General features: G+C 75.0%; 47 protein-coding genes (2 of these 47 cut by a window edge). 26 read left to right on the forward strand and 21 right to left on the reverse strand.

Annotated elements, in window-relative coordinates:
* Positions 1–1,038, reverse strand: partial view of an MFS transporter gene (locus tag ACLE50_RS05565; RefSeq protein WP_410942310.1) — the 5' portion only. 282 nt of this gene lie to the left of the window's left edge; the window shows 1,038 of its 1,320 coding nt (coding positions 1–1,038); its start codon is at positions 1,036–1,038; its stop codon lies off the left edge, out of view.
* Position 1,039: 1 nt separating this feature from the next.
* The gene (locus ACLE50_RS05570; RefSeq protein WP_410942311.1) at positions 1,040–2,248 is read right to left on the reverse strand and encodes a M20 metallopeptidase family protein; all 1,209 of its coding nucleotides are present in this window, start codon (positions 2,246–2,248) and stop codon (positions 1,040–1,042) included.
* Between the two features lie 116 nt (positions 2,249–2,364).
* Here ACLE50_RS05570 and ACLE50_RS05575 point away from each other — a divergent pair, with 116 nt between their 5' ends.
* The 3 genes from ACLE50_RS05575 to hrpB all read left to right on the forward strand — a co-directional run bounded on the left by ACLE50_RS05575 (position 2,365) and on the right by hrpB (position 7,753).
* Positions 2,365–3,435: an Lrp/AsnC family transcriptional regulator gene (locus ACLE50_RS05575; RefSeq protein WP_410942312.1), complete on the forward strand. Its 1,071-nt coding sequence runs from the start codon at positions 2,365–2,367 to the stop codon at positions 3,433–3,435.
* Between the two features lie 84 nt (positions 3,436–3,519).
* The gene (locus ACLE50_RS05580) at positions 3,520–5,208 is read left to right on the forward strand and encodes a DUF6777 domain-containing protein (RefSeq protein ID WP_410942313.1); all 1,689 of its coding nucleotides are present in this window, start codon (positions 3,520–3,522) and stop codon (positions 5,206–5,208) included.
* A 52-nt stretch (positions 5,209–5,260) separates the two neighbouring features.
* Positions 5,261–7,753 (forward strand): ATP-dependent helicase HrpB, encoded by a 2,493-nt coding sequence (hrpB, locus tag ACLE50_RS05585; RefSeq protein WP_410942314.1) that lies wholly within the window; start codon positions 5,261–5,263, stop codon positions 7,751–7,753.
* A gap of 101 nt (positions 7,754–7,854) precedes the next feature.
* On the opposite strand, the gene ACLE50_RS05590 is transcribed toward hrpB, so the two are convergent.
* Together ACLE50_RS05590 and ACLE50_RS05595 are read right to left on the reverse strand one after the other, a co-directional pair.
* Positions 7,855–8,580, reverse strand: a complete 726-nt coding sequence (locus ACLE50_RS05590) for a class F sortase (protein WP_410942315.1) — start codon at positions 8,578–8,580, stop codon at positions 7,855–7,857.
* 4 nt (positions 8,581–8,584) lie between these two features.
* Positions 8,585–9,010 carry an excalibur calcium-binding domain-containing protein gene (locus ACLE50_RS05595; protein WP_410942316.1) on the reverse strand — a complete coding sequence of 142 codons (426 nt, stop codon included), beginning with the start codon at positions 9,008–9,010 and terminating at the stop codon, positions 8,585–8,587.
* Between the two features lie 142 nt (positions 9,011–9,152).
* On the opposite strand from ACLE50_RS05595, the gene ACLE50_RS05600 reads away from it, so the two are divergent.
* On the forward strand, positions 9,153–10,148 hold the full coding sequence (locus ACLE50_RS05600; RefSeq protein WP_410942317.1) for a threo-3-hydroxy-L-aspartate ammonia-lyase: 996 nt from the start codon (positions 9,153–9,155) through the stop codon (positions 10,146–10,148).
* A gap of 65 nt (positions 10,149–10,213) precedes the next feature.
* Here ACLE50_RS05600 and ACLE50_RS05605 read toward each other — a convergent pair whose 3' ends face one another.
* Positions 10,214–11,527 carry an MFS transporter gene (locus ACLE50_RS05605; protein WP_410942318.1) on the reverse strand — a complete coding sequence of 438 codons (1,314 nt, stop codon included), beginning with the start codon at positions 11,525–11,527 and terminating at the stop codon, positions 10,214–10,216.
* A 264-nt stretch (positions 11,528–11,791) separates the two neighbouring features.
* On the opposite strand from ACLE50_RS05605, the gene ACLE50_RS05610 reads away from it, so the two are divergent.
* The 8 genes from ACLE50_RS05610 to recD all read left to right on the forward strand — a co-directional run bounded on the left by ACLE50_RS05610 (position 11,792) and on the right by recD (position 24,837).
* Positions 11,792–12,319 (forward strand): DUF6319 family protein, encoded by a 528-nt coding sequence (locus ACLE50_RS05610; protein ID WP_410942319.1) that lies wholly within the window; start codon positions 11,792–11,794, stop codon positions 12,317–12,319.
* Between the two features lie 130 nt (positions 12,320–12,449).
* Positions 12,450–12,935 carry a peroxiredoxin gene (locus tag ACLE50_RS05615; protein WP_410942320.1) on the forward strand — a complete coding sequence of 162 codons (486 nt, stop codon included), beginning with the start codon at positions 12,450–12,452 and terminating at the stop codon, positions 12,933–12,935.
* A gap of 70 nt (positions 12,936–13,005) precedes the next feature.
* Positions 13,006–13,605 carry a TetR/AcrR family transcriptional regulator gene (locus tag ACLE50_RS05620; RefSeq protein WP_410942321.1) on the forward strand — a complete coding sequence of 200 codons (600 nt, stop codon included), beginning with the start codon at positions 13,006–13,008 and terminating at the stop codon, positions 13,603–13,605.
* A gap of 85 nt (positions 13,606–13,690) precedes the next feature.
* Positions 13,691–14,350: a biliverdin-producing heme oxygenase gene (locus tag ACLE50_RS05625; RefSeq protein ID WP_410942322.1), complete on the forward strand. Its 660-nt coding sequence runs from the start codon at positions 13,691–13,693 to the stop codon at positions 14,348–14,350.
* 26 nt (positions 14,351–14,376) lie between these two features.
* The gene (locus ACLE50_RS05630; RefSeq protein ID WP_410942323.1) at positions 14,377–15,801 is read left to right on the forward strand and encodes an SDR family NAD(P)-dependent oxidoreductase; all 1,425 of its coding nucleotides are present in this window, start codon (positions 14,377–14,379) and stop codon (positions 15,799–15,801) included.
* Positions 15,802–15,860: 59 nt separating this feature from the next.
* On the forward strand, positions 15,861–19,268 hold the full coding sequence (recC, locus tag ACLE50_RS05635) for an exodeoxyribonuclease V subunit gamma (RefSeq protein ID WP_410942324.1): 3,408 nt from the start codon (positions 15,861–15,863) through the stop codon (positions 19,266–19,268).
* Positions 19,265–22,729, forward strand: a complete 3,465-nt coding sequence (locus tag ACLE50_RS05640) for a UvrD-helicase domain-containing protein (RefSeq protein WP_410942325.1) — start codon at positions 19,265–19,267, stop codon at positions 22,727–22,729. Before recC ends, ACLE50_RS05640 begins: the two co-directional genes overlap by 4 nt.
* Positions 22,726–24,837: an exodeoxyribonuclease V subunit alpha gene (recD, locus tag ACLE50_RS05645; protein WP_410942326.1), complete on the forward strand. Its 2,112-nt coding sequence runs from the start codon at positions 22,726–22,728 to the stop codon at positions 24,835–24,837. Before ACLE50_RS05640 ends, recD begins: the two co-directional genes overlap by 4 nt.
* On the opposite strand, the gene ACLE50_RS05650 is transcribed toward recD, so the two are convergent.
* A complete protein-coding gene (locus tag ACLE50_RS05650) occupies positions 24,834–25,589 on the reverse strand; it encodes a DedA family protein (protein WP_410942327.1) in 756 nt (251 codons plus the stop codon). The genes recD and ACLE50_RS05650 overlap by 4 nt on opposite strands.
* A gap of 190 nt (positions 25,590–25,779) precedes the next feature.
* Here ACLE50_RS05650 and ACLE50_RS05655 point away from each other — a divergent pair, with 190 nt between their 5' ends.
* Genes ACLE50_RS05655 through ACLE50_RS05670 form a run of 4 tightly spaced genes read left to right on the forward strand, consistent with a single transcriptional unit; the run spans position 25,780 to position 27,857 of the window.
* The gene (locus ACLE50_RS05655; RefSeq protein ID WP_410942328.1) at positions 25,780–26,265 is read left to right on the forward strand and encodes an NUDIX domain-containing protein; all 486 of its coding nucleotides are present in this window, start codon (positions 25,780–25,782) and stop codon (positions 26,263–26,265) included.
* Between the two features lie 9 nt (positions 26,266–26,274).
* A complete protein-coding gene (locus ACLE50_RS05660; RefSeq protein ID WP_410942329.1) occupies positions 26,275–26,529 on the forward strand; it encodes a DUF7218 family protein in 255 nt (84 codons plus the stop codon).
* Between the two features lie 45 nt (positions 26,530–26,574).
* On the forward strand, positions 26,575–27,348 hold the full coding sequence (locus ACLE50_RS05665; protein ID WP_410942330.1) for a 5-formyltetrahydrofolate cyclo-ligase: 774 nt from the start codon (positions 26,575–26,577) through the stop codon (positions 27,346–27,348).
* Complete coding sequence (locus tag ACLE50_RS05670) at positions 27,345–27,857, forward strand: O-acetyl-ADP-ribose deacetylase (RefSeq protein WP_410942331.1); 513 nt, start codon at positions 27,345–27,347, stop codon at positions 27,855–27,857. Before ACLE50_RS05665 ends, ACLE50_RS05670 begins: the two co-directional genes overlap by 4 nt.
* Before the next feature lie 51 nt (positions 27,858–27,908).
* Here ACLE50_RS05670 and ACLE50_RS05675 read toward each other — a convergent pair whose 3' ends face one another.
* Entirely contained in the window at positions 27,909–28,550 is a 642-nt protein-coding gene (locus ACLE50_RS05675) for a maleylpyruvate isomerase family mycothiol-dependent enzyme (protein ID WP_410942332.1), read from the reverse strand.
* A gap of 133 nt (positions 28,551–28,683) precedes the next feature.
* On the opposite strand from ACLE50_RS05675, the gene ACLE50_RS05680 reads away from it, so the two are divergent.
* The 5 genes from ACLE50_RS05680 (at position 28,684) to ACLE50_RS05700 (ending at position 34,946) form a co-directional block, all read left to right on the forward strand.
* Positions 28,684–29,559 carry a (Fe-S)-binding protein gene (locus ACLE50_RS05680; protein WP_410942333.1) on the forward strand — a complete coding sequence of 292 codons (876 nt, stop codon included), beginning with the start codon at positions 28,684–28,686 and terminating at the stop codon, positions 29,557–29,559.
* On the forward strand, positions 29,556–31,064 hold the full coding sequence (locus ACLE50_RS05685) for a lactate utilization protein B (protein ID WP_410942334.1): 1,509 nt from the start codon (positions 29,556–29,558) through the stop codon (positions 31,062–31,064). Before ACLE50_RS05680 ends, ACLE50_RS05685 begins: the two co-directional genes overlap by 4 nt.
* Complete coding sequence (locus ACLE50_RS05690; RefSeq protein WP_410942335.1) at positions 31,061–31,714, forward strand: LutC/YkgG family protein; 654 nt, start codon at positions 31,061–31,063, stop codon at positions 31,712–31,714. Before ACLE50_RS05685 ends, ACLE50_RS05690 begins: the two co-directional genes overlap by 4 nt.
* Positions 31,715–32,067: 353 nt before the next feature.
* Positions 32,068–33,507 carry a cytochrome P450 gene (locus ACLE50_RS05695; RefSeq protein ID WP_410942336.1) on the forward strand — a complete coding sequence of 480 codons (1,440 nt, stop codon included), beginning with the start codon at positions 32,068–32,070 and terminating at the stop codon, positions 33,505–33,507.
* Positions 33,508–33,557: 50 nt separating this feature from the next.
* The gene (locus tag ACLE50_RS05700; RefSeq protein WP_410942337.1) at positions 33,558–34,946 is read left to right on the forward strand and encodes a xylulokinase; all 1,389 of its coding nucleotides are present in this window, start codon (positions 33,558–33,560) and stop codon (positions 34,944–34,946) included.
* On the opposite strand, the gene ACLE50_RS05705 is transcribed toward ACLE50_RS05700, so the two are convergent.
* Entirely contained in the window at positions 34,939–36,159 is a 1,221-nt protein-coding gene (locus ACLE50_RS05705; RefSeq protein ID WP_410942338.1) for a CaiB/BaiF CoA transferase family protein, read from the reverse strand. The genes ACLE50_RS05700 and ACLE50_RS05705 overlap by 8 nt on opposite strands.
* Positions 36,160–36,171: 12 nt before the next feature.
* On the reverse strand, positions 36,172–36,792 hold the full coding sequence (locus ACLE50_RS05710) for a LysE family translocator (RefSeq protein ID WP_410942339.1): 621 nt from the start codon (positions 36,790–36,792) through the stop codon (positions 36,172–36,174).
* Positions 36,793–36,817: 25 nt separating this feature from the next.
* Between ACLE50_RS05710 and ACLE50_RS05715 the strand changes: the two genes are divergently transcribed.
* On the forward strand, positions 36,818–37,837 hold the full coding sequence (locus ACLE50_RS05715; RefSeq protein ID WP_410942340.1) for a pseudouridine synthase: 1,020 nt from the start codon (positions 36,818–36,820) through the stop codon (positions 37,835–37,837).
* 71 nt (positions 37,838–37,908) lie between these two features.
* On the opposite strand, the gene ACLE50_RS05720 is transcribed toward ACLE50_RS05715, so the two are convergent.
* Positions 37,909–39,981, reverse strand: a complete 2,073-nt coding sequence (locus tag ACLE50_RS05720; RefSeq protein WP_410942341.1) for a hypothetical protein — start codon at positions 39,979–39,981, stop codon at positions 37,909–37,911.
* A gap of 161 nt (positions 39,982–40,142) precedes the next feature.
* Positions 40,143–40,766 (reverse strand): L-threonylcarbamoyladenylate synthase, encoded by a 624-nt coding sequence (locus ACLE50_RS05725; RefSeq protein ID WP_410942342.1) that lies wholly within the window; start codon positions 40,764–40,766, stop codon positions 40,143–40,145.
* Positions 40,767–41,008: 242 nt separating this feature from the next.
* Here ACLE50_RS05725 and ppk2 point away from each other — a divergent pair, with 242 nt between their 5' ends.
* A complete protein-coding gene (gene ppk2 / locus ACLE50_RS05730) occupies positions 41,009–42,223 on the forward strand; it encodes a polyphosphate kinase 2 (RefSeq protein ID WP_410942343.1) in 1,215 nt (404 codons plus the stop codon).
* An 18-nt stretch (positions 42,224–42,241) separates the two neighbouring features.
* On the opposite strand, the gene ACLE50_RS05735 is transcribed toward ppk2, so the two are convergent.
* The 3 genes from ACLE50_RS05735 to ACLE50_RS05745 all read right to left on the reverse strand — a co-directional run bounded on the left by ACLE50_RS05735 (position 42,242) and on the right by ACLE50_RS05745 (position 44,765).
* Complete coding sequence (locus ACLE50_RS05735; RefSeq protein WP_410942344.1) at positions 42,242–43,288, reverse strand: class I SAM-dependent methyltransferase; 1,047 nt, start codon at positions 43,286–43,288, stop codon at positions 42,242–42,244.
* A gap of 145 nt (positions 43,289–43,433) precedes the next feature.
* Complete coding sequence (locus ACLE50_RS05740; RefSeq protein WP_410942345.1) at positions 43,434–43,658, reverse strand: DUF397 domain-containing protein; 225 nt, start codon at positions 43,656–43,658, stop codon at positions 43,434–43,436.
* 210 nt (positions 43,659–43,868) lie between these two features.
* Positions 43,869–44,765: a helix-turn-helix domain-containing protein gene (locus ACLE50_RS05745; protein WP_410942346.1), complete on the reverse strand. Its 897-nt coding sequence runs from the start codon at positions 44,763–44,765 to the stop codon at positions 43,869–43,871.
* A gap of 205 nt (positions 44,766–44,970) precedes the next feature.
* On the opposite strand from ACLE50_RS05745, the gene ACLE50_RS05750 reads away from it, so the two are divergent.
* Positions 44,971–46,284: an FAD-dependent oxidoreductase gene (locus tag ACLE50_RS05750; RefSeq protein ID WP_410942347.1), complete on the forward strand. Its 1,314-nt coding sequence runs from the start codon at positions 44,971–44,973 to the stop codon at positions 46,282–46,284.
* Positions 46,285–46,319: 35 nt separating this feature from the next.
* Here ACLE50_RS05750 and ACLE50_RS05755 read toward each other — a convergent pair whose 3' ends face one another.
* The 4 genes from ACLE50_RS05755 to ACLE50_RS05770 all read right to left on the reverse strand — a co-directional run bounded on the left by ACLE50_RS05755 (position 46,320) and on the right by ACLE50_RS05770 (position 51,414).
* A complete protein-coding gene (locus ACLE50_RS05755; RefSeq protein WP_410942348.1) occupies positions 46,320–47,471 on the reverse strand; it encodes a DUF3500 domain-containing protein in 1,152 nt (383 codons plus the stop codon).
* 29 nt (positions 47,472–47,500) lie between these two features.
* Positions 47,501–49,417, reverse strand: coding sequence for an acetate--CoA ligase (gene acs / locus ACLE50_RS05760; protein WP_410942349.1), 1,917 nt, complete (start codon positions 49,415–49,417; stop codon positions 47,501–47,503).
* 84 nt (positions 49,418–49,501) lie between these two features.
* Positions 49,502–50,281: a response regulator gene (locus ACLE50_RS05765; protein WP_410942350.1), complete on the reverse strand. Its 780-nt coding sequence runs from the start codon at positions 50,279–50,281 to the stop codon at positions 49,502–49,504.
* The gene (locus ACLE50_RS05770) at positions 50,278–51,414 is read right to left on the reverse strand and encodes a sensor histidine kinase (protein ID WP_410942351.1); all 1,137 of its coding nucleotides are present in this window, start codon (positions 51,412–51,414) and stop codon (positions 50,278–50,280) included. Before ACLE50_RS05770 ends, ACLE50_RS05765 begins: the two co-directional genes overlap by 4 nt.
* A gap of 255 nt (positions 51,415–51,669) precedes the next feature.
* Between ACLE50_RS05770 and ACLE50_RS05775 the strand changes: the two genes are divergently transcribed.
* On the forward strand, positions 51,670–52,053 hold the full coding sequence (locus tag ACLE50_RS05775; RefSeq protein ID WP_410942352.1) for a hypothetical protein: 384 nt from the start codon (positions 51,670–51,672) through the stop codon (positions 52,051–52,053).
* Between the two features lie 135 nt (positions 52,054–52,188).
* Here ACLE50_RS05775 and ACLE50_RS05780 read toward each other — a convergent pair whose 3' ends face one another.
* The 3 genes from ACLE50_RS05780 to ACLE50_RS05790 all read right to left on the reverse strand — a co-directional run bounded on the left by ACLE50_RS05780 (position 52,189) and on the right by ACLE50_RS05790 (position 56,920).
* Positions 52,189–54,567, reverse strand: coding sequence for an ATP-binding cassette domain-containing protein (locus ACLE50_RS05780; RefSeq protein ID WP_410942353.1), 2,379 nt, complete (start codon positions 54,565–54,567; stop codon positions 52,189–52,191).
* Between the two features lie 57 nt (positions 54,568–54,624).
* On the reverse strand, positions 54,625–55,386 hold the full coding sequence (locus ACLE50_RS05785; RefSeq protein ID WP_410942354.1) for an alpha/beta fold hydrolase: 762 nt from the start codon (positions 55,384–55,386) through the stop codon (positions 54,625–54,627).
* 103 nt (positions 55,387–55,489) lie between these two features.
* Complete coding sequence (locus ACLE50_RS05790) at positions 55,490–56,920, reverse strand: glycosyltransferase family 39 protein (protein WP_410942355.1); 1,431 nt, start codon at positions 56,918–56,920, stop codon at positions 55,490–55,492.
* A gap of 179 nt (positions 56,921–57,099) precedes the next feature.
* Here ACLE50_RS05790 and ACLE50_RS05795 point away from each other — a divergent pair, with 179 nt between their 5' ends.
* On the forward strand, positions 57,100–57,671 hold the 5' portion of the coding sequence (locus tag ACLE50_RS05795) for a MerR family transcriptional regulator (RefSeq protein WP_410942356.1). It continues 160 nt past the right edge of the window; only the first 572 of its 732 coding nucleotides appear in the window; the start codon lies at positions 57,100–57,102; its stop codon lies off the right edge, out of view.

Raw genomic sequence — 57,671 nt, forward strand, 5'->3', positions numbered from 1 at the left:
CGCCATCGCGGCGAACTGGGACCAGCCGTCGTGGATCATCGCGTCGAGCGGGTAGACCAGCACGACCAGGATCGCGCCGGGGATCAGCAGGGTGCGGCGCCGCCCGATCCGGTCCGACAGCGCCCCCCACAGCGGCAGCATCACCATGAACACGACCAGCGCCGCGGCCCCGGCCCACAGCGACGCGCTCGGGTCGACGCCGCGGGTGTTGATCGCGTAAGCGGGTGCGGCGACCGACCAGACGTAGTAGACGACGGTCATGCCGCTGGTCAGGAACACCACCCTGGCCAGTGCCTTCGGGTGGGCGAGGATCTGGCGGACCAGGTGCGGCTGCGGGTCCGCGGAGCTGCGCGGCTCGGCCGCCGACGCGGTGTAGGTCTCGGTCTCGCGCATCCGCAGCCGCATGACCAGCGCGTACAGCCCGAACAGGCCACCGACCACGAACGGGATCCGCCAGCCGTAGGCGGCCATGTCGGCCGTGCTGAGCAGCCCGGTGAGCACGGCGCCGAGTACCGTCCCGGCCAGGACGCCCGCGGTGCCGGAGAAGTAGATCAGGCTCGACCACAGGCCGCGGCGCTCGCGGGGTGCCATCTCGGCGAGGTAGGTCTGTGCGGCCGGCAGCTCCCCGCCGTGCGCGAGGCCCTGGGCGAGGCGGGCGAGCACCAGGACCACCGGGGCGCCGACCCCGATCGTGGCCTGGGTCGGGGTGAGTCCGATGACCAGGCTGCCGACCGCCGCCGTTGCGACGCAGACCGCCATCGACACCTTGCGGCCGCGGCGGTCGGCGAGCGCGCCGAACAGGAACCCGCCGAACGGGCGGGCGACGAACCCGACCGCGAAGACCGCCAGGGTCTTGAGCAGCGAGGTCGCCTGGTCACCGCCGGTGAAGAACTGGACGGCGAAGAACGTGGAGAACGTCGCGTAGACGTTCCAGTCGAACCACTCCATCGCGTTGCCCGCGCCGATCCCGACGATCGTGCGGCGCTTCTCCGCGCGCGCCTGCGGCGCGGGCGCGACCTGCTGTGCGGTCCCGGTCATGTCAGACCACCTCCGGGGCGAGACGGGTGCCGGCCAGTGCGGCGTAGAGGGCTGCGGCGTCGGGCAGGACGGCGTCGTCGAACCGGGCCAGGGGTGAGTGGTTCATCGGGGCGCCGTCGGGATCGGTGCCCGGCGGGCAGGCGCCGACGCCGAGGAACGCGCCCGGCACCGCGGCGAGCACCCGGGAGAAGTCCTCGGACCCGCTCGACGGGTGCGGGGCCGGCACGAACCGCTCCTCCCCCAGCAGCTCGCGGGTGACGCCGGCGGCGAAGGCGGCCTCGTCATCGTCGTTGACGGTGCAGGGGTACTGGTCGGCCCAGGTGACCTCGGCGCGGACGCCGTGCGCTGCGGCGACGCCGTCGCAGACCTCCCGGATCAGCTGCGGGAGCAGGGCCGCGTGCCCGGCCGAGTAGCTGCGCACGGTGGCCTCGAAGCGGGCGGTGTCCGGGATGACGTTGCGGGCGCTGCCGGCCGCCACCACGCCGACGGTGAGCACGACCGGGTCGAACGCGTCGAACCGGCGGGTGACCATCGTCTGCAGCGCGGTGATCATCTCCGCGGCGGCGGCGATCGGGTCCCGCGCGGTGTGCGGGTTGGAGCCGTGCCCACCGGCGCCGCGCACGACGACGTCGAGGCTGTGCGACGCCGAGAGCATCACCCCGGGGCGGGTGGTGACGATCCCGCCGGGCAGCTTGTTGGCGAACACGTGCAGGGCGTAGGCGTGGTCGGCACGGTGACCGGCCGCGGTGAGCACGCCCTCGTCGATCATGTGGGCGGCGCCGTCGTAGCCCTCCTCGCCGGGCTGGAACATGAACACGACGTCGCCGGCGAGCCGGTCGCGGTGCGCGCAGAGCAGCTGCGCGGCCCCGGCGAGGGCGGTGGTGTGCAGGTCGTGGCCGCAGGCGTGCATCGTGCCGGTCTCGGCGGCGAAGCTCTCCCCGCTGGCCTCGCCGACCGGGAGGCCGTCCATGTCGCCGCGCAGCAGCACCGTGGGCGCGGTGTCCCCGCGCGGTGCGGTGCCGCGCAGGACCGCGGTGACCGATGTCGTCGACGTCCCCTCGGTGATCTCCAGCGGCAGGCCCTGCAGCGCGGCCAGCACGCGGTCGCGGGTGCGGGGCAGGGTGAGACCGACCTCCGGCATGCGGTGCAGCTCGCGGCGCAGTGCCACCAGATCCGGCCCGAGGCCGCGGGCGTCGTCCCGTAGGTCCATGCGATCTCCTCACTCGATGCCGGTGGGCGACGCTGCCCGCCGGAGTTCCGAGCAGTGTCCGAGCGCGTTCGTTACGGCACGTAAAGTCGACGGATCCGATCCGGAAACAGGTGCGCATGGACGAAAACGACCGGAAACCGCTGTCCGAGGAGGACCTCGCGCTCGTCCACGCCCTCCAGCTGCATCCGCGGGCGAGCTGGACCGGGCTCGCCCCGGTGCTGGGTGCGGCCCCGGTGACGCTGGCCCGGCGCTGGGAGCGGCTGCGCGCCGCCGGGTACGCGTGGGTGACGAGCTACCCGGTGGTGCGCGACGGGCGGATGCAGGTGGCGCTGGTCGAGGTCGACTGCGCACCGGGCCGGCTCGACGCGGTGTCCCGGGCGCTGGACCGCGAGCCGTCGGCGATGACGATCGAGCACGTCGCACGGGGCCGGGACCTGCTGCTGACGGTGAACGCGCGGTCGTTCCAGGAGCTGTCGGCGCTGGTCCTGGACCGGCTCGGCCGGGTCCCGGGGGTCGCCTCGACCCGGACGCACCTGGCCGCCGGGGTCCACGTGGAGGGCAGCCGCTGGGAGCTCGACGCGCTCGAGCCGGCCCAGGCCGAGGCCGTACGGGCGCTGCGCCGCACCGACGAGCAGACCGGCGACACCGCGCGGACGGTGGACCTGCACGGACCGGTGTACGGGCCGATCGTGCGGCTGCTCGGTGCCGACGGGCGTGCCGGGGCGGCAGCCATCGCGGCGGCGCTGGACCGGCCGGCGTCGACGGTGCGCCGCCGGCTCGCGGACCTGCTGCGGTCCGGGCAGCTGGTGTTCCGCTGCGAGGTCGCACAGCTGCTCACCCGCTGGCCGGTGTGCGTGACGTGGTGGATCCGGATGCCGACGGCGGCGGTGCCGGGCGCGGTGCGGCGGATCCGCCGGGACCCGCGGGTGCGGCTGTGCCTGTCGCTGACCGGGCCGGCGAACGTGCTGGTGACGGCGTGGACGCAGTCGTTGCCCGAGCTCGTCGCGATGCAGGCGGTGCTGGAGCGGGAGCTGCCCGAGGCCGAGATCGTCGACACCTCGGTGGTGCTGCGGACCCGCAAGCGCATGGGGTGGCTGCTGCACCCCGACGGCCGGTGCACCGGGACGTCGGTGCCGCTCGCCCCGGCGGCGTACCCGATTTCGATGACCGGCGACGACCTGGGATAACAGGTCCGTCCGGGGCGTCGACAGGCCGGGTGCCCGACCGGACAGCGGCGGGCCGAGCCGCCCGTCCCTCCCCCGGAGCCCGTGATGACCCGACCGATGCCGCCGCAACCGCGGTACGCCGCCGCCCCACCCTCCCCGCCTGCCCGTCGCCGGATCCCGGCGTGGGCGTTCCTGCTCGTCGCCGCGGCGGTGGGGCTGACCGTGGCGGGCACGCTGCTGCTGGCGTTCGCGTCCCCGGCGCGCGCCGAGGTCGTCCGGGAGCCGGTGAACACCGCGGGCGCGAACCCGTTCATGCCGGCCGTCGGCGCCGACGCGACCGGGATCGTCGCCCCCGCCGGTGCGGCCGGGACGTTCGCCGGGGACACCGCCGGGCTCTACGGCGGCACCCGCAGCAACGCCACCTGCGACGCCGCCAAACTCACCGGCTACCTCGGGCAGCACCCGGACAAGGCCGCGGCCTGGGCGGGTGCGCTCGGGATCGGCACCGGCGACATCACCGGCTACGTCCGCGGGCTCACCCCGGTCGTGCTGCGCGCGGACACCGTGGTCACCAACCACGGCTGGGCGGACGGCCGGGCGACAGCGTTCACCTCGGTGCTGCAGGCCGGGTCGGCGGTGTTCGTGGACCGCTGGGGCGCACCGGTCGTGCGCTGCTCGTGCGGCAACCCGCTGGCCGCGGCGCCGGCGCTGGTGTGGAACAGCGTGTACTGGAGCGGCCCGACCTGGGTGTCGTTCTCCGAGACGAACGTGTCGGTCGTGGTGAACAGCTCGGTGGAGGTCCACGACTACACGCTGGTCGACACCACCCGCAGCGAGACCTTCGCCCGGCCGGTGGCCTCCAGCGGGGCGCAGGACGGGGCGGCGCGGCCGGTCGTGCCGGGTGCGGGTTCCGCGGCGCCGGGTTCGTCGGTGCCGGGCTCGTCGGTGCCGGGTTCCGCTGTGCCGGGCTCGTCGGTGCCGGGCTCGTCGGTGCCGGGCTCGTCGGTGCCCGGGTCCGCTGCGCCGGGCTCCTCCGGGACGGATGGCTCCGTGCCCGGTGACGCCGTGCCGGGGGCGTCCGGGTCGGGTGGCTCGGTTCCGGGTGAGCCGGGGACGGGTTCCGGTGGGACGGACCCGTCCGGCGGTGACGCCGGCGCGCCCTTCGACGCCGCCACGGGCACCTACTCGCTGCCCTGCGGCCAGGTGACGCTGAACGGCGGCAGCGGCAGCGCGGGCGGCACGCCGGTCCAGCTGCTCGACCAGGCCTCCGGGACGCTCGGCGGCGCGCCGGTCACCGTCGTCCTGCTGCAGTGCGGCGACGACGCCCCCACCGCCGCGGTGGTCGACGGGTCCGGGAGGACGATCGACACGCTCAGCCCGCAGACGCCGCCCGGCAGCACGAAGCCCGCCCGGTTCGGCTCCGGGATGACGCTGTCCGGCTCGACGCTAACCACCCCGATGGAGGTCTTCGAGGCCGGCGACACCACGACGCCGACCGGGACGCAGACCTGGACCTGGCGGTACTCCGGTGGCGGGTTCACCGTCGACGAGTCCTCGGTTCAGCCGGTCGCCGAGCCGTCGGAGACGACCGAGATGCCCGAGGCGCCCGGCGCGACCGAGCCGACCGAGTCGCCGGAGGCCCCGTCGTCCCAGCCGGCCGAGCCGGAGTCCGCGGTCCCGGCGGAGACCGGGACCGGGGCCGGGACATCGCCGCAGGTGAGCGAGCCGACGACCACCACCACGGAGAGCGCCACACCGTCGTCGGAGAGCACGTCCGCGGGCTCGGGCGGCTGACACACCGGACACGGGGCGGCCCGGCCGGCGGGCGGCGGAGATACTGGGGCGGATGGCCGCTCCCCTCCCCGACCTGCCGGTCCGGGCCGTTCTCGACGATCTGCGCCGTGCCCTCGACGACCGCGGCGCCGCCGTGCTCGTCGCCCCGCCCGGCACCGGCAAGACCACCCTGGTCCCGCTCGCGCTCGCCGAGCTGGGTGGCCTCGGCGATGGTGCCGCGGCGTCCCCGGCGGGGAAGGTGCTGGTCGCCGAGCCGCGGCGGGTCGCGGCGCGGGCGGCGGCGTCGCGGATGTCGTCGCTGCTCGGGACGCCGGTGGGCGGCCCGGTCGGCTACCGGGTGCGCGGCGAGGCGAAGACGGGGCCGGACACCCGCGTCGAGGTGGTCACGTCCGGGCTGCTGCTGCGCAGGCTGTCCTCCGACCCGGAGCTGGCCGGGGTGTCGACGGTCGTCCTCGACGAGGTGCACGAACGTCACCTCGACGCCGACCTGCTGCTCACCCTCCTGCTCGACGCCCGCGACGGCCTGCGCCCGGACCTGCGGCTGCTCGCCACCTCCGCGACCCTCGACGCCGCCCGCCCGGCCGCACTGCTCGGCGACGACGCCGGCCCCGCGCCGGTCCTGGAGGTGGCGGCCCGCACCTACGACGTCGCCGTCGACCACGTGGCGCCGGCCCGCGGCGAGCGCGTCGAGGCGACCGTGGCCCGCGCCGTGCGCCGCGGGCTGGAGCACGGCTCGGTGCTCGCGTTCCTGCCCGGCGTCGCCGAGATCAACCGGGCCGCGGCCGCGCTCGGCGGGATCGACGCCGACGTCCTGCCCCTGCACGGCAGGCTCTCCGCCGCCGAGCAGGACGCGGCGCTGCGCGACACCGGACGGCCCCGCGTCGTGCTGGCCACCGCCGTCGCCGAGTCGAGCCTGACCGTGCCCGGGGTGCGCGCGGTCGTCGACTCCGGGCTGGTGCGGGTGCCGCACACCGACCACCGGCGCGGCCTGTCCGGGCTGGTCACCCGCCGGGTGTCCCGGGCGACGGCCACCCAGCGCGCCGGCCGCGCGGGCCGTGAGGCACCGGGGTCCGCCTACCGCTGCTGGCCCGAGGGCGAGGGCCTCGCCGACGCGCCGGATCCGGAGATCCGCACCGCCGACCTCACCGGGCTCGCCCTCGACCTGGCCGTCTGGGGCACCCCGGACGGGGCCGGTCTGCGCTGGTGGGACACCCCGCCGCCGGGTCCGCTGGCCGCAGGCCGCGACGTGCTCCGCGCCCTCGGTGCGCTCGACTCCGGCGGTGCGGTCACCGACCGGGGCCGACGCATCTCCGCGCTCGGCCTGCATCCGCGGCTGGCCCGCGCACTGCTCGACGGCGTCGCCGCCGGGGTCGACCCGGCCGAGGCCGCCGGGATCGTCGCGGTGCTCGACGACGACACCCTCGCCGGCTCCGGCACCGATCTCGCCGCCGCCCTGTCCCGGCTGCGCGACGGGTCCGCCCCCGGGGCGCGGCGCTGGCGCGGGGAACGCGACCGGCTGGCGCGCCGGCTGCGGGGTACCGGCTCGTCGCGGCGCGGTGGCCCCACCGGCGCCGACGCCGTCGCGCTGGTCACCGGGCTCGCCCACCCCGAACGCCTCGCGCGGCGCCGGGACTCCGCGTCCGGGGTGTACCTGCTGGCGGGCGGCACCGGGGTCGAGGTGCCGCCCGGCCCGCTGCGCGACGCCGAGTGGCTGGCCGTCGCCGTCGCCGACCGGCGTCCCGGCGAGGTGCACGGCCGGGTGCGCCTCGGCGTGGCCACCGACCTGGCGACGGCGGAGACCGCGGCCGCGGCTCTGCTCACCACCGGTTCCGAGGTCGTCTGGGACGGCGGCGACGTCCGCGCCCGCACCGTGCGGCGGCTCGGCGCGATCGTGCTGTCCGAGCGTCCGGACCGGAACCCCGATCCGGCCGCGGTGCGCGACGCGCTGCTGACCGGGCTGCGCACCGAGGGCACCGCGGTACTGCGCTGGTCGGCGTCCGCCCGGTCGCTGCGCGAGCGCCTCGGGTTCCTGCACCGGGTGCTCGGCGACCCGTGGCCGGACGTGTCCGAGGCGGCGCTGCTCGCCGGCGCCGGTGACGACGCCGGCTGGCTCGCCGTGCCACTGGCTACCGCCCGCACCCGCGCCGACCTGGCGCGGATCGACGCAGGTCAGGCGCTGCGCGCGCTGCTCGGGCACCTCGCCGGCCGGGTCGACGAGCTCGCCCCGGAACGGCTGACGGTGCCGTCCGGGTCACGGATCGCGCTCGACTACTCCGGGGACGCGCCCGCGCTGCCGGTGAAGGTGCAGGAGGTGTTCGGCTGGACGGGCTCACCGGCCGTCGCCGGCGGGCGGGTACCGGTGGTGCTGCAGCTGCTCTCCCCCGCCGGGCGCCCGGCCGCGGTCACCGCGGACCTCACCTCGTTCTGGGCGAACGCGTACCCGCAGGTCCGCGCGGAGCTGCGCGGCCGCTACCCCAAGCACGCCTGGCCGGAGGACCCGCTGACCGCGACGCCGGGGCGCGGCACCGGCCGCCGCCGCAGCTGAGTTGTCCGGAGCTGAGTTGTCCGGAGCCGGGCAGTCCGGAACCGGCCCGCCGCAGCCGGGGCGTCGCCACCAGACCGCGTGGCGACGCCTCACTCGGCACGTCATGCGACGAGGTCCGCGAACACCACCACGTTGTCGACGTAGCTGTCCGCCGCCCGGTCGAACGCGCCACCGCAGGTGATCAGCCGCAGGCCCGCGTGGTCGAGGTCGCCGTAGACCTCTGCGGTCGGGAACGCGTCCTTCGGGTACTGCCCGACCCGCCGCACCGCGAACGTGACGGTGCTGCCGTCGGCGCGGTCGACGCGGATCCGGTCGCCGGGCGCCATCGTGCGCAGGTCGGCGAACGCTCCGGCACGGCCCTTCCAGTCGACGTGCGCGGCGAGGACCGCCGGTCCCCGTTCACCCGGGGTCGGGGCACCGGCGTACCAGCCGACGGTGCCTGCGTCCGCGGGGACCTGAAGTGACCCGTCGCCGAGCAGGCCGAGCGGCGCCGGTGCGGTGTCCAGGCCGAGCCGGGCGACGCGGACCCGGACCGGCTCCGAGCGGGCGCGCACCAGCGGACCCGCAGGGAGCAACCCCGGCTCGGGGGACGGCGCACCGGTGAACGCGGCGACGGCCGGGGCCGCCGGCTCGGTACGACGGGGTTCCGGTGCCCCGGCCGGTGCTGTGGCCAGCACCGATCCGGCCAGGACGACCCCGAGCGGCAGCACCCAGCGCAGCCGCCTGCGCCCGCGGTCCCGGCGGAGTTCCTGCCGGGGCACCGGCTCCGGAGCCCCGTCGCGGCCCACGGGGCGCGACCGGCGCTCCCCGGGGGTCGCGACGGGCACGCGCTCAGCCCCGCCGGCTCACGATGCGGCGGGTGGCCACCGAGGCGACCCCGCCGGCGGCGATCGCACCGAGCGCGATCGGCCACATGTCGGCCGGGCCGCCACCGGCCTCGACTCCGCCCGTCGGCGTCGCGCCGACCTGGGCGCGGGAGGTGGTCCCCTCGGAAGGCGCACCCGGCTCCGCGGTCGGCTCGGACGTCGGCTCGGACGTCGTCGCGCTACCGGTGGAGCCGTACTCGGTGTTCTCGCAGGCGATGCCGTCGTCGTCGGCGTCGAGACGCTCGGGGTCGCCGGGCCGCAGGGCCGCCTGGGCCTCGGCCTGGCTGGAGAAGTCGCGACAGTCCCGGTCGGCGGCATGGGCCACCCCGGTCAGCGGGACGACGGCGACGGCCGCGAGCAGGGCGGCGGCCGGAAGGGTGCGCAAACGCATCGAAGATCCTCTCGGGGGAAGGACGCAGGGTGGGGAGTCCCTACGCACCCCATAGCGATCCGGACATGAGCCGCGTTACACCCGATCGTGGACGAATCCGAACGTCCTTGCCGCACACCGTCGTCCGAGTGAGGCTGAGCGGGTGAGCACCCGACCGGTCGCGCCGCCCGACCTCCCCACCGCCGACGACGTCCGGGCGGCCGCGGAGATCCTGCGCGGCACCGCGCACCGCACCCCCGTCCTGACCTCCCGGCTCACCGACGCCGAGCTGGGCGCGTCCGTGCTGGTGAAGGCGGAGAACCTGCAGCGAACCGGGAGCTTCAAGTTCCGCGGCGCGTTCCACACGCTGTCCCGGCTCGATCCGGCGCAGCAGCGGGCCGGGGTGGTGGCGTTCTCCTCCGGCAACCACGCGCAGGCCGTCGCACTGGCCGCGCAGCTGCTCGACGTGCCGGCCACGATCGTCATGCCGACCGACGCGCCCGCGTCGAAGCTGGCCGCGACCCGCGGCTACGGCGCCGAGGTGGTGCCCTACGACCGGTTCACCGAGGACCGGGCCGCGATCGCCGCCGACCTGGCCGGACGACGCGGGCTGACCCTCGTCCCGCCCTACGATCATCCGCACGTCATCGCCGGGCAGGGCACCGCGGTGCTGGAGCTGCTGGAGGATCACGGTCCGCTCGACGCGCTGTTCGTCTGCCTCGGCGGGGGCGGGCTGCTGTCCGGGTCGCTGCTCGCGGTGCAGGCGCTCTCGCCGGGCACCGCGGTGTACGGCGTCGAGCCAGAGGCCGGTGACGACGGGCGGCAGTCGCTGCGTGCGGGGCGGATCGTCACGATCGACCAGCCCGTGACGATCGCCGACGGCGCCGCCACCCGCTTCCTCGGCGACCGCACGTTCCCGATCATCGCCGAGCACGTCGCCGACGTCGTGACCGTGCCGGACACGGCGCTGGTCGAGGCGATGGCGCTGTTCGCATCCCGCTACAAGGTGCTCGTGGAGCCGACCGGGGCGCTGGCATTCGCCGGGATGCGCGCCGCGGTCGCGGCGGACCCGGGGCGGTTCGCCGGGGCCCGGATCGGGGTCACGATCTCCGGCGGGAACGTCGACCTGGACCGGTTCGCGGCGCTGGTCGGCGCCTAGCAACGACACGGAAGCGGTGCCGGACACTCTCGTCCGGCGCCGCTTCCGTGCAGGTCGGGAACCGCTCAGCGGCGGTCGTGCTCCAGCGCGTCCTCGGCGAGGATGGCCTCACCGGGGCTGCCGGGGACCTCGCGGACGGCGGCCTCGGCGTCGGTGCGCTCGTGCGACGGGCCGGGCTGTGCGGCCTCGGCGTCGGCGTCCTCCAGGTTGCGGTGGATCGTCGAGAGCAGCAGCGCGGCGGCGACGACGACCACGGCGGCGATCACGAACGGCACCGAGGCGCCCAGCGCACCGGCCATCAGGCCGGCGGCGAACGGGGCGAGCCCACCGCCGATGAAGCGCACGAAGCCGTAGGTGGCCGACGCGGTCGGGCGCGGCACCGGCGAGATCGACATGACCGCCGTCGTCACCAGGGTGTTGTTCAGGCCGACGACGATCCCGGAGAGGATCACGGCGACGATCACCACGGCGGGGGTGGTGTCCCAGATGCCGATCGCGGCGAGCAGGACGGCCATCGCGAGCAGCGCGCCGTAGAGGGTGCGGGCGGTGCCGAAGCGTTCCTTGAGCCAGGGGGCGCCGAACACGGCGAAGATCGCGACGAGCACGCCCCAGCCGAAGAACACCCCGCCGAGCGCGATCGGGTTCAGGTCCCCCATCAGGAACGGCGCGTAGCCGAGCATGGTGAAGAAGCCCCAGTTGTAGAGCAGGCCGACGCCGCCGGTGGTGGCCAGGGCGCGGTGCTTCAGCGCGGTGATCGGCTCGGAGATGCGGGCCTTCTCCGCCGGGACGGGGGTCTTCTCCAGCAGCACCAGCGTCGCGACCAGCGCGATCAGCATCAGCACCGAGACACCGAAGAACGGGCCGCGCCAGGAGACGCTGCCGAGCAGGCCGCCGACCAGCGGGCCGGTCGCGATGCCCAGGCCGAGTGCGGTCTCGTAGAGCACGATCGCGCCCGCGAAGCCGCCGGTGGAGGAGCCGACGATCACCGCGAGGGAGGTGGCGATGAACAGGGCGTTGCCCAGGCCCCAGCCGGCGCGGAACCAGACGATCCCCCAGATGCCCGACGACGCCCCGGCCAGCGCGGCGAAGACCACGATCAGGGTGAGCCCGGCGAGCAGGGTGCGCTTGGCGCCGATCCGGCTCGACACCCAGCCGGTGACCAGCATCGCGATCGCGGTGACCACCAGGTAGCTGGTGAACAGCAGCTCGACCTCGGCGTGCGTGGCGCCGAGCTGGCCGGACAGCGACGGCAGGATCGGGTCGACCAGCCCGATGCCCATGAACGAGATCACGCAGGCAAACGCGACCGCCCAGACCGCCTTCGGCTGGCGGAACGGACTCGGTGCGTGCGCGTGTGCGGCACCGGCGGAACCGGACATGACGACTACCTCACTTGCTTCGGCGGGAACGAACCCCGCCGGGACGACGGATATTTCGGGCAGGTGCAGCCATTTCACCACGCAAGCAATGTCATGAGCAATGCGAACGACCGTGATGGAGCCCATGTCACACAGGGGCATGTCACACAGGGGACGCCACCCCGGAGCGCCACCCCGAGACCACATGCATCGAACGCCCGTTCTACGATCACGCTGGAGGGCCGCCGATTCCGGCGTGACGACGACGAGCGATTGAGGGAGCACGTGGACGACGACCGGACCGCCACCCCCACCGGTTCCGAGACGGCCGAGGCGAGCACCGCGCCGACGGACGCCCCCGCGGCCGCACCGGAGCCCTCCCCCGCGGCCCAGCCCTCCCCCGCGGCCCAGCCCTCCCCTGCGGCACAGCCCTCCCAGGTGACCGAGCACTCCCAGGTGACCGAGCCGCCCGCCGGGACCGAGGCCGAGCCGCCGAAGCGCAAGCGCGGCCGGCCGAAGGGCTCCACGTCGTCGGCGAAGACCACGCGCGTGGTGACGATGACGCTGACCGTCAGCGGGTCCGCCGAGGGTGAGTGGCAGGCCGAGCTGAAGGAGGGCACCACCTGGGTCGCCCGCGGGCTGCCGGTGTCCGCGTCCGCGGTGGCAGCCGCGGCCGCCGCCCTGCACCCCGACCTCGCCGGCCCGGTCGACCAGGCCATCGAGACCGCCCGGTCGGCGAAGGCGGCCCGTGTCGCCGAGCTCGAGGCCGAGCTGGAGCAGGCCCGCAAGGCGCTCGCCGACCTGGAGCAGTGACCGGGACGAGTAACCCCGCGCAGTGACGATCAGCGCCCCGGCGCCGTGACCTTGCGCATTCGCCGGCACACGCTGCGGTGCCTGCGCCGCTAGGGTCACCCGCGACCGAAACGCTCCCTCTGGAGGACCTGTGGCTCTCAGCTCCGGTGACACCGTCCCCGACGTCACCCTCACCACCTTGACCGCCGACGGCCCGACGCCCGTGCAGAGCTCGAGCGTGCTGGGCAGCGGCACCGTCGTGCTGTTCGGCGTGCCGGGCGCGTTCACCCCGGCCTGCTCGGACACCCACCTGCCCGGCTTCGTCCTGCGACAGGACGAGCTCAAGGCCAAGGGCGTGGACACCGTGGCCTGCACCGCGGTCAACGACGCGTTCGTGCTCGGCGCCTGGGCGGACTCCCGCGAGGTCGGCGACGCCGTCCTCATGCTCGCCGACGGCAACGCCGACTTCGCCAAGGCCGCCGGCCTGGACATGGACGGCTCGAAGTTCGGCCTGGGCACCCGCTCGAAGCGCTACGCCGCGGTCATCAAGGACGGCGTCGTGCAGTGGATCGGCGTCGAGGACGTCCCCTCCACCGTCGACGCGTCGAGCGTGGAGTCGGTGCTCGACCACCTCTGACCCCGACGATCCCGGGTCCGGCCCCGATCGGAACCGGGCGTGACCGGCACGCGGGCCTACACTGGCCCGCGTGCCGAAGGTCCTGGGGTCGCTCGCGACCCACCGTGAGCAGGTGCGTGAGCGCGTCTTCGCCGCGCTGCGCGCCCAGCTCTACGACCGCGGCTTCGACGCGCTGACGCTCTCGGGCGTCGCCGCGGCCGCCGGCGTCGGCCGGACCGCGATGTACAACCACTTCCCCGACCGCCAGTCGCTGCTCGTCGCGTTCGTCGAGGACGAGGCCGCCCGCTACGTCGCCGAGCTCGACGCCGCACTGGCCGCCGCGACGACCCCGGCCGGACGGCTGGCCGCGTTCGCCCGGTTGCAACTGCGCCGGCTGGCCGAGTTCCACCTCCCGCCCGGGCAGGCACTGGCCGGAGCGCTGGACCCACAGGCGTACCGCCGGATCGCCGCGCACGCCGACCCGATCGGCGACCGGCTCACCACGATCCTGCGCGACGGCGCCGCCGACGGCTCCTTCGTCGACGACGACCCCGCGGTGCTGGCCGCGCTGGTCGCCGCGGCGCTGTCCACCCGCAAGGTCGTCGACGTCGCCCCGGACGGTCTGGAGGCCGCCGTCGGCACCGCGGTCCGGGCCGTGCTGCGCGCGGTCGGCGCAGACGTGCACAACTGAGGCTGGCCTTACCCGCGGCGAGGGCCTACAGTCGGATCTGACACGGCGTCATCTCCGGCGCCGGCACGCTCCGACGGGAGGACCGATGGGCGCCACGACCCCGATCTCGGGCACGTTGTCCGCCGATCTCCGCACCGCCACCCGCGAGGTCCACGAGCGGGCCCACCACTCCGTCTACATGTCCGCGCTGGTCGACGGCTCGCTGCCACTCGACGCCTACACGCTGCTCGCCGAGCAGTACTCCGCGATCTACACCGCGCTGGAGGCCGCGTCGGACGCGATGGCCGGCGACCCGCTGGGCGGCCGGTTCGTGATCGACGAGCTGCGCCGCGTCCCCGCCCTGCACGACGACCTGGACGCCCTGGGCAGCGGCGTCCCGCGGATCCTGCCCGCGACCGACCGCTACGTCGCGCGGCTGCGCACCGCCGCGGCCGACCCGGAGCGCTACCTGGCCCACCACTACGTCCGCTACCTCGGTGACCTCGCCGGGGGCCAGGTCCTCTGCCGGCAGCTGAACAGCACCTACGACCTGTCCGACGGCGGCGCCCGGTTCTACGACTTCACCGCGCTCGGCCCGGTCCCGCCGTTCCGCGCCCGCTACCGCGAGCTGATCGACACCGCGCCGTGGGCCCCTGGGGCCCGCGAGCGGATCATCGACGAGGCCGTGCACGCCTTCGAGCTCAACATCGCGGTGCTCGACGAGATGGCCACCGAGGTGGGCCTGGAGCAACCGCTGGCGTCGTGATCGTCGGCGGTTCCTAGACTGGGGCCGTGACCAGCGGTATCGATCCCGACGAGCTCGCGACGGCGTTGAAGGTCCTCGGCCAGGTCGACGAGCTCGACCCCGAGCACCCCGACGCCGTGGCCGTGCGCCGGGCGACCGCACGGATCTGGAAGTCGGTGCGGCTGCGCCGCCGCGCCGCGAAGCGGCAGCAGGAGCGCGACGCCGACGCCGCCGTCACCGCCGCGACAGCCACCGGCGCGACCGGGCGGATCGACGACGAGACCGCCGGGATCCCGCTGGTCTCCACCGCGCAGGGTGCCACCGCGGGCACCCTGAACCGGGCCCGCGGCTGCTACGTCTGCAAGGCCCGTTTCACCGTCGTCGATGCCTTCTACCACCAGCTCTGCCCGGACTGCGCGGCGTCGCACCACGCGCACCGCGACGCCCGCACCGACCTCACCGGGCGCCGCGCGCTGCTCACCGGCGGCCGCGCGAAGATCGGCATGTACATCGCGCTGCGGCTGCTGCGCGACGGCGCGCACCTCACGATCACCACCCGGTTCCCGCGGGACGCGGCCCGCCGGTTCGCCGCACTGCCCGACTCCGCGGACTGGCTGCACCGGCTGCGCGTGATGGGCGTCGACCTGCGCGACCCGGCCCAGGTCGTCGCGCTGGCCGACGAGGTCGCCGCGGCAGGCCCGCTCGACATCCTGGTCAACAACGCCGCGCAGACCGTGCGCCGCTCCCCCGGTTCGTACTCCGCACTGGAGGCCGCCGAGGCCGAGCCGCTGCCCGCCGGGGAGCTGCCCGAGGTCGTCTCCTTCGCCGGGGTCACCGCACGCGAGCACCCGGCGCTGTTGCAGGGCAGCGGGATCCCCGGTGCCGGGGACCTCGCGGCGCTCGCGGTGACCGCGCGCTCGGCGTCGCCGGAGCGGATCGCGGCGGGGACCGCCGTCGACGCCGGCGGGCTGCTGCCCGACACCGCCGCCACCAACAGCTGGGTCGACAACGTCGAGCACGTCGACCCGCTGGAGCTGCTCGAGGTGCAGCTGTGCAACCAGACCGCGCCGTTCGTGCTGGTCTCGCGGCTGCGCCCGGCCATGGCCGCGTCGGCGTTCCGCAACAAGTACGTGGTCAACGTGTCCGCGATGGAGGGTGTGTTCGGCCGCGGCTACAAGGGGCCCGGGCACCCGCACACCAACATGGCCAAGGCCGCGCTGAACATGCTGACCCGCACCAGCGCCGGGGAGATGTTCACGGCCGACCGGATCCTGATGACCTCGGTCGACACCGGCTGGATCACCGACGAGCGCCCGCACCCGACGAAGCTGCGCCTGGCCGAGGACGGCTTCCACGCCCCGCTCGACCTGTCCGACGGCGCCGCGCGGGTCTATCACCCGATCGTCGCCGGTGAGGCCGGCGAGGACCTGCACGGGGTGTTCCTGAAGGACTACTGCGTGTCGTCCTGGTAAGTCGTCCCGGTGACCGCCTGCCGTCGGAACTGTCAGGGGTCGCCGATACCGTTCGACGCGTGCTGGAACTGCATCGCGCCGAACGCGCCGACACCCTCGTCGACGCGCTGGCCGGGGTGCTCGCGACCCCGCCGCAAGACCCGTTCGCGGCCGAGGTCGTCGCCGTCCCCGAGCGCGGGGTGGAGCGCTGGCTGGCCCAGCGGCTCTCGCACCGGCTCGGTGTGGGGTCCGGAGCCGGGTCCGGCGGGGTGTGTGCCAACGTGCTGTTCCCCTCCCCCGCGCAGCTGCTCGGCGAGATCGTCGACGCGGTCACCGGCACCGACCCCGAGACCGACCCGTGGGCGCCCGGGCGCGCGGTGTGGCCGCTGCTGGAGCTCGTCGATGAGGCCGTGACCTCCGGCGACGCCCGGTTCGCCGGTCCGGCCGCGCACCTGGAGCGCGGCGGCCACGGCCGCCGCTACGCACTCGCCCGCACCCTGGCGGGACTGTTCTCCGCCTACGCCGCGCAGCGCCCGGAGCTGTTGCGCGCGTGGGCATCCGGCGCCGGCTCCTCCCGGGACGCCGTCCCCGCGGACCTGGCCTGGCAGCCCGAGCTGTGGCGGCGGCTGCGGGCCCGGCTCGGCGTCCCCGGCCCGGTGGAGCGGCTCGACGACGCCGTCGCCGCCCTGCGCGCCGGCCCGCTCGTCCTGTCCGTGCCATCGGCCGGTGACGGACCGCTGCCGCAGCGGCTGTCACTGTTCGGCCCGACCCGGCTCGCCGCCGCGCACCTCGACGTCCTCGAGGCGCTCGGGGTGCACCGCGACGTGCACCTGTGGCTGCCCCACCCGTCGCCGGTGGTGTGGGACCGGGTGCGCCGCGACCTCCCGGCGAGCCCGCCGGAGCGGGCCGCGGACGGCAGCGCCCGGCTCGTCGCGAACCCGCTGCTGCGTTCGCTCGGCCGTGACGTCCGCGAGCTGGCGCTGCGGCTGCCACCGGCCGGGGACGGCGTCGTCGACACGCACCATTCGGCGCCGCCGGACCCGCCCGGTGAGCCGACCCTGCTCCGGCGTCTGCAGACCGCGCTGTGCGACGACACCGCCCCGCCCGAGCCCGATGCGCGGCCGCTGCTCGGCCCGGCGGACCGCTCGGTCGTGCTGCACTCCTGTCACGGCCCGGACCGGCAGGTCGAGGTACTGCGCGAGGCACTGCTCGGGCTGCTCGCCGCGGACCCGTCGCTGGAGCCGCGCGACATCGTCGTCATGTGCCCGGACATCGAGGTGTTCGCACCGCTGATCACCGCTTCGTTCGGCCTGGCCCCGGAGCCGGGCGCGGGGCCCGAGGCAGGCCCGTCGCGCGAGGAGCTGCACCCCGGGCACCTGCTGCGGGTCCGGCTCGCCGACCGGGCGCTGCGCCAGGCGAACCCGCTGCTCGGCACGGTGTCGACGCTGCTGGAGCTGGCCGGGTCGCGCTGCTCGGCGTCGCAGGTGCTGGACCTGGCCGCGTCCGCGCCGGTGCGCCGCCGCTTCCGCTTCGACGACGACGCCCTGGAGCGGCTGTCCGAGCTGGTCACCGCCGCCGGGATCCGCTGGGGCCTCGACGCCGACCACCGCGCGCCGTACAAGCTGGGGTCGGTCGGGCAGAACACCTGGCGGGCGGGGCTGGACCGGATGCTGCTCGGCGTGGCGATGGCCGAGACGCCGGGCGACCCGGCCTGGCTGGGTGACGCGCTGCCGCTCGACGAGGTCGACTCCTCCGACGTCGACCTGGTGGGGCGGCTCGCCGAGCTCGTCGACCGGCTCGACACCGTGCTCGGCGCGCTGCGCGGCCCGCAGCCGCTGTCCGCGTGGGTCGCCGCCCTGGCCGAGGGGCTGTCCGCGCTCACCGACACCACGCCGTCGGAGGCGTGGCAGGCGAGCCAGGCGCGTGCCGAGCTGGCCGACGTCGAGCACGACGCCGGGCCGCAGGCCGCCTCGGTGGACCTGGACCTGACCGACGTGCGCGGGCTGCTCGCCGAGCGGCTGCGCGGGCGTCCGAGCCGGGCGAACTTCCGCACCGGCACCCTCACCGTGGCCACCCTGGTCCCGATGCGCGCGGTGCCGCACAAGGTCGTGTGCCTGCTGGGCTGCGACGACGGCGTCTTCCCCCGCGCCGGCGCCCCGGACGGCGACGACGTGCTGGCCCGTGACCCGGTCGTCGGCGAGCGCGACCCGCGCGGGGAGGACCGCCAGCTGCTGCTCGACGCGGTGTGTTCGGCGACCGGGCACCTCGTCGTCGTCAGCTCCGGGGCCGACGAGCGCACCGGAGCCGCGCGACCGCCGTCGGTGCCGATCGGGGAGCTGTGCGACGCGATCGACGCCACCGTGCGGACGACCTCCGGCGAGCCGGCGTCGCAGGTCCTGCGGGCGCGGCATCCGCTACAGCCCTTCGACCGGCGCAACTTCCTGCCCGGCGCCCTGCTGGCCGACGGCCCGTTCAGCTTCGACCGGGCCGCGCTGCGCGGCGCCGAGGCCGCCGCCGGGGAGCGGGTCGCGGTGCCGTTGTTCGGGCCGGAGCCGCTGCCCGCGGCCGAGCCGGAGCAGCTGGTCGACCTCGACGAGCTGGTCGCGTTCGCCGAGCACCCGGTTCGGGCGTTCCTGCGCCAGCGGGTGCGGGTGCTGCCACCGGACGAGGCCGACGAGCCCGACGACGCGCTGCCCGTCGAGCTGAACGGGCTCGACCGGTGGAAGATCGGCGACCGGCTGCTCACCGACCGGATCGCCGGGGCCGCCCCGCAGACCGTCGCGCAGGCCGCGACGCTGCGCGGGGACCTGCCGCCCGGCGGGCTCGGGCACCGGGTGCTGTCCGAGGTCGGGCAGAACGTGGAACCCCTGGTCGCCGCGGCCGCCGCCGTGCGGAGCGGGGAGGCCGGGTCGCAGGACCTGCTCGCCCCGCTCGACGGCACCCCGATGGAGGGGGTGACCGTCGCGGGCACCGTCCCCGGGATCCACGGCGACACCGTCGTGCGCGTCGAGTACTCGCGGCTCAAGGCCAAGCACCGGCTGCGGGCGTGGGTGCAGCTGCTCGCGCTGACCGTCGCGCACCCGGACCGGCCGTGGACGGCGGTGACCGTCGGGCGCGGCTCCGGCGGCGTCGCCCGCTCCACGATCGGCCCGGTCGACCCGGCCGAGGCGCGCCGCGCGCTGGCCGACCTGGTCGCGCTGCGCGCCGAGGGGCTGCGCGAGGCGCTGCCGCTGCCCACCGACGCCGCCGCGACCTACGCCCGGCTGCGGGCGCGGGGTGTGCACCCGTCGAACGCGCTGGCCTCGGCCGACGCCGACTGGTCCCGCTTCGAACGCGACGAGCCCCCGCACGTGTACGTGCGCGGCCCGAAGGCCCCGCTGCTGGTCCGCGACGAGCCCGGCGACGGCCCCGAACCGACCCGGTTCGGGGCACTCGCCGTACGGCTGTGGCGGGCGCTGCTCGACAACGAGAGGCAGGACGCGCCGTGACCGCCACCCTGCAGGTCCCGCGGTTCACCGTCGACGGGCCGCTGCCGACCGGGACGACGGTGCTGGAGGCCAGCGCCGGCACCGGGAAGACGTACACGATCGCCGCGCTCGCGACCCGCTACGTCGCCGAGGGGATCGTCGGCCTGGACGGGCTGATGCTGGTCACGTTCGGCCGCGACGCCACCCAGGAGCTGCGCGAACGCGTCAGGGAGCGGCTCGTCGGCACCGAACGGGCACTCGGCGCGGTGCTGCGCACCGGCGTGGCACCCGACCCCGGTGACCGGGTCGTCGCGTACCTCGCCGACGCCGACCCGGCCGAGATCGAGGACCGTCGGGCCCGGCTCGCGGCGGCGGCCGCGTCGTTCGACTCGGCGACGATCGCGACCACCCACCAGTTCTGCAGCCAGATGCTCGCCGGCCTCGGGGTGGCCGCGGACAACGACCCGGACGCCGAGTTCGTCGAGCACGTCGACGACGTGGTCACCGAGGTCGTCGACGACTTCTACGTGCGCAAGTACGCCTCCCCCGCCGCCGGGCGGCCCGCGTTCACCCGCACCGAGGCCCTGGACCTGGCCCGGCGCGCCGTCGCCGACCCGCAGGCCGAGCTGGAGCCCCGCGACGCCGACCCGGGCTCCCCCGCCGCGACCCGCTACGGGTTCGCCACCGCCGTGCGCGCCGAGGTCGACGCCCGCAAGCGCCGGCTGCGGATCTACAGCTACGACGACATGCTCTCCCGGCTCGCCGCCGCACTGCGCGACCCGCAGCGCGGCCCGGCGGCGCGGGCGCGGCTGCGTGCCCGGTTCTCCGTCGTGCTCGTCGACGAGTTCCAGGACACCGACCCGCTGCAGTGGGAGATCCTGCGCCGTGCGTTCCACACCGAGGACCCCGGCCCGGGCGACCACCGTGCGCTGGTGCTGATCGGCGACCCGAAGCAGGCGATCTACGCGTTCCGCGGCGCCGACGTGCACTCCTACCTCGCCGCCGCGCACGTCGCCGCGGAGAAGAAGACGCTGGAGACCAACCGGCGCTCCGACGCCGCGCTGCTCACCGCGCTGCAGGGCGTGTTCGACGGCGCCGCGCTCGGCGACCCCGGGATCGTCGTGCACCCGGTGGAGGCCCACCACGACACCCGCCGCCTGAGCTGCGCCGACGACGCACCGCTGCGGCTGCGGCTGGTCGACCGGGACCGGCTCGACCTCACCGGCCGCGGTCTCGGCCGGGCGCCGGGCGCCCGCGCCGTCGTCGCCGCCGACGTGGCCGCGGACCTGTCCCGGCTGCTCGACGGCACCGCGCAGTGGGACGGGGAACCGCTGCGGCCCGGGCAGGTCGCGGTGCTGGTGCGCACCAACGCCCAGGGTGTCCTGGTCCGTGACGCGTGCGCCGCCGCCGGGATCCCGGCCGTGCTCACCGGTTCCACCAGCGTGTTCACCACCCCGGCCGCACGGGACTGGCTGACCCTGCTCGAGGCCGTCGAGCAGCCGCAGCGGTCGCTGCGGCTGCGCTCGGCGGCGCTCACCCGATTCGTCGGGCGCACCGTCGCCGAGCTGTGCGGCGAGGGCGCGGAGGCCGTCGTCGACGAGCTGGGCGCGGACCTGCGGGCCTGGCACACCGTGCTCGCCGAGCGCGGTGTGGCCGCGATGCAGGAGGCCGTGTTCGCCCGGCACGACCCGGCCGGGCGGCTGTTGTCGCGACCCGACGGCGAGCGGGACCTCACCGACCTGCGCCACGTCGGGCAGGTGCTGCACGCGGCCGCGCTGGAGCGCCACCTCGGCCCGACCGCGCTCACCGAGTGGCTGCGGCACCGGATCGGCGAGGCCGGGCGGGACACCGCCGCCGAGCGCAGCCGGCGGCTGGAGTCCGACGCCGACGCCGTCCAGATCGTCACCGTGCACCGGTCCAAGGGACTGGAGTTCCCGGTGGTGTACCTGCCGTTCGCGTGGGACCGGTGGGTGCCCGACCAGCCCGACCCGCTGCTCTACCACCGCGCCGTGCCGGGGACGACCGAGTCGCGGCGGCTGCTCGACGTCGGCGGCCCGACCGGCCCGGAGCGGGCCGACCGGATCGCCGCACACCAGGCCGAGGAGGCCGGTGAGGACCTGCGGCTGCTCTACGTGGCGCTGACCCGGGCCTGCTCGCAGGTCGTCGCGTGGTGGGTGCCGGGCACGACGACGGCGACGTCGTCGCTGCACCGCATCCTGTTCGGCCGCCCCGGCCCCGGCCTGGAGCCGGACGCCCGGGTGAAGGTCCCCGGCGACGCGAACGCCGCGGAGTACCTGCGCTCCACGCTCGGGTCGTCCGGGGTGGTCGTCGAGCCGCTGACCGACCGCGCCCCGGTGCGGACCGCCCCGGAGCCACCCGCGGGTGCGCCACGGGTCGCCGTGTTCGACCGGACGCTGGACACCGCGTGGCGCCGCACGTCCTACACCGCGCTGACCGCGTCCGCGCACGACGCACACCGGACACACACTGCCGAGTCGACCGGCGAGGAGCCCGGGGACGACGCACCCACGCCGGGCGTGCTGTCCGAGCCGGAGAGCGAGGGCGTCGTCGACGAGCCGGACGCTCCCGCGGCCGGGACCGTCGACGCGACGCCCGCGCAGGCGCTGCCGTCGCCGATGGCGGACCTGCCGCCGGGTACCGGGTTCGGCACGCTGGTGCACGCGATCCTGGAGCACGTCGACACCACCGCCGCCCGCACCGGTGACGACGCGCTGCGCGCCGAGCTGGTCGCGCACACCGAGGCGGAGCTGCGCCGCCAGCCCGCCGACGTCGGCGCCGAGGAGCTGGCCGACGCGCTGATCCCGGTCCTGCGCACCCCGCTCGGTCCGCTCGCCGACGGGCTCGCGCTGGCCGACGTCGCCCCGGCCGACCGGCTCTCCGAGCTGGACTTCGAGCTGCCCCTCGGTGGTGGCGACGACCCGGCCGCGCGGGTGCTCACGCTCTCCGCCGTCGCCGAAGCGCTGCGCCGCCACCTCGGTCCCGGCGACGTCCTGCACGACTACGCCGAGCACCTCGCCTCCCCCGAGCTGGCCGGGCAGCCGCTGCGCGGCTACCTCACCGGCTCGATCGACTCGGTGCTGCGCATCGGCGGCCGCTACCTGGTCGTCGACTACAAGACGAACTGGCTGGGCCCGTACGGACCGGCCGGGCGCGAGCCACTCACCTCGGCGCACTACACGTCGTCGGCGCTGGTCACAGCCATGGTCGACGCGCACTACCCGCTACAGGCGCTGCTCTACGCCGTCGCGCTGCACCGCTACCTGCGCTGGCGGGTCCCCGGCTACGACCCGGACACCCACCTGGGCGGAGTCGGCTACCTGTTCCTGCGCGGCATGTGCGGGCCGGCCACCCCGGTCACCGGGGACGGCCCGCTCGCCGCGCCCTGCGGGGTGTTCGCATGGCGGCCGCCCACGGCGCTGGTGAGCGAGCTGTCGGACCTGCTGGACGGAGACGACGCGTGAGCACACCGGTTTCCCGTGCACAGGATCTTTCCCAGGCACCGGAACGCGACCCGTACGGTCCCCGCGCCGCCCGGACCGCGACCGGGCTCGCGGCCGCGTTCAACGAGGCCGACGTGCTCGCACCCGGCGACGTGCACGTCGCCCGCCGGCTCGCCCGCCTCGGCGGTCGCGGCGACCCGACCGGGACAGCCGATCCGGGAGCAACCGGCCCGGCGGCGGCCGAGCCGGAGCCGGTCGTGCTGGCCGCGGCGCTCGCGGTGCGCGCGATCCGCAACGGCTCGGTGTGCGTGGACCTGACCGCGATCCGCGACACCGCGGCGGCCGAGGGCGAGGTCGCCGTCGACGTCTCCGCGCTGCCCTGGCCCGAGCCCGCTGCCTGGCGGGCGGAGTGCGCGGCCAGTCCGCTGGTCGCCGACGGCGAGGCCGCGCCGTCCGGCCGCCCGCTGCGCCTGGTCGGGGACCTGCTGTACCTGGAGCGGTACTGGCAGGAGGAGGAGCTGGTCCGGACCGAGTTCGAGGCCCGCTCCGGGCCGGTCGTCGCCGTCGACGCCGACCGGCTGCGCGCCGCCCTGGACCGGCTGCTCGGCGAGCCCGGCGCCGAGCGGCAGCGCCTCGCCGCCGCCGTCGCCGCGCTGCGGCCGCTGTCGGTGATCGCCGGCGGGCCGGGTACCGGCAAGACCACCACGGTGGCGCGGCTGCTCGCGGTGCTGCACGACCTGCACGGCGCCGGATCGTCGTCCGCCGCGCCGGGGCGCCCCCCGCTGCGGGTCGCGCTGGCCGCGCCGACCGGCAAGGCCGCGGCCCGGCTGACCCAGTCGGTCACCGACGCCGCGCGCGTGCTGACCGGCGCCGACCGCGACGCCGTCGCCGCCGTCCCGGCCGCGACCACGCTGCACCGGCTGCTCGGCTCCCGCGGCTCGTCCGGCCGGTTCCGGCACCACCGCGGCAACCGGCTCCCGCACGACGTCGTCGTGGTCGACGAGACCTCGATGGTGTCGCTGACGATGATGGCGCGGCTGCTGGAGGCCGTCCGCCCGGACGCCCGGCTCGTCCTGGTCGGGGACCCGGAGCAGCTCGCGTCGGTGGAGGCCGGAGCGGTGCTCGGCGATCTCGCCGCCGCCCGCGGAGACGAGGAGCCCGGCCTGCAGTCCGCGCTGGTGGCGTGCGGGGCGTTCCGTGCCGACCGTGACCCGACCGCACCCGATCCGGGCCCGGCGGAACCGGGCGAGCCGCGGGTGGTGGAGCACGGTGTCGTACGACTGACCCGTAACTGGCGCTTCGGCGGGGCGATCGGCGAGTTCGCCGCCGCGGTCCAGGCCGGCGACGCCGACCGTGCCGTCGCGCTGCTGCGTGCCACTCCCCCGCAGCTGTCCTTCGTCGACGCCGACCCCGCGACCGTCGACGCCGCCGGGCTGGAGTCGCTGCGGGGCGACGTGGTCACCGCCGCCGGGGACCTGCTCGGTGCCGCGACCGGCGGCGACGCCGAGCAGGCCCTGCGGGTGCTCGACCACCACCGGCTGCTGTGCGCGCACCGCCGCGGCCCGCACGGCGTCGCGCGCTGGACCGTCGAGGTGGAGCGCTGGCTCGCCGTCACCTTCCCCGGCTACGACGACGAGGCCCCCTGGTATCCCGGCCGGCCGCTGCTGGTCACCGCGAACGACTACGACCTGGGCCTGTTCAACGGCGACACCGGCGTCGTCGTCCGGACCCCGGGTGGGCGGCGCGCGGTGTTCTCCCGCGAGGGCGTCGCGACCGGGTTCGAACCGGCCCGGCTCGGCGCCGTCGGGACGGTGTGGGCGATGACGGTGCACCGCAGTCAGGGCAGTCAGTTCGGCGGGGTCACCGTGGTGCTGCCGCCGGCGGAGTCGCCGCTGATGACCCGCGAGCTGCTCTACACCGCCGTCACCCGGGCCCGCGAGCACGTCCGCGTGATCGGGACCGAGGACGCGGTCCGGGCCGCGATCGGCCGCCCGGCCGGACGCGCGAGCGGGCTGCGCGGCCGGCTCGGCCGCGGAACCGAGGGGTTCCGGACCGGGGAGCGCGGAGCCGACAATCGCGGGCCCGAGGAGCGCGGCACCGGGGAACGCGGCACCGCGGCCGGGACCTAGGAGCGCGCCTGCCTGCTCGCCCGGCGCCCGCTGAGCACCGAGACCACGACGACCAGCCCGACGCTGATCCACAGCGAGTAGCTGTTCACCAGCATCACCAGATCGACGGCGGGCTGCCCGATCGCGTAGCCGAGCCAGGCGACGAGCCCGACCACGACGGCGGCACCGCACGCGTCGGCGACCAGGAACGTCGCCAGTCGCATCCGGTTCAGCCCGGCGAGCGCGAACACCGGCGCCGCCGGGACCCCGGGCAGCGCGGTCGCGGCGACGGCGACCGCCAGCAGCGCCGGGCGCAGCGACCGGACCCGCGCGACGAACCGCTGCCCGCGCCCGGGCGGCGCGAACATCGTGATCACCTTCTCGCCCCAGCGGCGCCCGGCCAACCAGAACAGCCAGTCGATCTTGATCATGCCGACGACGCCGGCGACGACGACCAGCCACAGCGGCAGCTGCCCCACGCGGGCGAACGCCGCCCCGGCGCCGACCGCGGACAGGCTCCCGGTGACGAACTCCAGCAGCACCGGGTGATTCGCGATCAGCATGGGGCGCAACGGGATCGTCCCCAGCATCAGCAGCGGGACACCGATCACCAGTGCAAGCAGGATCTTGTCGGCGCGCTGCGGCGGGCCGTCCCAGGGGACGACGTCGCGCCAGGCCTGCGCGGCCTCGGCGCGGCGGCGCTCCTTCTCCGACAGCTCCTTCTCCGGCAGCTCCTTCTCCGGCCGCTCCGGCTCCGGCGGCGCCCCGGTCATCGCTCTCCCCCGTCCCGCCGGTCCGGCCGGACGGCGTCGGGTCCAGCATGCCCGGATCCTGCGCGCCGTCGTCGACGGCACCTGGGCCCGCTACCCGGACGCGCCTGCGATCATCGTGCCGGTCGTCGCGACCAACCGGGCGTGCTGCGGATCGACCGTCCCACCTGAACCCGAGCCCCCGGAGGTCCCCGTGCCCACCGTCACCAGCGCCGGACTTCTGCTGTACCGCGGCCACGGCGAGGCACTCGAGGTGCTGCTCGGCCACATGGGCGGACCGTTCTGGGCCCGCAAGGACGCCGCCGCCTGGTCGGTCCCGAAGGGCGAGCACGGCCCCGACGAGACCCCGCTCGACGCCGCCCGCCGCGAGTTCGCCGAGGAGATCGGCCTGCCCGCCCCCGACGGCGAGGCGGTCGAGCTCGGCGCGGTCCGCCAGTCCCGCAAGACCGTCACCGCGTTCGCACTCGACGGCAGCGGCTTCACCGGTGCCGACGCCGTCGAGCACCGCCCCGACGACGGCAGCTGGGTCGAGATGGAGTGGCCGCCCCGCTCCGGGCGCACCGTCCGCTTCCCCGAGATCGACAAGGCGCAGTGGTTCGACCTGCCCACAGCGCGGGAGAAGATCGTGAAGGGCCAGCTGCCGCTGCTCGACAGGTTGGAGTCCCTGGTCGCCGGGTAGCCCCCGCGCATGGCCGACAGCATCAAGGACGACGAGATGTACGAGCGCCTCCGCGAGGAGGGCAACTCCAAGGAGAAGGCCGCACGCATCGCCAACGCGGCCGCCGCCGAGGGGCGTAGCACCGTCGGGAAGCGTGGCGGTGAGCACGGCGACTACGAGGACATGACCGTCGACGAGCTGTACCGGCAGGCGCAGAAGGTCGGCATCGACGGCCGCTCCGACATGAGCAAGGACGAGCTGATCCAGGCGCTTCGGGAGCACTGACCCCGCAGGAACGCCGGCTCCCGGAGGCGCTGGGATGATCGCGGGATGAGCCGCCGTCACGACCACGACGCCGGGGGCGACCCCGAGGTCCTGTCCCGCAAGGCCGCCCTGCGCGACGAGGTGTGGAGCGCGCTGACCGAGCAGAAGGCGGCACGGTTTCCCGGGGCCCGCAACCGGATCTCCAACTTCGTCGGCGCGGAGGCCGCCGCCCGGCGGCTGCGCGAGCTGCCCGAGTGGCAGGCCGCGCGGACGATCAAGTCGAACCCGGACTCCGCGCAGCTGCCGGTCCGCCGCTACGCGCTCGAGGACGGCAAGACCGTCTACATGGCGGTGCCGAAGCTGGCCGAGGACGACCCGTTCTTCCTGCTCGACCCGGACCACCTCGCCGACCCGCCCCGGCTCGCCGTGTCGATCAAGAACGCGACGCGGTCGGCCCGCCGGGTCGCCGTCGACGAGCTGGAGCCGGTGGACCTGGTCGTCACCGGCTGCGTCGCGGTCGGCGCCGACGGCGCGCGGCTCGGGAAGGGCGGCGGGTTCGCCGACCTGGAGTTCGCGCTGGCCCGGGAGGCCGGGCTGATCTCCGACGACACGCTCGTCGTCACCACCGTGCACGACCTGCAGCTGCGCGACGCCGGGGACATCCCGTGGGCCGCGCACGACGCGCCCGTCGACCTGGTCGTCACCCCCGACCGCGTGATCGACTGCCGGGAGCACCGCCGCGCCCGCCCGGACGGCGGCATCGTGTGGGACGCCCTGACCGAGGACAAGATCGCCGCCATCCCGCTGCTGGGACGGCTGCGGGAGGAGGCACGCCGATGAGCCCCGAGATCGTCGCCGAGCGCGGAGACATCACCGAGTCCACCGTGGACGCCGTGGTCAACGCGGCCAACTCGTCGCTGATGGGCGGCGGCGGGGTCGACGGCGCCATCCACCGCCGCGGCGGCCCGGAGATCCTCGCCGCCTGCAAGAAGGTCCGCGCCGAACGCTGCCCGGACGGGCTGCCGACCGGGCAGGCCGTCGCCACCACCGCGGGCGACCTCCCGGCGACCTGGGTGATCCACACCGTCGGCCCGGTATACGCGACGTCCGAGGACCGCTCCGCGCTGCTCGCGAGCGCCTACCGGGAGTCGCTGCGCGTCGCCGACGAGATCGGTGCCCGCACCGTCGCGTTCCCCGCGGTCTCCGCCGGGATCTACGGCTGGCCGCTCGACGACGCCGCCCGGATCGCCGTCGAGACCGTCCGCGACGCCGACACCGCCGTCGAGCAGGTGCGGTTCGTGCTGTTCTCCGACGACGTCCTCGCCGCCTTCCGCGCCGCGCTGGGCTGAGGCTCCACGGTGCCGGCGTGGCACCCGTGGCACGAACGCGCCGGCGACGGGTCAGCGGCCGGTGAGCCGGGTCGCGAGAACCGGCACGCCGTCCCCGGCCAGCCGCCCCAGCACCGCCGGGCGCCCGCACGCAGCGAGCAACACGTCGATCCCCCGGCCGCGTACCTGCGGCCCTTCGCCTGCGGCGAACCCGGTGTCGTCGTCGACGAAGCGCAGCCCGTGAACACGTCTCCTGGTGGTGAACCCGGGCGGCCGCCGGCCGATGACGAACTCCAGTGCGATCCGGACGCCGTCGGCCGCGGGGTCGAAGTGCAGCCCGAGCGGGACGGTGACGTCGGCGGTGTGCACCAGGACGTCGGTCATCGGACCGCGCGCACCGATCCCGGGCGGCGCGAACCGGCTGTCGGCCCGGTTCCGCAGCGTCGCCACCAGCTCCGCGACGGGTCGTGCGGCCGCCTGGTGCGCGGCCCGCTCCACCGCCCGGTCCGGGTTGCCGCGGGCCTGAAGGAGCAGGACCACGAACGACCGCATCGTCGTCGTCAGTGCCGATGCGAGGTGCCCGGCGACGGTCCGGACGTCCCACTCGGTACACAGGCTCGGGCTCGCGAGCTGCACGTCGTCGAGGGACTCCAGCAGGTCGGCGAACACCCGGCGCTGCCGCGCGGACACCGCGAACACGGCCTCGTCGGACACGGTGGACACAGTGGATACCCCGGCCTTCCGGCGTCGTCGCCCGCGCGCGGATCACGCCCGGAGCCCGCAGCATGACAGCTACCGTGGTCGGAACGCCCGCCCTCCGCCCACCACAGCACTGCTCGGAGGCTCCATGACCCGCGTCGGCCTGATGGTCACGTGCATCAACGACGTCCTGTTCCCCGACACCGGCCGCGCGGTCGTCACGCTGCTGCGCCGGCTCGGGGTCGACGTCGAGTTCCCGCCCGGCCAGACCTGCTGCGGCCAGCCGATGGTCAACACCGGCTACCCCGCCGAGGCGGTCCCGTTGGTGCGCAACCATCTCGACGCGTTCGCCGGGTGCGACGCGATCGTCGTGCCGTCCGGGTCGTGTGCGGGCTCGGTGCGTCACCAGCACTCGCTGGTCGCGCGGCGCTCCGGTGACCCGGGGCTGGTCCGTGGCGTCGAGGAGGCCCCGCCGACCTACGAGCTGTCGGAGTACCTGGTCGACGTGCTCGGCGTGACCGACGTCGGTGCGTACTTCCCGCATCGGGTCACCTACCACCCGACCTGCCACTCGCTGCGGATGCTGGGCGTCGGCGACCGCCCGACACGGCTGCTGCGGGCCGTCCGCGGGCTCACCCTGCTCGACCTCCCGGGCGCGAGCGAGTGCTGCGGGTTCGGCGGGACGTTCGCGGTGAAGAACGCCGAGACCTCGATCGCGATGGGCAACGACAAGGCCCGCCACGTCCGCGGGACCGGCGCGGAGGTGCTCGTCGCCGGGGACAACTCGTGCCTGATGCACGTCGGCGGGCTGCTGTCGCGGCAGCGCTCCGGTATCCGGGTGATGCACCTGGCGGAGGTCCTCGCGCAGACCGAGCCGGTGATCGAGGGCCGCGACGAACGGGCCGCCGACCGGCGCAGCCCCGGCAGCGGAGCGGACACCGGAAGCCCCGGCAGCCCGATCACCGGCAGTACAGGGAGCGCGATCACCGGCGACGCGGCCGGCACCGTGGAGGCGGCCCGATGAGCGGCACGTTCCTCGGCACCCCGTCCTTCCCGGCGGCGGCCCGCACCGCGCTCGGTGACTCCCAGCTGCGCCGCAACCTCGCGCACGCGACCGGCACCATCCGGACCAAGCGGGCCGGCGTCGTCGGCGAGGTCGACGACTGGGAGCAGCTCCGCCTCGCCGGTGAGGCGATCAAGAACCGGGTGCTGCGCCACCTGCCGGACTACCTGGAGCAGCTGGAGGCGTCCCTGACCGCAGCCGGGGCGACGGTGCACTGGGCGCGCGACGCCGAGGAGGCCAACCGGATCGTCGTCAGCATCGCCCGCGGGCACGGCACCGACGAGGTCGTCAAGGTCAAGTCGATGGCCACCCAGGAGATCGAGCTCAACGACGCGCTGGAGGCCGCGGGCATCCACGCCTGGGAGACCGACCTGGCGGAGCTGATCGTGCAGCTCGGCGACGACCTGCCCAGCCACATCCTGGTGCCGGCGATCCACCGCAACCGCGCGGAGATCCGGGAGATCTTCCTGCGCGAGATGGGCCGCGCGGGCCGCGGCGCCCCGGACGACCTCACCGACGAGCCGGCAATGCTGGCCGCCGCGGCGCGGGCGCACCTGCGGGAGAAGTTCCTGCGGGCGAAGGTCGCGGTGTCCGGGGCCAACTTCGCCGTCGCCGAGTCCGGGACGCTCACCGTCGTCGAGTCCGAGGGCAACGGGCGGATGTGCCTGACGCTGCCGGAGGTGCTGGTCTCGGTCGTCGGGATCGAGAAGGTGCTGCCGACGTTCGCCGACCTGGACGTGATGCTGCAGCTGCTGCCGCGTTCGTCGACCGGCGAGCGGATGAACCCCTACACCTCCACCTGGACCGGGGTCACGCCCGGCGACGGGCCGCAGGAGGTGCACGTGGTGCTGCTGGACAACGGCCGCACCGACGTGCTCGCCGACCCGACCGGGCGGCAGGCGTTGCGCTGCATCCGCTGCTCGGCCTGCCTGAACGTGTGCCCCGTCTACGAGCGCACCGGCGGCCACGCGTACGGCTCGGTGTACCCGGGCCCGATCGGCGCGATCCTGACCCCGCAGCTGCGCGGGGTGGGCACCGACCCGCAGACCGACTCGCTGCCGTACGCGTCGAGCCTGTGCGGGGCGTGCTTCGAGGTGTGCCCGGTGCGGATCGACATCCCCGAGGTGCTGGTACATCTGCGCGCGGAGGTGGTGGAGGCGCACAAGGCGGCGTCGCGGGTGCCGTCGGTGCAGGACATGGCGATGACGGCGTCGTCGTGGGCGTTGTCCTCGGCGTCGCGGACCGGGGCGGCCGAACGCGTGGCCGGGCTCGCCGGGCGAGTCGCGTCGCGCTTCGCGCGGCACGCCCCCGGCGGCCGGGACGTGCTGGGCGCGCTGCCCGGCCCGGCCGCGGCCTGGGCGGACTCGCGCGACGTACCGGTCCCGGCGGAGCAGTCGTTCCGGGAGTGGTGGGCGGAGACCGACGGCGGTCGGAGCCGGAGCATCGATACCGAGGAGCGCTCGTGAGCGCGCGCGAGGAGATCCTGGGCCGCGCCCGGCGGGCGTTGGCCGACGTCCCGGCAGGCGAGCCGGTGTCGGACATCCCGGTCGTACGGCCCGTTCCGCCGCAGCGGCCGCACGCCGAGGTCGTGGCACTGTTCGCCGAGCGGGTCGCGGACTACCGCGCGGTCGTCGAGCAGGTGGCCGGTGCCGACGCGGCGGCGCACGTGGAGGGCGCACTGGCGGGCCGGACCCCGCTCGCCGGGTCGGGCCCGCTGCGGATCCTGGTGCCGCCGGGTTTCCCGGACGCGCTGGTGCCCGCCGGTGTCGAGGTCGTCCGCGACGGCCCGGACGTCGGGGTCACAGAGCTGGACCGCTGCGACGGCGTGCTGTCGACGGCGGCGCTGGGCATCGCCGAGACCGGCACGATCGTGCTCGACCACGGCCCCGGCCAGGGACGACGCGCGGCCACCCTGGTCCCGGACCTGCACGTGTGCGTGGTGCGCACCGACCAGGTCGTGCCGGGCGTCCCGGACGCGGTCACCGCACTCGACCCTGCCCGCCCGGGCACGTGGATCAGCGGGCCGAGCGCGACCAGCGACATCGAGCTGGACCGGGTCGAGGGCGTGCACGGGCCGCGGACGCTGCACGTGCTGGTGGTCGACGGGAGCTGGTGAGCCGGGCCGGGCCGCGTGCTGCGGGAGCTCCGGAACCGGAGGCCGGCGGCAGGAACCCGACGGGCCCTGCGGGCGGGGTCGGCGAATACCTCACCGGCTGAGACGTTCCGGTCGATGTATCAGTCGGTGTCGATGTCTCAGTCGGTGAGGTATCGCGCGGGTGTGGCCCTGTCTCCGCCGACGCCGGGGCGCCGGGACGCCGGGACGCCGGGGCGTCGGGGCGTCGGCGCCGCCCGCTCCGAACCAGCTCGCCCCCGCGAACACCTGGAAACGAGACCCGGCTATCACCTGTCCGCGGAACCGCAGGTGATCTACGGTCGGCAGCGACGCCGTCGTCGACCCGAGGAGCCTCCGTGAGCCTGGTGCAGCACGCCCGCGAGCGCTGGTCGTCGGTGCTCACCCTGCCCGCACCGGACCGCGTCGACGACGCACTGCTCACCCTGGGGCCGCGACGTCCGCACACGTTCGGCGCGGCACCCGACGGGCTCCGCCCGATCCCCGGCGACGACGGTCTCCCGCTGCTCGGGCACGCCCTGTCCTACGTCCGGTTCGGGCACCGCTTCACCCGCGCCCGCACCCGCGATCTCGGGCCGGTCTGGTGGATGCGCTCCCCCGCCGGCCGCGCGGTCGTCGTCACCGGGCCGGCCGCGACCCGGGAGGTGCTCACCAACCGGGACAAGGCGTTCTCCCAGGAGGGCTGGCGGGCCACGGTCGACGCGTTCTTCCACCGCGGCCTGATGCTGCTCGACTTCGACGAGCACCGCGCGCACCGGCGGATCATGCAGGAGGCGTTCACCGCGCCGCGGATCGAGAGCTACGTCGCCGCGACCGTCCCCGTCGTCCGCGAGGTCCTGCCGGGCTGGCCGCGGGAGCTGCGGCTCTACCCGGCGCTGAAGCGGCTCACCCTGGACGTCGCCCAGCAGGTGTTCATGTGGGCGCGCAGCGGCCCGGAGGCGGACACCGTGAACCGGGCGTTCGTCGACTGCGTGCGCGCCGCGAACTCCTTCGTCCGCCACGACCTGCCCGGCACCCGCTGGCGGCGCGGGCTGCGCGGGCGCGCCGTGCTGGAGCGATGGTTCCGCTCCAACCTGGACGCCAGGCGCACCGGGGACGGCACCGACCTGTTCTCCGCGCTGTGCCAGGCCCGCACCGACGACGGCGAGGCGTTCTCCGACGACGACGTCGTCAACCACATGATCTTCCTGATGATGGCCGCGCACGACACGTCGACGACGACCGCGGCCGCGTCGGCGTACCACCTGGCCCGCCACCCGCAGTGGCAGGAGCGCTGCCGCGCCGAGTCCGACGCGCTGGCCGCGCGGATCGGTGACCGTGCCCCGACCGTGGCCGATCTGCGCGGGCTGACCTCGCTGGACCTGGTGGTCCGGGAGGCGCTGCGGATGGACGCGCCGGTGCCGGTCGTGATGCGGACCGCGGTGCGCGACACCACCGTCGCCGGGCACCACGTCCCGGGCGGCACGCGGGTCGTCGTCGCGCAGGCGGTGAACCACTACGACCCCGGCTGCTGGAGCGACCCGGAACGGTTCGACCCCGACCGGTTCGGCCCGGCCCGGCGCGAGGACCGCACCGACAAGGACGCGTGGGTGCCGTTCGGCGGTGGCGTGCACAAGTGCATCGGGCTGCACTTCGGCACGCTGGAGGTGACCGCGATCCTGCACGAGATGCTGCGCCGGTACCGCTGGAGTGTCGCACCGGGATACCGGCTGCGCTGGGACAACACGTCGCTTCCCGTCCCGGTCGGTGGCATCCCGGTCCGGCTGTCGCCACGCTGAGCCGGTCGCGACCCGGGCCCGCGAACGGACCGGGATGGCAGGGTGTCCCCATGGCACTGGTGCTCGGCGTCGACTCCTCCACGCAGTCCTGCAAGATCGTCGTGCGGGACGCCGACAGCGGCGAGCTCGTCCGCTCCGGGCGGGCGTCGCATCCCGACGGCACCGAGGTCGACCCGGCCCGCTGGTGGGACGCCCTGCGGTCGGCCCTCGACGACGCCGGCGGTCTCGACGGCGTCGAGGCGCTCTCGGTCGGCGGCCAGCAGCACGGCATGGTCTGCCTCGACGAGTCCGGCGCCGTCGTCCGCGACGCGCTGCTGTGGAACGACACCCGCTCCGCCGGCGCCGCCCGCGAGCTCGTCGACGAGCTGGGTGCGCAGGGCTGGGCGGAGGCGACCGGCGTCGTCCCGGTCGCCTCGGTGACGCTGGCGAAGCTGCGCTGGCTCGCCACGCACGAGCCCGGCAACGCCGACCGCACGGCCGCGGTCTGCCTGCCGCACGACTGGCTGACCTGGCGGCTGCGCGGCACCGGTGACCTCGCCGACCTGGTCACCGACCGCTCCGACGCGTCGGGCACCGGCTACTTCGACGGCGTCGGCTACCGCCGTGACCTGCTCGAACGCGGCTTCGGCCGGTCCCCCGCGCTGCCCACGGTGCTCGACCCGGCCGGGTCGGTCGAGGGCCCGGACGGCGTGCTGCTGGGCGCCGGGGCCGGGGACAACGCCGCGGCCGGGCTGGGCGTCGGCGCCGGGGACGACGTCGTCGTCTCCCTGGGCACCTCGGGCACCGTGTTCGCCCGCGCCGGGACGCGCGCGCAGGACCCGTCCGGGATCGTCGCCGGGTTCTCCGACGCGACCGGCGCCTACCTGCCGCTGGTGTGCACGCTCAACGCGTCCCGGGTGCTGGACGCGACCCGCACCCTGCTCGGCGTCGACCACGAGGAGCTGGGCCGGCTCGCGCTGGCCGCCGAACCGGGCGCGGGCGGGCTCGTCGTCGTCCCGTACCTGGAGGGTGAGCGGACACCGAACCTGCCCGACGCGACCGGGTCGATGCACGGCTGGACGCTCGCGTCCGGGACCCGGGAGAACCTGGCCCGGGCCGCCGTCGAGGGCATGCTCTACGCGCAGCGGGTCGGGCTGGAGGCGCTGCGCGAGCAGGGCGTCGCGGTGTCCGGGGTGACGCTCGTCGGCGGGGCCGCCCGCTCGGAGGCGGTGTGCCGCATCGCCGCGCAGGTGTTCGGGGTGCCGGTCACGGTGCCCGTCCCCGGCGAGTACGTGGCCGACGGCGCCGCCCGCCAGGCCGCGTGGGCGCTGCGCGGCGGCGACACCCCGCCGTGCTGGGCCACCGGGACCGCACCGGCCCGCTACGAGGCCGACCCGGACCCGGCAGGCTGGGAGCGCTACCGCGCCGCGGCCGAGCACCACCTCGACCGGGTCAGCTGAGCTCCCCCGCCGCGGCCGCGACCTCGTCACCGGTGTAGCCGAGCAGCCCGCCGAGGACATCGGCGGTGTCGGCGCCCAGGTCCGGGCCGACGTGGCGGACCGGCACCGAGGCGCCGTCGAGCACCGGGACGACGCCGGGGAACCCGACGCGGGCGGGCGCCGGCCCGCCGGTGTCGACGTCGAAGAACTGCACCATGTCCCGGGCGGCGAATTGCTCGTCGGCGACGATGTCGGCGGCGGTGTGGATCGGCCCGGCCGGCACCCCCGCCTCCTCCAGCCGGTCGAGCACGGTCGCCCGCGGCAGCGACGCCGTCCACGCCCCGATCGCGTCGTCGAGCTCGTCGCGGCGCGCCCACCGGCCCGCGTTCGACGCCAGCGACGGGTCCTCGCCGAGGTCCGGACGCCCGATGACGGCCATGAGCCGGCCGTAGATCGAGTCTCCGTTCCCGGCGATCACGACGCTGCCGCCGTCGGCGCACGGGTAGGCGTTCGACGGGGCGATGCCCTCCATCCGGCCGCCGACGCGGTGCCGCTCCACGCCGTAGGCGGTGTGGTCGGGCACCAGCGACTCCATCATCGAGAACACCGCCTCGTTGAGCGCGATGTCCATCGAGCGCCGGTTCAGCGGCGGCCGCCCGGGCGACGCCTCCCGCTGGTAGAGGCCCATGACCGCGGAGAACGCGCCGTAGAGCCCGGCGATCGAGTCCCCGATCGACACCCCCGTGCGCGACGGCGGCCGGTCGGCCTCCCCGACGAGCGCGCGGAGCCCGCCCATCGCCTCGGCGACGGCGGCGAACCCCGGCCGGGCGGCCAGCGGGCCGGTCTGGCCGAACGCCGAGATCCGCACCAGCACGACGTCGGGGTTGGCGGCGTCGAGCTCGGCCGGGCCGAGTCCCCACTTCTCCAGCGTGCCGGGCCGGAAGTTCTCCAGCACGACGTCGCTGCGGCGCACCAGATCCAGCACGGCACGGCGGCCCGCGGCGGAGCGCAGGTCCAGGGTGATCGAACGCTTGTTGCGGTTCAGGACGCGGTAGAGCATCGAGGTGTCACCGGCGTAGAGCCGCCAGTTGCGGACCTCGTCGCCGGTGCGCGGCCGCTCCACCTTGATCACGTCGGCGCCGAAGTCGGCGAGCAGCCGGCCCGCGGTGGGCGCCGCGATGTAGTTGCCGAGCTCGAGCACACGCACCCCGGCCAGGGGCAGGTCGCCGGTCACGCCGCCCACCCCTCAGCTCGCGGCCAGCGCGCCGCCGAAGCCCAGCAGCGCGACCCCGGCGACGGCGTCGGTGGCCCGCCGGACGCGGCGCCGGGACAACCAGGTGCGGGCCCGGTGCACGACGAACACCATCCCGGTCTGCCAGATCCCGCCGAGGACCGCGACGGTGAGCGCGAGCAGCAGCGCGTCCGCGGTCGTCGTGACGCCGGGGACGAGGAACTGCGGCAGCACCGACAGGTACATGACCAGGATCTTCGGGTTGGTGACGTTCGACAGGAGCCCGGTGAGCAGTGCCCGCGACGGGCGCAGCCGCGGCCCTGCCTCACCGACCGTGCCGTAGTCGCCGCGGCGGGCGGCGCGCAGCGCCTGCACCCCGAGCACGCACAGGTAGCAGACACCGGCCCAGCGGATCGCGGTGAAGGCGGTGTGCGACTGGGCGATCAGCACCCCCAGCCCGAACGCGGCGGCCGAGCCCTGCAGCACGTTGCCCCCGAACACCCCGGTCGCGGTGAGCAGCCCGGACCGGCGGCCACCGGCGAGCGAGGACCGCATCAGCACGAAGGTGTCGGGCCCGGGCATCAGCACCAGGCCCACGACGATCAGGAGGTATGCACCGTAGGACGCCCAGCTCACGGGGGTCATCGTAGGCTGGCCCGCGATGAGGTCCCGCTCCGGCCGCCGGCGCCGCGCATCGCGCCGCGAGGTGTCCCCGCTCGCCCCGCGCGACGGCCTGGACCCGGCCCGGCTGCGCACCCCCGCCGACGGTGCCTGGCCGACGATGCGGGCGCATCTGCTCGACCGGATCCCCGGTGTCGACCCGGACCGGCTCGACGCGATGCTCGCCGCCGGGGAGATCGTCACCCTCGACGGGCCGTTGAGCGCGGCCTCTCCGTTCACGCCGTCGACGACGCTGTGGCTGCACCGCGACGTCCCCGACGAGGCCGAGGTCCCCGGCACCCTGGACGTCCTGCACCGCGACGACGACGTGGTCGTGGTCGACAAGCCGCACTTCCTCGCGACGATCCCGCGCGGCAGCCACGTCCGGCAGACGGTGCTGGTCCGGCTGCGCCACGAGCTGGGCCTGCCGGAGCTGTCCCCCGCGCACCGCCTGGACCGCCCGACCGCCGGGGTGCTGCTGCTCGTCGTGCGCCCGGAGCTGCGCGGGGCGTACCAGACGCTGTTCGCGACCGGCCGCGTCGACAAGACCTACGAGGCGGTCGCGCCGTACGACCCGGCGCTGGAGCTGCCGCGCACGGTGACGTCGCGGATCGTGAAGCGGCCCGGGACCCTGCAGGCACTCACCGAGCCTGGCGAGCCGAACGCCGAGACCCGGGTCGAGCTCACCGACTACCGCAGCGGCACCGGCTACCGCAGCGGCACCGAGCACCGCAGCGGTACCGGGCACTCCGCCGGCACCGGCTACTACCGGCTGCACCCGCGGACCGGGCGCACCCACCAGCTGCGGGTGCACCTGGCCTCGCTCGGCGTCCCGATCCTCGGCGACGACGTCTACCCGCAGGTCCGGGACCGGGCCGACGGCGACGTCACCCGCCCGCTGCAGCTGCTGTCACGCCGTCTGGAGTTCGACGACCCGGTCACCGGTGAACGCCGGAGCTTCACCAGCAGGCGTGCCCTGCAGGCATGGGACGACCCCGGCGGCTGGGCCGCCGGGGTCTGAGTCCGCGCCGCTGAGTCCCGCAGGTCGGCGCGTGCAGTCGGGACAGGGCGGTCCGGACAGGACGGCCCGGCTCAGCCGGCGTCGCGGTCCGGCTGGTCGTCGGCGCCGTGCCGGGCCCCGGTGCCCGGGGTGCCGTTCATGGTCATCGGGTCGGTCTGCCCGCCGTCGTCGTCGGCGGCGCGGTGCCGTCCCTCGCGCAGGCCCCGCTGGTAGCTGGACAGCCGGGTCCGGACGCGGTCGGGCTGGCGCTCGCGGGAGCCCTGCGGGACCGAGCCGTTCGGGGTGTCGCGCCACGACGGCGGCACCATCTGCCGGCCGGGCTGGCGCTGCGGCAGGCCCTGCGCGGTCGTCGGGAGGTCGACGACGCGGTCGGCGCGGATCCGGGCCGCATCGAACTCGGCGTCGCCGGCGGTGCGCCAGTTCTCCGGCTCCGGCGTGCCGTCCGCGCCGACCGGCAGCGCGGTCGTCGGGACGGACGAGGGCTCGCGGAACCACGCCGAGGCGACCGACGCGAAGATCGGTGTGCTCTCCAGGTCGTCGTCGCCGACGGGCACGGGGACCTCCGAGTCGAACGGGCCGAACAGGGCGTCCGGGCTGTGCTGTTCCGGGTTCTGCCGGCCCGGGATCTGCTGGTCGTGGGCCGGCGGGGCGTCCCGGCTCCCGGTGTCGCGGTCGGTGTCGCGGTCGGGGCCGCTGCTCACCGGTAGCGCCTCGGTCAGCGGGTCACCCGGCGCCTCCGTCCCGCGGGTGCCGGGCTCACGCTCCGCCTCCGTCTCCGGGGCACCCGGAGACGACTCCGCAGACGGCGCCGGCTGGGGCGGACGCGACGGCGGACGCTGCGCCGGCGACGGGAACGGCCGGTTCGCCTGGCCGGGGGGCGGCCCGTCGAACGGCGCGGCGGCCGAGGCCGACCACCCGGGCCGCGGCGGGTTCTCCTGGGCGGGACCGTCGAACTGGGCGGGGCTGTCGAACGGGGCCGACCCGCTCCCGGACGCCCCGCTGTCGAACGGCGACGTCCCGCTGTCGAACCGCCGTCCGCTGTCGAGCGGTTGTCCACTCTCGAACGTCCCGCTGTCGCCCGGCGGGCCGGCGTCGTACGCCGCAGGCCCCGTGTCGAACGGCGACGGCGAGGAGTCCCCCGGCGCACCGAACGGGGCCGCGGTGAACGACGCCGCGTCGGCAGGCGCTCCGAACGGCTGCTGCCGCCGGTTCGGCCCCGGCGTACGGCGCGGCAGATCACCACCGGGTCGCGGCCCCGGCTGCGCGGCAGGGCTCTCGAACGACCGCGCCGACGGGCGCGGCGGCGGCCACGGGCTGTCACCGGTGTCGCCGTCCTCGACGACGGGCCGGGCCCCGGCCGGGGTCTCCGGGCGCGGCTCGGCCCGCTGCTGCCCGCCGCCGACGACCGCGGGCGGCAGGTGCAGCACGGCCACCGCGGCGCCCTCGGTGCTCCCGGCCGGGCCGCGGACGCCGAGCGTCGCGCCGATCGACCGCGCCAGCCGGGCCGCGACGTGCAGCCCGATCTCCTGCGGCGCCACGGGCCCGTTGGGCTGCGCGGTGGACAGCGCACGGTCGAGGTCGTCGAGCGGGGTCTGGTGGCGCGGGGGCTGGGCGCACTGCAGCTCGACGACGACGCCGCCGTCCGGGCTCCAGCGGGTGTGCAGCTCGATCCGCTCGCCGGGCGGGGTCACGCCCCCGGCGTGCGCCAGCAGCTCGGCGAGGATCTGCTCGACGACCGGCTCGGCGCGGGTCTCCAGGGTCACGCTCGGTGTCGGCAGCACGACGGTGCGCGAGGCGGCCTCGCTGGCCGCGACGACCGTCGTCAGCACCTGGCCGAGCGAGGTCGCGTGCGGCGGCCCGGGCCTGCGGTCCGGACCGGCACCGGAGAGCACGAGCAGGTGGTCGCCGTCGCGGGCGCCGCGGCGTGCGGCCGCGGCCAGCTCGGCGAGGTCGGCCAGTGCACCGGGGCGCAGCTCACCGCTGCGCAGACGCTCGGTCAGCAGCTGCTGGCGCTCCGACCGGGCCCGCAGACGGCGCGCGAGGGCGGCCAGCACGGCGTCACCGGGCGGGGCGTCCCCGGGCCCGGGCCGTCGGTCCGCACCGGGACCCTGCTCCGGGCTGTACGGCGGGTCGTCTCGCGCCACGCGATCGTCCTCCGAACGGCAGGTACCCCGATCCCCCGTCGGGACCGGGCATGGACGGGGCGAACACTACCTGCCGCAACGCCGCCCGCCTGCCCGGATGCGGTGGGCGGTGGGCTCCCGGCGTCGCTCGGAGCAGGTTCGTGAACTCCCCGGGCGGGGCGCTACTCCTCGAACCGGGACGGATCACCCGCACCGACCCGGACGATCTCCGGCTCGTCGGTGGACAGGTCCACCACCGTCGTCGGCTCGGTGCCGCAGTCCCCGGAGTCGATGACGGCCTCGACCTGGTTGTCGAGCTCCTCCTTGATGTCCCAGCCCTGGGTCATCGGCTCGTCGTGCCCGGGCAGCAACAGCGTCGAGGACAGCAGCGGCTCCCCCAGCTGCGCCAGCAGCGCCTGGGTGGTCGCGTGGTCGGGGATGCGCACGCCGACGGTCTTCTTCTTCGGGTGCAGCAGCCGGCGCGGCACCTCCTTGGTCGCCGGGAGGATGAACGTGTAGCTGCCCGGCGTGGAGGCCTTCACCGCGCGGAACACCGCGTTGGAGATCTGCACGAACTGCCCGAGCTGGGCGAAGTCGGCACAGACCAGGGTGAAGTGGTGCTTGTCGTCGAGCTTGCGGATCTGCCGGATCCGCTCGAGACCGTCCTTGTTGCCCAGCGAGCAGCCGAGCGCGAAGCAGGAGTCCGTCGGGTAGGCGATCAGGCCGCCGTCGCGGACCACGTCCACGACCTGACCGATGCTGCGCGGCTGGGGGTTCTCCGGATGCACGTCGTAGTACCTGGCCATCGACGCAGCGTGCCACGACGACCACGGCTTGTCGCCCGCTCGTCCGTGTGGCCGCCCGCTCGTCCGTGCGGCACAGCCGTATCGCCGCGACACCGATGCACGACGACACGGTGACGCCTTCCCGAACTCCGGGCGACCAGGGCGAACCCGCTCCCGGCGGCGCCGAGCCGCTGCCCGCTCGTCACCCGTACGTCATGTGTGCGACGGGCTGCGGTCACCCGCACGGCGCAGGTTGGTCCGCCGTGGACGACACCTCCTCCGACACGACCGCCGACTCCGCCTCCGCCGACGGCCCGACCCCTGCCGGCACCGCCTCCGATGCCGCTCCGGCCACCGGCTCGGCCACCACCGGGGCCTCGGCCGCCGCGGCCACGACCGCCGCCACCGGCAAGCCGGGCGCCGGGAAGGCCGACACCGCGAAGCCGGGCTCTGCGAAGCCGGACGCCGCGAAGCCGGGATCCGGGACGAAGGCCGCCGGGAAGCCGGGCGCCGGGGCGCCCCCCGCCGCGGGCAACCCGGTCTCCGCCGACGGCCCGGACCTGCCGCACCCCGAGGAGGTCGACACCACCGAGTACCACGTCGACGACGAGGGCGACGACGACCCGCAGCTCGTCGGGCCGCACGGCAACCCGGTCGACACCTGGCGCGAGGGCTACCCGTACGACACCCGGCTCAGCCGCTCGGAGTACGAGACCGAGAAGCGGCTCCTGCAGATCGAGCTGCTGAAGCTGCAGAACTGGGTGAAGGAGACCGGGAAGCGGATCGTCGTGCTGTTCGAGGGCCGCGACGCCGCAGGCAAGGGCGGCACGATCAAGCGCTTCACCGAGCACCTGAACCCGCGCGGCTGCCGCGTCGTCGCGCTGGAGAAGCCGACCGAGCGCGAGGCAGGCCAGTGGTACTACCAGCGCTACATCGGGCACCTGCCCTCCGCCGGGGAGATCGTGCTGTTCGACCGGTCCTGGTACAACCGCGCCGGCGTCGAGCGGGTCATGGGCTTCACCGACCCGCGCAGCTACATGGAGTTCCTGCGCTCCACCCCGGAGCTGGAGCGGATGCTCGTCCGGTCCGGGACGACCCTGGTCAAGCTGTGGTTCTCCGTCTCGCGCGACGAGCAGCGCACCCGCTTCCTGATCCGCCAGGTCGACCCAGTGCGGCAGTGGAAGCTCTCCCCGATGGACATCGCCTCACTGGACAAGTGGGAGGCCTACACCGAGGCCAAGGAGGCGATGTTCTTCTACACCGACACCAAGGACGCGCCCTGGACGGTGATCAAGTCCAACGACAAGAAGCGCGCCCGGCTCAACGCGATGCGCTACGTGTTGTCGCTGTTCGAGTACCCCGGCAAGGACCCGGCGATCGCGACGCCGCCGGACCCGCTGATCGTCGGCCCGGCCGCGGAGATGTTCGAGCAGGGCGAGCAGCAGGGTGCGGAGTTCCCGCCGCTGACCGAGAGCTGACCGGGAGCCGAACCCGGCTCAGGCGGGGTCCACGACCAGCGTCGTGGTGAACGAGTGCCCGACGCCCAGGCCCGGCCCGCCCGCGCGCTCCAGACCGAGCAGCGCGTGGGCGAGCCGGGCCGCGGCGTCGCGGTCGAGCGGGCCGGCTCCGGTGTAGGGCTGCAGCGCGGCGTTCCAGCGGGCGGCGAACCCGGCCAGCCAGTCCAGGACGTCACGCGGGGCCCCGCCGGTGGCGGGGGTGAACCGCAGGTCGGCGGGGTCGACCGAGGCGGGGTCGCGGAGCAGGTCGTTCACCAGGGTCCGGAACCGCGGGACGCCCGGGTTGAAGGTGCCGGTCGCGGTGTGCCGCCCGACCAGCACCGACCGGTCGACCGCGGTGCGGGAGACGACCGTCGCGCCGGTCCCGGCCATGGCCTCGTCGAGCACGGAGGTCAGGGCCGGGGCGTCATAGAAGGTCATCGGCTCGGAGATCCCGGATCCGCCGCCGGCGAAGAAGCTCATCGCGTAGTCCCAGCGGTCGAGGTGCCAGTTCGGCTGCCACTCCACCGAGTAGCGGCCGAGGACGTCGACGACCACGGCGGCCCGCCTGCCGCGCCCGGCGACCGCGGTGAGCACGCTGCGCAGGGCGCCGACGAGCTCGTCGCGGGTCAGGTGCGAGTACGGGACGCCGCAGGACAGGTACAGGTCGAACGCGCCGCCGGGGATTCCGGAGCGGACGTCGCCGTGCACGAACGAAGCCGACGGCGACCGCACCTGCTCCCCGGCGGTCTCGACCATCTCCGGGTCGACGTCGAGGCCGACGTAGTGCAGCCGCGCCTCCTCGACGACCGCGGGGTCACCGTCGGCGGCGCGGGTGAGCAGCGAGAACCCGTCGGCGGTGCCCGAGCCGATGTCGAGCACGTCCACCGGCCGGTCGTCCGGGAGGGCCAGCGCCGCGAGAGCCTCGGTGAGCACGCGACGGGTCACCGGTTCCTCGGAGAGCACCTTGACCGGATCGCGCCGGGACGGGGACAGGTAGTGCTCGCTCGCCCCGCGGTACGACGGGGCCTGCTCGGCCGGGTTCACATACCCCTTCCTACTACGGACGATCTTGGCCGGGCTCGCGGTGCGGGCACCACGAGCGCAGGATCACCGGGCTCGCCGCAGCACTGGGCTCACCGCGGGCGGCCGGGGCGCTCCGACCGCCCGCGGGAGGACTGGGGGCCGGCGCTCAGGCCAGGTCGTCGAGCTCGCCGTTGCGGACGGCGGTGAGCAGCGCGGCGACATCGGCGGCGGGGAACGCCAGGACGGTGCCGTGCGGGTCGCGCGAGTTGCGCAGCGCCACGGCCGGGCCGGTGACGGCCAGCTCGACGCAGTTGCCCTCGTAGCCGCTGCGCACGCTCTTGCGCCACTCCAGCGCGTCGATCTCGGCGGGGCCGGTCGGGATGGAAGTCATTCCCACTCACCTCACATGCACATGCATCGTCCGTTGCGGATGACGGTAGCGATCTGTGCACGCGGCGCGACCGGATCGGGGTGCGGCCGCGCCAGGCGGTCGCCGTTCAGCGACGGGCGACACCCTGACGCACGACGACCGGTCGAACGTCGTCGCTGGTGACGGCCCTGCGACGAGGGCCCTGTCCGGGTCAGTGGTCGGCTGTCCGGGTCAGCGGTCGGCGCGCAGCGTCGCGAGGTGGCGGACGGTCGCGTCCGGGGTGAGTGCGTCGGCGGCGAGCAGCTCCATGGCACGGCCGTAGCGTTGCACCTCGGCGTGCTTGTCGGCGTAGCTCGACCCGCCCAGCTCCTCCAGGTAGACCAGGTCGGGCAGCTCCTGCTCGGCGAAGCGCAGGATGCTGAACACGCGCTCGGCGGCGTAGCCGGACCGGTCCCAGGGCAGGATCTGGACGACGACGTTCGGCAGCTCCGCCATCTCCAGCAGGTGCTCGATCTGGGCGTCGAACACCCGCGAGCCGCCGACCCGGCGGTGCAGCACCGACTCGTCGATCACCGTCCGGAAGGTCGGGGCGTCCGGGCGGTGCAGGACGCGCTGACGGCGCAGCCGGACCTCGAGGCGCTTCTCCACGGCGTCGCGCTCGGTGGCGGGCACCTGCTCCGGCCGCCCGCCGCTGACGATCACGCGGGCGTACTCCTCGGTCTGCAGCAGACCGGGCACGAACAGCAGCTCGTAGGACGAGATCCGCGACGCCGCGGCCTCCAGGCCGACGAAGTCCTCGAACCAGGCCGGGACGACGTCGTGGTAGCGCGCCCACCAGCCGGTCTCGTTGCTCTCCGCGGCCATCGCGACGGCCTCGTCGCGCTCGGGGCCCTCGCCGACGCCGTAGAGGGTGAGCAGGTCGGCGACGTCGCGTGGCTTGAACCCGACCTTGCCTGCCTCGAGCCGGCTCATCTTGGAGTCCGACCCGCGGATGCTGTAGGCCGCGTCCGACCGTGTCACCCCGGCCCGTTCGCGCAGCCGCCGCAGGTGGGCGCCGAGGACGATCCGGCGTGCGGTCGGCCCCCGGCCCTCACCGGGCGATGCGGGGGCGTTGGTGCTCACGGCCACGGGGCAGGGCCCTCCTGACGACGGGTCTCACGACAACTCACGGTACGTCTCACGACGTCTCCCGGCAGGCCTCATCGACCTGACCGATCGAGCGATCGATTCTACACATGCTCTGCGTTCCCGCGGTCGCTCCCACCGTTGCGCGACCCGCCGGGGGCGCGCATACTCGGCCTTATTCAACGCTCGTTGAAATTTGGGAGGAACCATGTCGGAGCAGGCGACAACCGAGCAGGCGACGCACGGGCACACGGCACCCGAGCGCACGACGTGCTGCGTGGTCGGGGGCGGACCGGCGGGGATGATGCTCGGGCTGCTCCTGGCCCGCGCCGGAGTCGAGGTGACGGTCCTGGAGAAGCACGGCGACTTCCTGCGGGACTTCCGCGGCGACACCGTGCACCCGACCACCCTCGACCTGCTCGACGACCTGGGCCTCGGCGAGCGCTTCGCCGCCCTGCCGCAGAGCCGGGTCACCGAGGTCGTCCTGCCCGACGAGCGCGGCGGGGCGCAGCGCATGGGCAACTTCGACCTGCTGGCCCGGGTCGGCGTCCGGCACCCCTACGTCGCGCTCGTGCCGCAGTGGGACCTGCTCGACCTGCTCGCCGACGCCGGACGCGCCGAGCCGTCGTTCCACCTGCGGATGGACACCCGCGCCACCGGCCTGGTCCGCGAGGACGGCCGGGTCGCCGGGATCCGCTACGCCACGACGACCGGCCCGGACGGCGAGCAGGTCACCGGGGAGATCCGCGCGGACCTGACGGTGGCCTGCGACGGCAGGCACTCGCTGCTGCGCGACGAGTCCGGGCTCCCGCTGACCGAGTTCGATGTCCCGTTCGACACCTGGTGGTTCCGGCTGCCGCGCCACGCCGACGAGGACACCGCCACCCTGGTGCCGCGGATCGGGAAGGGCCGGTTCGCCGTCGTCATCCCGCGGGAGGGCTACTTCCAGATCGGCTACCTGGCGCCGAAGGGCGGCGACGCGCAGCTGCGCGCCACCGGCGTCGAGGCGTTCCGCGCCGACGTCGCCGAGCTCATGCCGGAGTTCGCCGACCGGGTCGGCGCGATCACCTCCATCGACGACGTGAAGCACCTCGACGTGCAGCTGAACCGGCTGCGCCGGTGGAACGTCGACGGGCTGCTCTGCATCGGCGACGCCGCGCACGCGATGTCACCGATCGGCGGCGTCGGGATCAACCTGGCGATCCAGGACGCCGTCGCCACCGCGACGCTGCTGGCCCCTCGGCTCGCGGCGGGCACCCCGGTCCCCGCCGACGCCGCCGCCCGCGTCCGCAACCGCAGGCTCCTGCCGACGATGCTGGTCCAGGGCCTGCAGCGGGCCATGCACGCGAACATCGCCGGGCCGTCGCTGCGCGGTGAGCTCGACGGCCCGCCGGCACCGCTGCTGCGTCTGGTGCGCCGGTTCCCGATCCTGCAGATCGTCCCGGCCTACCTGGTCGGGGTGGGGTTCCGGCCGGAGCGGGCCCCGGCGTTCGCCCGCCGCTCCCCCGCCCCGGTGGGCTGACGGGCGGGGTGAACTGACGGGCGGGGGTGCGCCGGTCAGCTCAGGTGCCGGGCGGCCCGGTGTGCGCCGAGGACGTCGAGCCCGAAGTCCGCCGACGGGTCGCGCCACACCGAGTGGGCGTGGTTGGCGTCGCGCTGGGTGTTGTCCCACTCCAGCAGCAGCCGCGGGCCCTGCAGTCGGTAGTAGTGCGGCTCGCCGGGACGCAGCGACCCCGCCCAGGCCAGGTGCACCCGGTCCAGGGCGGCGTCGTCGTCGTAGCGGGTGATCGGGGACAGCGCGTCCGGGACCCGGCGCAGGTAGGTGGCGAGCAGGGCGCGCAGCTGCTCGCGCTGCGCGGCGTCGAGGTCCGAGGCGGGTACCCCGGCCGGGGTGCGGGACAGCGCGACGGCGGGTTTGTCACGTTCTGCGATGCCGGTGCGGTCCTCGATGGCGTCGCTGGCCTCGACCAGCTCCGCCCACCGGTCCGCCGCGGCGAACGGCGCGCGCCAGATCCCCCGCAACGGGATCCAGTTGTCGCCCTCCGCGGGGTCGGTCCGGTTGGCGCCCACCAGGTCCGGCGGTGCGGCGTCCAGCAGCACCGCGCGGGCGCGCAGCTCGGCGGGCAGCGATCGGACGAGGTCGCGGGCCAGGTCCTCGACCGGCCCGAGCGGGCGCAGCAGGGACTCCCCCAGCAGCTGCGAGGTGGCCGGGTCGGCGCCGAGAAAGAACGGCGTGGTCGCCACGACCGCGCCGTCGACGACGAGCACGTTGACCGACACGTGGTGCCCGCCGAACCGCCACGCCCAGGTGCCGGTCGCGCCCGGCTCGCCGAAGATCCGCAGGTGGTACGCCTGCGGGTCCCGGCCGCGGGTCCGGTCGAACAGCGCGGTGAAGCCCTCGGTGGCGTCGAGGACGTTCTCCAGCCCCATCACCGTGCACAACGTGACGTAGGCCGGGCGGGACAGCCCCGCGGCGAGCAGCTGCATCGCCGCGCGCTGCTGTGGCGGGAGCTGCTCGTGGAAGCTCAGCCCGCCGTGGTCGGTCGGGGTGTAGAACCAGCGTCGCCGCTCGGCGTCGGTACCGGCGTCACCGGACGGGGCGTGCCCGGTCGCCGTCTCGCGCTGCCCGGGGTCGAGGGTGTCCAGCCACACCCGCGCCGCCCCGGCCATCGCCGCAGCCGTGTCCCGGGTTCCCGCCTCGTCGATCACGGGGCCGACCCTGCCACCTCCGGCGGGGCTCAGCCGCGTTCGCGGTACCCGGCTGCCAGCTGCGCGAACGCGTCCGGGTCCACCAGCGACGTCGTGTCCCCCGGCTCGCGGCCGGACGTCACGTCCAGCAGCAGCCGTCGCATGATCTTGCCGGAGCGGGTCTTCGGCAGCTCCGCCACCAGGACGACCTCGCGCGGGCGCGCGACCGGCCCCAGCTCCCGTGCGACGTGCCCGCGCAGCTCCTCGGCCAGTGACACGCCGGCCGGTGACGCGGTGCCGCCCTCGGTGACGGTCACGAACGCGACGACGGCCTGCCCGGTCGTCGCGTCCGGTGCCCCGACGACCCCGGCCTCGGCCACCCGCGGGTGGCTGACCAGTGCGGACTCCAGCTCGATCGAGCCGAGGCGGTGCCCGGACACGTTCATGACGTCGTCGATGCGGCCCTGCAGGGTGACGTAGCCGTCGGTGTCGATCACCGCGCCGTCACCTGCCTTGTACCAGCGCTGCTGCGCGTAGTCGGCGAAGTAGGAGTCGTAGTAGCGCTGCGGGTCGCCCCACACGGTGCGGGCCATCGCCGGCCAGGGCCGATCGATGACCAGGATGCCGCCCTCGCAGGGGGCGCAGGTGGTGCCGTCGCGCTCGACGACACGCACCGAGAGCCCCGGCAGCGGCAGGGTCGCCGACCCGGGCTTCAGCGGGGTCACCCCGGGCAGCGGCGCGCAGATCGCGGCGCCGGTCTCGGACTGCCACCAGGTATCGACGATCGGGCAGCGCCCGCCGCCGATGACCCGGTGGAACCAGCGCCAGGCCTCCGGGTTGATCGCCTCGCCGACGCTGCCGAGCAGCCGCAGCGACGACAGGTCGTAGCGGCCGGGGACCTGCTCGCCCCACTTCATGTACGTCCGGACCAGGGTGGGTGCGGTGTAGTACACGGTCACGCCGTAGCGCTGGATGATCTCGAAGTGCCGGCCCGGCTCCGGGGTGTCCGGGGTCCCCTCGTAGATCACCTGCGTGACGCCGTTGGACAGCGGGCCGTAGACCTCGTAGGTGTGCGCGGTGACCCAGGCGAGGTCGGCGGTGCACCAGTAGACGTCGTCGGGCTTGTGGTCGAAGCACGCCCACGACGTCCAGGACGTCTGGGTGAGGTAGCCGCCCATGGTGTGCAGCAGCCCCTTCGGCTTCCCGGTGGTACCCGAGGTGTAGACGAGCATCAGCGGGGTCTCGGCCGGGAAGAACTCGGCCTCGTGGACGTCCGGCTCGCCGTCGACGACGTCGTGCCACCAGACGTCGCGGCCCTCGGTCCAGCCGACGTCCGAGCCGGTGCGGCGGACGACGAGCACGTGCTCCAGGGAATCGACGCCCTCGGCGGCGGCGTCGGCGTCGGCCTTGACCGGGACGGCCTTGCCGCGCCGGTACTGGCCGTCGGTGGTGACGAGCAGCTTCGCCCGGCCGTCGGTGAGCCGGAACCGCAGCGCGGACGCGGAGAACCCGCCGAAGACCAGCGAGTGGATCGCGCCGATCCGCGCGCACGCCAGCATCACCACGACCGTCTCGACCAGCACCGGCAGGTAGACGACCACGACGTCGCCCTTGCCCACGCCCAGCTCGGTCAGCGCGTGGGCGCAGCGGGCGACCTCGGCCTGCAGGTCGGCGTAGGTGACGGTGCGCCGATCACCGGGCTCGCCCTCCCAGTGCAGCGCGACCCGGTCGCCGTTGCCGGCCTCGACGTGCCGGTCGACGCAGTTTCGGGCGACGTTGAGCGTGCCGTCGGCGAACCAGGTGACCTCGGGCCAGGCCTGGCCGTCGTAGCCCTGCTCGGGCGCGCGGTCCCACTCCAGGCGGCGGGCCTGCGCCCACCAGAACGCCTCGGGGTCGGCGGCCGCCTCGGCGTAGGCACTCCCGGAGACGTTGGCGTGTGCGGCGAGGCCTGCGGGCGGATCGAACATCACGCTCCCGATCCTCACCCGGGTGCACCGCCGGGGCCCACGTGAGTGCTCCCACAGCCGCCGTCCCGCAGCGGACGGCACCGTTCAGTCGGTCGCGTCCCGCACCAGCAACGCGACCTGCACCCGGTTGTCCAGGTCCAGCTCGCGCAGCAGCCGGGAGACGTAGGACTTCACGGTCGCGACCGACATGTGCAGCTCGGCGGCGATGTCGGCGTTCGAGCCACCGCGGGCGACGGCGTCGGCGACGTCCCGCTCGCGGGCGGCGAGGCGGTCCAGGCGCACCTGCGCGGCCCGACGCCGGTCGACCGGTCCCGCGCCGCCGGCGACCATCCCGATCAGCCGCCGGGTGATCGACGGCGAGAGCACGGCGTCGCCGTCGGCCGCGGCACGTACGGCGTCGACGATCCGGTCCGGGGCGGCGTCCTTCAGCAGGAACCCGCTCGCCCCGGCCCGCAGCGCGCGTACGACGTGCTCGTCGGCGTCGAAGGTGGTCAGGACGACCACGGCCGGGGCGCGCCCGGCGGCGGCGAGGCGTTCGGTCGCGGCGACGCCGTCGACCCGGCGCATCCGCAGGTCCATCAGGACGACGTCCGGCCGGGTCGCGCGGACGGCGGCGGGCACCTCGTCGCCGTCACCGGCGTCGCCGACGACGACGATCCGCCGCGCGGCATCGCTCCCGGCCCCGTCTCCGGTGCGGGCCTCGGCGCCGTCCCCCGTGCCGTGTCCGGTGCCGGGGAACCGGTGCCCGTCGAGCATGACGCGCAGTCCACTGCGGACCAGCGGGTCGTCGTCGACGAGCAGCAGGCGGACATCGTCGCCGGGCCCGGCGGGCTCGGGGTCGGGGTCGGGGCCGGGGTCGGTCACGGAATGTCCTTCCAGGGGAGCACGGCGGCCAGCCGGTAGCCACCGGGCAGCGGGCCGTGGGTGAGGGTGCCGCCGGTCAGGGTCTCGACGCGCTCGCGCAGCCCCACCAGGCCGCTGCCGGCCCCGGCCGGCGCGGGCGGACGGTCGTCGCTGCGCCCGGAGACCACGGTGACGGTGAGATCGCGGCCGCGGCGCCCCTCCAGCGTGACGTCGACCGGGGCGCCGGGCGCGTGCCGGGCCGCGTTGGTCAGCCCCTCGCGCACCACCCGGTACGCGACGGCGGCGAGCGCCTCGGGCGGCCGGGTCACGTGCAGCAGCTCGGTGCTGCGCAGCCGCACCTCGGCGCCCGCGGTGCGGGCGTCGGCGACCAGGGCCTCGACGCCGGTGAGGTCCTCCCCCGGCGGGTCGAGCCGTTCGGGCCCCTCGCCGGGCTCGCGCAGCACCTGCACGACGGTCCGCAGGTCCTCCATCGCCCGGTGGGTGGTGTCGCGCAACACCGTCGCGCTCTCCCGGACCGTCGCCGCGGACAGGTCCGAGCGCAGCGCCAGCGCCCCGGCGTGCACCGCGAGCAGCGACAACCGGTGCCCGAGCAGGTCGTGCATCTCCTCGGCGATCCGGCGGCGCTCGGCCGCGCGCACCCGGTCGGCGTGCTCGGCCCGCTCGCGTTCGGCCCGGGCGACGCGCCCGCGCAGCTGGGCGAGCAGCGCCCTGCGGGAGCCGATGAGCAGCCCCGCCGCGACCGACGCCAGCTCCAGCGCCCACGCCGACAGGATCGTCACCCAGATCCGGGAGTCCCATGCCGTGCCCGGGATCAGCGTGTACAGGGTGCCGCCCATCGTGAGCAGGGTGATCGCGACGGTCTCGACCGGCCGCCGCCGGGTGCCGACGACGAACACCCCGACCAGCGGCAGGTACGCCGCGATCTCGCTGACCGCCGCGACGACGACGGCGATCACCGCGAACTCCCACGGCAGCCGGTGGCGCCACGGGATCGTCGCGAGCGCGGCGACGCCGAGGGCGAACCGCAGCAGGTCGGTCGCGGTCGCGAGTGCCCAGCCACCGGTGAGGAACCAACCGGCGAGCCCGACGACGGCCACCAGGACCCCGGACATGACCAGCTCGCGCGACCGCACGCGCCGACCCTAGGCCCCCGGGTTGGCGAGAGGATGTCCACCGTTCGTCGTGACAGCCCATGACCTCGGCGACAGTCCCCGAAAGACGGAGTATCCGAACGGAAAGTAATCGGGTGACACGATAGTAGTGACTGAATTGATTCCGGTGAATCCGTCGCCCTAGTGTCCGGCGCAGTCGATGCGGGCTCCCCGGTCACGAGCATCGACAGGTCGGTACGGCCACGAGGCCGTTCCCCACTCGACAGGAGACACACTGTGCTGAAGAAGGCAGGAATCGTCGTGGCGGCGTCGGCCGCGTCGCTGCTGGCCGTGAGCCCGCTCGCGTTCGCGCACGGCGACAAGGGCGAGCACGGCCCGGGCAACAGCGAGACCTCGGTCGGCAACATCGACAAGTCGGCCAAGGGCCTCGTCGCCGGCCTGAACGGCAACAACGTCAACGTGCCGATCCAGGCCTGCAACAACACCGTCCCGGTCAACGTCCTGGGCGTCCAGGTCCCGGTTCAGGACGCGGCCGCCGGCAACGGCGTCACCGGTGCCCTGGGCATCCTGGGCAAGGGCGAGGCCAAGTCCGGCGACTCGACCACCGACGCCTCGCGCAACTGCGGCCAGAAGTCCGGCGCGGGCGACAAGAACGGCTGAGCTCGGTCTCCCCGAGTCTCCTGACGGCCTGAGGCGCAACGACGCGCGCTGATCGTCGTACGACGGCCCCGGCACCCCGCGTGGGTTCCGGGGCCGTCGCGCGTCCGGAACCGGCTCGGTTCCGGTGCCGGCAGCTCACGTAGCCGGTGCGCACACGTAGTCGGCCAGGTGCCGGCCGGTCAGGGTCGAGGCGTCCGCGACGAGCTCGGCGGGCGTCCCTTCGAACACGACGCGGCCGCCGTCGTGCCCGGCGCCCGGACCGAGGTCGATGATCCGGTCCGCGTGCGCCATGACCGCCTGGTGGTGCTCGATCACGATCACCGACCGGCCATTGTCGACGAGCCGGTCCAGCAGCGCGAGCAGCTGCTCGACATCGGCGAGGTGCAGGCCGGTCGTCGGCTCGTCGAGCACGTAGATCCCGCCCTTCTCCCCCATCTGCACGGCCAGCTTGAGCCGCTGCCGCTCGCCCCCGGACAGCGTCGTGAGCGGCTGGCCGAGCTTGACGTAGCCGAGGCCGACGTCGATGAGGCGCTGCAGGATCCGGTGGGCGGCCGGGACACGGGCGTCGCCGTCGGCGAAGAACCGCTCCGCCTCCGCGACGGACATGGCGAGCACCTCGCCGATGTCACGGGAGTCGGCGGGACCGCCGAGCCGGTACTGCAGCACGTCGGCGTCGAACCGGCGGCCCTCGCAGACCTCGCAGGTCGTCGCGACCCCGGCCATCATCGCCAGGTCGGTGTAGACGACACCGGCGCCGTTGCAGTTGGGGCAGGCCCCCTCGGAGTTCGCGCTGAACAGCGCGGGCTTCACGCCGTTGGCCTTCGCGAACGCCTTGCGGATCGGCTCCAGCAGCCCCGAGTAGGTCGCCGGGTTGCTGCGCCGCGACCCCTTGATCGCGCCCTGGTCGACGACGACCACGCCGTCACGCCCGGCGACCGAGCCCTGGATCAGCGAGCTCTTCCCCGACCCCGCCACCCCGGTGACGACGGTGAGCACACCGAGCGGGATGTCGACGTCGACGTCGCGCAGGTTGTGGCTGTCCGCGCCCCGGACCTCCAGGTAACCGCTCGGCTCGCGGACCCCGGTCTTGAGGCGTGCCCGGTCGTCGAGGTGCTTGCCGGTGAGCGTGCCGCTGCGCCGCAGCCCGTCGACGGTGCCCTGGAAGACGACCTCGCCGCCGTCGGAGCCCGCTCCCGGGCCGAGGTCGACGACGTGGTCGCCGATCACGATCGTCTCCGGCTTGTGCTCGACGACGAGCACGGTGTTCCCCTTGTCCCGCAGGCGCAGCAGCAGGTCGTTCATCCGCTCGATGTCGTGCGGGTGCAGCCCGATGGTGGGCTCGTCGAACACGTAGGTGACGTCGGTCAGCGCCGACCCGAGGTGCCGGATCATCTTGGTGCGCTGCGCCTCGCCGCCGGAGAGCGTCCCGGCCGGCCGGTCGAGCGAGAGGTAGCCGAGCCCGATCTCGACGAACGAGTCGAGGGTGTCGCGCAGCGAGGTCAGCAGCGGCAGGAGGGCCGGTTCGTCGATCTCGCGCACCCACTCGGCGAGGTCGGAGATCTGCATCGCCGAGGCCTCCGCGATGTCGATCCCCCGGATCTTCGACGAGCGCGCGAGCTCGGACAGCCGGGTGCCGTCGCAGTCCGGGCAGACCCCGAACACGATCGCCCGGTCGACGAACGCCCGGATGTGCGGCTGCATCGCCTCCCGGTCCTTGGCCAGGAACGACTTCTCGATCCGCGGGATCAGGCCCTCGAAGGTGACGTTGATGCCGTCGACCTTGATCCGGGTGGCCTCCTTGTACAGCAGCGCGTCGAGCTGCGGCTTGGTGAAGTCCTTGATCGGCTTGTCGCCGGGAAAGAAGCCGCTGTTGGAGAAGATCCGCCCGTACCAGCCGTCGACGGAGTAGTTCGGGATGGTGAGCGCACCGTCCTGGATGGACTTGGTGTCGTCGTAGAGGGCGGTGAGGTCGAAGTCCGAGACGGTGCCCTTGCCCTCGCAGCGCGGGCAGGCGCCACCGACGACCTCGAACGACCGGCGTTCCTTCACCTGGCGGCCGCCCTTGGTCACCGTGACCGCGCCGGAGCCGCTGATCGTGGCGACATTGAACGAGAACGCCTTCGCCGAGCCGACGTGCGGCGTCCCGAGCCTGCTGAACAGGATCCGCAGCAGCGCGCCGACGTCGGTGGCGGTGCCGACGGTGGAGCGGACGTCGCCGCCCATCCGCTCCTGGTCGACGATGATCGCGGTGGTGAGCCCGTCGAGCAGGTCGACGTCCGGGCGGGCCTGGGTCGGCATGAACCCCTGGACGAACCGGCTGTACGTCTCGTTGATCATCCGCTGGGACTCGGCGGCGATCGTGGCGAACACCAGCGAGCTCTTGCCCGAGCCGGAGACCCCGGTGAACACGGTCAGCCGGCGCTTGGGCAGCGCGACGTCGACGTCGCGCAGGTTGTTCTCCCGGGCCCCGTGCACCCGGATGAGGTCGTGGCCGTCCGCGGGGTGCGTGCTCATGCATAGAAGTTCGTGGCGGCGCCCCGGGACGTTTCGCCGGTCCAGGAACTCCCCCGGTCAGTCCAGGAACTCCCCCAGCGCCGCCGCGACCTCACCGGGCCGCTCGAGGAACACCATGTGCCCGGCGTCGAGCGGGACGACCCGCAGGTCGTCGCCGAGCCTCGCCCGGCAGGCGGCCAGCCACTCCCCGGAGACGTAGTCGGCCCGCCCGGCCGGGACGACCAGCGTCGGGGTCCCGCGCGGCGGGACGACAGCAACGCGCGCCATCTGCGACCAGGCCGCGACGACCGAGGCACGGCTGTAGCGCCACCGCCACGCGTCGCCACGCCATTCCAGGTGGGTGTCGAGCTCGTCGTCGAGAATCTCCGAGGGCACGTCCGGCCAGTCCCCCGCCTTGGCATCGCGGGCCTGCTCGCGGGTCGGCCACGACTCGTCGTCGCAGGTGTTCTCGGCGAACTCCAGCATCAGCTCCGGGTCGAGGCCGATCGCCGGGTCGAGCAGCGCGAGCCGGCGCACCCGGCCGGGCGCCGAGCGGGACAGGTGGGTTGCGATCGCCCCGCCGAACGAGTGCCCGACGACGTCGGCGCGGGCGATGCCCAGCTCGTCGAGCACCCCGACGGCGTCGGTGACGTGCTGCTCCAGGGTCCACGGCGGCGTCCACGGCGAGTCGCCGTGCCCGCGGACGTCGACGCCGATCCAGCGGCGGTGCGGCAGCGCCTCGACCAGCGGCCGCCACCGCAGGCCGTGACCGGTGACGCCGTGGATCGCCAGGATCGGCCGGCCGGCGGGGTCACCGGCGAGGTGGAAGTGCAGGGGCACGGCCGGATCGTCGCACCCTTCGTGCCGCGGCGGGTGTGCCGGTGCTCACCAGCAGCCGGTCACCGGCCGGTCGTCACCACCGGGCTGCTCACCACCGTGCGGCTCACGACCGGAGCGGCACCGGTGGCAGTTGCAGGTCCCGGGTGGCGTCCCGGATCTCCGGCCAGGGTGCCTTCCGGTCCTCCAGCAGCCAGATCGTGGGCACCTCCCCGACGAGCCCGCCGTAGGTCCCGAGCGGGGTGTCGGCGTAGGTGCCGCCGACGAGCCGGGCGGAGCCGAACCACGGCCGCACCCGGTCCGGCTCCCCGACGAGCAGCATCGCGTCGCGGTCCTCGGGCGGTTCCGGGAACCAGCCGTAGGCCCGGTTCGGGCCGAATGCCGGCGGGAGCCCGAGCCCGGGCGGGGCGGCGTCGAGGTAGGCGCCGTAGACGTAGGGATCGGCGGCGAGCACGGTGCGGTCACGCTGCTCGGCGGGCAGCGCCCGGTAGGCGTCGGCGGTGGCGCTCACCAGCATCTCCTCGAACTGGGGTTCGGCAAGATACACCGAGCTCAGCGCGCCGACGCAGGCCAGCAGCCCGCTCACGACGACGACCGGCCAGGCCCGCCGCCGCGGACGCCCGGCCTCCCGCCGGTGCTGCAGCCCGACCGCACCGATCGCGGCGAGGACCGGGTACAGCGCCAGCGGGTAGTAGTGCCGCCCGCCGGACAGCACCATCGCCAGGTACAGCAGCACGCAGGCCGCGCCGACGAACCGCACGTCGCGCAGCCGCGGGTCCCGCACGAGCGCGACCAGCCCGCACACCGCCAGGCCCAGCAGCAGCGGCCCGGTGACGGCGAGCCCGTGGGCCGCACTGACGAGGACGCTGCCGTAGATCTCGTCGTTCTCCTCGGCGACCACCGGGGTCATCGCGAGCTGCGGCCACCCGTGCGTGGCCTGCCACAGCAGCGTCGGTGCCGCGATCAGCAGCGCGAGCACCGCACCGGCCCACAGCGGCGGGCGCCGCAGCAGCTTCCGCGGCCCGAGCACCGCAACCGCGCCGAGCAGCACGGCGCCGAGCAGCAGCGCGAAGAGCCGGGTCTGGGCGGCGACTCCGAGGACCGCACCCGCGGCGACGAGCGCCCGGCCGTCGTCGCGCCGGATCCCGCGCAGGAGCAGCCAGAACACCGCCGTCCACAGTGCGGGCTCGAGGGTGTACGGCGTCAGCCAGTGCCCGAACTGGGCTGCGGCGATGCCGGTGCCCTGCCCCAGCGCGGCCAGGGTCTGTGACCGCTCGTCCCCGCCCAGCTCGCGGGCGGTCAGCGCGGTCAGCACGACCGCAGCGGCGGTCGCGAGCACCGCCGGGACCGCGAGCACGATCTGCGAGCCGGGCGCGACGGTGTCCGCGATCCGGGCCAGCAACGGGGTCAGCGGCGGCTGGTCGACCGCGCCGAAGTCCAGGTGGTACCGCCCGATCGCCAGCATCAGGGCCTCGTCGGGCCAGGCCCGGCGCACCGCAGCCAGCACCAGGTGCACGACGGCGACGACCACCGCCACCGTTCCGACCGCCCCCGTCGCGAATCCCGGCCGTTCGCCGCCCCGCGCGGCCGCCGTTCGCGGCATGATCGGAGTCACTGCTTCTCGCACGCTGTCATGTCGTCCCCCCGCCCGGCAGGATATGGGCGGAATGTCGCGCCCCGCATCGGGTTCCGTCCGATCGAAGAGGAATCGTCACCGTGTCCTGGAGCACCCGAGAGATCGCCGAACTCGCCGGCACCAGCCTGCGCACCGTGCGGCACTACCACGACATCGGGCTGCTCCCCGAGCCCGAGCGACGGGCCAACGGTTACAAGCAGTACGTCGTCGCGCACCTGGTCCGGCTGCTGAAGATCAAACGGATGACCGACCTCGGGTTCTCGCTGCCGCAGATCGCCGAGACCATCGACGACGACGAGCAGTCCACCGAGGCCGTACGCGCGCTGGACGACGAGCTGGCCGCCACGATCGACCGGCTGCAGCGGGTCCGCGCCGAGCTCGCCACCATCCTCGACGGCTCGGCCCGCACCGACCTGCCCGCCGAGTTCACCCCCGCCGACGAGAGCACCCTCACCGAGGCCGACCGCTCGTTCGTCCTGGTCATGAGCCGGGTGCTCGGCCCGCAACAGCTGCAGGCGTACTCGGAGATGGTGCGCAACCCGCAGGACGACCTGCTCAGCACGGAGTTCGACGCGATCCCCGCCGACGCCGACGAGGCCACCCGCGACGAGATCGCCGCCCGCATGGCTCCGCACCTGCGGGAGCTGTTCCG

The organism is Pseudonocardia phyllosphaerae, from assembly GCF_046546475.1.
GTDB classification, from domain to species: domain Bacteria; phylum Actinomycetota; class Actinomycetes; order Mycobacteriales; family Pseudonocardiaceae; genus Pseudonocardia; species Pseudonocardia phyllosphaerae.

Bases quoted from the DNA above. Each gene is read 5' to 3' on its own strand.
- ACLE50_RS05570 (WP_410942311.1), bottom strand. From the start codon at position 2,248: ATGGACCTACGGGACGACGCCCGCGGCCTCGGGCCGGATCTGGTGGCA.
- ACLE50_RS05575 (WP_410942312.1), top strand. From the start codon at position 2,365: ATGGACGAAAACGACCGGAAACCGCTGTCCGAGGAGGACCTCGCGCTC.
- ACLE50_RS05580 (WP_410942313.1), top strand. From the start codon at position 3,520: ATGACCCGACCGATGCCGCCGCAACCGCGGTACGCCGCCGCCCCACCC.
- hrpB (WP_410942314.1), top strand. From the start codon at position 5,261: ATGGCCGCTCCCCTCCCCGACCTGCCGGTCCGGGCCGTTCTCGACGAT.
- ACLE50_RS05595 (WP_410942316.1), bottom strand. From the start codon at position 9,010: ATGCGTTTGCGCACCCTTCCGGCCGCCGCCCTGCTCGCGGCCGTCGCC.
- ACLE50_RS05605 (WP_410942318.1), bottom strand. From the start codon at position 11,527: ATGTCCGGTTCCGCCGGTGCCGCACACGCGCACGCACCGAGTCCGTTC.
- ACLE50_RS05625 (WP_410942322.1), top strand. From the start codon at position 13,691: ATGGGCGCCACGACCCCGATCTCGGGCACGTTGTCCGCCGATCTCCGC.
- ACLE50_RS05650 (WP_410942327.1), bottom strand. From the start codon at position 25,589: ATGACCGGGGCGCCGCCGGAGCCGGAGCGGCCGGAGAAGGAGCTGCCG.
- ACLE50_RS05660 (WP_410942329.1), top strand. From the start codon at position 26,275: ATGGCCGACAGCATCAAGGACGACGAGATGTACGAGCGCCTCCGCGAG.
- ACLE50_RS05665 (WP_410942330.1), top strand. From the start codon at position 26,575: ATGAGCCGCCGTCACGACCACGACGCCGGGGGCGACCCCGAGGTCCTG.
- ACLE50_RS05670 (WP_410942331.1), top strand. From the start codon at position 27,345: ATGAGCCCCGAGATCGTCGCCGAGCGCGGAGACATCACCGAGTCCACC.
- ACLE50_RS05680 (WP_410942333.1), top strand. From the start codon at position 28,684: ATGACCCGCGTCGGCCTGATGGTCACGTGCATCAACGACGTCCTGTTC.
- ACLE50_RS05685 (WP_410942334.1), top strand. From the start codon at position 29,556: ATGAGCGGCACGTTCCTCGGCACCCCGTCCTTCCCGGCGGCGGCCCGC.
- ACLE50_RS05700 (WP_410942337.1), top strand. From the start codon at position 33,558: ATGGCACTGGTGCTCGGCGTCGACTCCTCCACGCAGTCCTGCAAGATC.
- ACLE50_RS05715 (WP_410942340.1), top strand. From the start codon at position 36,818: ATGAGGTCCCGCTCCGGCCGCCGGCGCCGCGCATCGCGCCGCGAGGTG.
- ACLE50_RS05725 (WP_410942342.1), bottom strand. From the start codon at position 40,766: ATGGCCAGGTACTACGACGTGCATCCGGAGAACCCCCAGCCGCGCAGC.
- ACLE50_RS05740 (WP_410942345.1), bottom strand. From the start codon at position 43,658: ATGACTTCCATCCCGACCGGCCCCGCCGAGATCGACGCGCTGGAGTGG.
- ACLE50_RS05750 (WP_410942347.1), top strand. From the start codon at position 44,971: ATGTCGGAGCAGGCGACAACCGAGCAGGCGACGCACGGGCACACGGCA.
- acs (WP_410942349.1), bottom strand. From the start codon at position 49,417: ATGTTCGATCCGCCCGCAGGCCTCGCCGCACACGCCAACGTCTCCGGG.
- ACLE50_RS05780 (WP_410942353.1), bottom strand. From the start codon at position 54,567: ATGAGCACGCACCCCGCGGACGGCCACGACCTCATCCGGGTGCACGGG.